This is a genomic window from Pseudoscardovia suis (assembly GCF_002797875.1).
Classification (GTDB): Bacteria; Actinomycetota; Actinomycetes; order Actinomycetales; family Bifidobacteriaceae; genus Pseudoscardovia; species Pseudoscardovia suis.
In genome coordinates, this window is record NZ_PGFC01000003.1 from 173,014 (window position 1) to 230,684 (window position 57,671).

Genomic DNA, 57,671 nt, shown 5'->3' on the forward strand with positions numbered 1-57,671 from the left:
AAATGATCTTTGCCATGTTTTTCCTCCAAAAAGGATGGCCGTATTTTCGTTCATTCCACTCGATTGGGAAGCACCGACGAGCGTCAGCTCTCGTTGGCACTCTCTCTTCTCGAGTGCTAACTGTGACATTAGCACTCCACGTATGAGAGTGCCAACATCCATGATTCTATTCGCTCTCAGGAAAATCTCTCAAAACCGCATAGTCCACGCACCACAATCCGGCACGCCCGCATTCCCATACCTTCACACCTTGTTTCGGTCGCAGCGCCTCGCCACTTCCTCATCTCGCACTACCCCACGCCTCATCACTTCCATATCTCACCTCGCCCCACATCTCGCATTTCAGTGCCTCATCCCATCCGTGCCCCACCGCTCCCATATCTCGCCCTTCCAATGCTTCGCACTTCCGCACCTCATCTAATCCCGTGCCCCACCACTTCCGTATCTCACCTCGCCCCACACCTCGCACTTCCACACCTCATCCCATCCGTGCCCCACCGCTCCCATATCTCGCCCTTCCAATGCTTCGCACCTCCGTGCCCCACCCATCCTGCATCTCACCTTCCCATACCCTGCGTTCCCGCACCCCGCGCCGCGCAGCCTCATTCCGTTCGCCCCAATATGCGCCCACTCCGTTCCATCCGCACTGGCTCGCCGCCTCACTCCTCAACCCAAGTCAAGCCCGATTACACCCATAGAACCGCTAAAGAATGCGAGCGACAGGTCCCTCGCATCTACTCAATTCGATCCTGATTCCATCTCCGTCCAGTCCACACCGGCTCGTCCACAATCTATGAATTCCCTGTGAATATCCTGCCGTTTTCACAAGAATCCCTTGTTCCATCCACAGTCGCTGTCCTTCCTTTTTCCTTGCAATACCAAGGCAAACCTCCCATGGATGCATGGCAGAACACCTCCGAGAACACATGCGCGAAGGTTTATGATATGAGGTGAAAGGTTAATAACGCGCATTGCGAAAGAGCGGCACCGGATAACAGGTGACAACGCCCACACGACTCGTGGCGCGGTTCCCCACCCCGCAAAATCAGCGGAGGTCATGCTGCAACACCACCGCAGATGCGCAGGGAAGAAAAACGACTCCGCTCTTGAACAATCCGCAAGCTCCTCAAGGAGAATTAAGTAAGGAGTAAGTAACATGTGCACTGGCGTTCGCTTTGCCGATGACAATGGAAATATGTATTTCGGCCGCAATCTCGATTGGTCGTTCTCGTACGGCGAGAAAATCGTTGTGACCCCACGCGGATACCAGGCGCCGGTCGCGTTCAATGCGACTGTCGCCGACCCCAAGCCTGTCATGGGCGTGGGAATCATCGTCGAAGGCATGCCGATGTACTTCGACTGCGCAAATGACGAGGGGCTGGCTGTCGCAGGACTGAACTTCCCTGGATACGCTCAGTACGCCGACGCCCCGGTTGACGGCACCATCAACGTTGCCGCCTACGAACTGCCCTTCTGGATCGCCCGCAGCTTCTCCACGGTCGATGAGGTTGAGGAAGCTTTGAAGAATGTTACGGTGGTTGCCAAGCAAGTCAACGACCAATATCCCGTTTCATTCCTGCATTGGATTGTCGGCGACGGCAAGCGCAGCATAGTGATCGAAGTGATGGCGGATGGCATCCATGTGCATCATGACGGCGTCGACGTGCTCGCCAACCAGCCGACCTTCGACTGGCATACCGAGAACCTGCGCAACTACCTGAGCATGGACCCGCGAGTTCCCGAACCGGTCAAGTGGGGAACCCAGGAACTCAGCGCATGGGGCTCCGGCTCAGGCATGCGTGGCATCCCAGGCGATTACAGCTCTCCGTCCCGCTTTGTGCGCGCAGCATATACGAACGCGCATTATCCGGCACAGCAAACCGAAGAAGCGAACGTGTCCCGTCTGTTCCACACTCTCGATTCCGCATCGATGGTGGACGGCTGCGCACTCATGAGCAATGGCCAATACGAGAAGACCATCTATACGAGCGGCTTCTCGGCAAAGACCGACACTTACTACAAGAACACGTACGAGGATCCGACGATCAAGAGCTACCACATGTCCGACTTCGACCTCGAGGGCGCCGAACTGCAAACCGCTGAATAAAACGACCGGAACAGTTCTCCGCATCAATCGCTGGCTAACCTGGCGCATCGCATGGCAACGTTGTGCCAGGTTAGCCAGCGATTAAGCGCCTGACGACATGCATACCCGACGCGTGCGTAACATCACCGCCTCGATTGCACGTCGTCAGGCGCTTTGCATGTTTATATTTTGTGCGTTATATGCCGTGCTGCAATGAAGGCGTATGCATGCCACGCCCTTGCGTCTTAACATCAACGCACCCGGTGTCAGCTTCGCGCCTTGCCTCACTATTGCACCTAACCGCACATTGCGTCCTGGCGTCAAGAAACAGGCGCAAACGTTTCAAGTGTCATACAACGGAACGCCAAGCAATCAAGTACCGATATCCACTGTCAGGTGACCGAACCAAACACTAATAGTCACCAATGCTCATATGCACTTATACGACTGAAAGGAAGCGCCCTTCGCATAGCAATTTGACGGTGGCGTCCGGCGTAAGGTTTTCTCCCAGCAGATTCGGTTTGCCAGCACCATGCCAATCCGAGCCGCCTGTAGCGAGCAATCCATAGCGCTGCACAAATTCGGCAAGCCTCACACGCTGGTCAGGATCATTGCCCCGATGCCATATCTCGATGCCATCCAGCCCGGCATCGATAAGTTCAATAATTCGATCATCGGAAAGCAGATACTTATTTCGCGAGCGATCGCCAGCATGTGCGAGCACCACTACCCCACCGGCTCGTTTGACTGTTTGAACCACCTGCACCGGCGTCGGCGAAGGCACATGGATGTAATACTTGCTGGTGGTTGCGATTATTGTTGCGAATGCTTGCGAGCGCGATGAACAGATTCCTGCTGCAACCAATGCATCTGCGATATGAGGGCGTCCGACTGTGGTCTGCGTGCCCTCGCGCACCTGTGCACGAACCGACTCCCAAGTGATCTGGGGATAATCCTGCGAGATTCGTTCCACCATCTCCTGCACTCTTGCCAATCGCGCCGCCCGCGTATCCGCGAACATGCGCGCAAGCCCCTTATCATCGGGATTGTAAAGGTACGCAAGCATATGAACACTCGTATGATCGACGTGAGCGGTTATCTCAGTGCCGCGAACCAACGGCATGCCATATTGGCGTGCAGCTTGCACCGCCCGATCCCAGCCGTTCCAAGTATCATGATCTGTGATAGCCACACCATGCAAGCCCAGTTCCCGCGCTTCGGCGATGAATTCCTCAGGCGTCTTGGTGCCATCGGAAAAACGCGTGTGGCAGTGCAGATCCCATCCGCGCACCGGCGCCTCTTCGATGCCTGCCTTACCAAGGCGTTTCGTATCTTCGTTCTCGAGCATGCCACCCATCGTAGCGTGAGGCTTCCTCTCCAAAGTCGGCAGTGGCCTCATTCACCACGCAACCGCACGCAATGCATGCGCATGCCTCCAGCTAATCACCTACTTGTGTTGCGCTTCACTGCCATGCGCCTCGCCCTCGTGCCGTTGGGCAACACCGCCGTGTCCATTGCGCCTCGCCCTCATACCGTTGCGCAACACCGCCGGCCAAACCCCTGTTTGTTCCAACCGGCGTCATGAACCACCGGGGCGGCATAGGCTACTGTGTAAAAGGTAAACGAACAATACGAAACAGCGAGGTTTGTATGTCACACCACCGCAGCACCGCTTTGACACCGTCATCCGCAGCATCAAAAAAACCTGTCGAAGAGTCACGAACCGCAGAAAGCGACAGTGACGAGGATTGGGCGGAGGATGATGCGGCAAGCCTTGAGGAACACCCCATGCCCACTGGGTGGCGTCACCGTTCGACATGGCTATACCTACTACACCTGCTGGCAAGCCTCGCCGCTATCATCGCCTCGTTCATACTTTCCGCCGACGCATTGTATTCCGCGAGGCATCCTGACGTGCTGCTCGATTGCGACCTCAATGCAAAAGTCTCCTGCTCCACCGTGGCACAATCATGGCAGGCGGAAATCATCAAGCTGGGCAACCTCAGCTTCCCCAACGCGTATTTCGGCATCGCGGCGGAATCCGTGTTCATCACAATCGCCGTTCTTGGACTCTCTCGCGTGATCTTCCCACGCTGGTTCGCGCTATGCGCCTGGCTGGGAAACTTGGCAGCGCTGCTGTATGCATATTGGTTGCTCTCACAGTCCTTGTTCGTCATTAACGCCTTGTGCCCGTGGTGCATCCTTCTGATGTTCTCAACGACCATTCAGTTCATGGCACTTTCCCACGCAACAGTTACGGTACAAGGGCTGCCGCGCCACCCGCGCAAGCTCGCCACCTACTACCGGCTTGGCGCGGACCTGTTGGTGGATGTGGTGTGGATCGTGGCCATTGTCGCCGTCATCCTTGCTGTGGATGGGTCCGCTATTTTCTCATGACCTGCATCGGCCTCTCGTCTTGTCATGTCGTCACAATGCCATCGCAGTAGCATTCCATCGCTTCAGGCGCTAACGACGAACGAAAACACCCAACAAACATCCGAGGACCGCACCGGGACGAAACCGAAATATACCGATGAAAAATGCAGATGGCCCGGACTTGATGAATCCAAGTCTGGGCCATCTGCACAAGCATCATGGCTGATGATGCGCACCGCCCCGCTGACTGTCATCCTGACTGTCAGCGGAAATGGACAGACGGGGCATTCGCATCATCAAGGAACTCGACTTTGCCGATGATCCTGGCATCACCGGTGAGTTCCACACTCGAAGGAGTCACTTTCACCTTCACCACGCCTCCGCGAATGCGGATATACCACTCATTCACGCCCGTCTTCGACGAGAGCACAACCGCCGTGGCGCACAATCCTGTGCCGCAGGACATCGTTTCACCAACGCCCCGTTCATTCACACGCATGTATGCGTAGCCACGTTCGTCTTCTCTGATACTTTCAAGACGCACGAACTCCACATTCTGTCCACTTTCCAGCGGCGGCTGCACGATGGGCGGACGGGACAGGTCTAGGGCTTCCACGCCTGGCAATTCGGTATCAACACCGCCGATTCGACCCGACAAGTCATCCACAAGGCACACCACATGGGGATTGCCCATGTTGACGTACGTTCCTCGTACGCTGCCCGGAGTGTTGGCAAGGGAGACGCGGAATCTCCCGTCATCGCCCTTCGACCACGGTCCCATATCGACATGAAGCACGTTACGACCCAGCCCTTCGACTTCCCCTAGGAAATCCAAGCGCTTCACGCCGGCTCGCGTGCCCAACACGAATGTGTGCTGGGCGGTGCTATCCCAATATCCCAACCGTTTTGCGAACAGTGAAATGACCCGCGAACCATTGCCGCACATCTCTGCGACGCTTCCATCGGCGTTGTAATAGTCCATGAACCATTCGGCGCCCTGCGAGATAAGCCTTTCGGCTTCCTGAGCCTCGAGCTGAGGTATGCTCGCGTAGAAACGCGTGGGAACGAGCCTGAGCAAACCATCGGCTCCCAAGCCCTTGTGCCGGTCGCACAGAAAACGAATCTCCCCATCCGACGGCTGCAGGCTTCCATCGGGATCGGCATACAGCACGAAATCATTAGCCGTACCGTGCCCTTTATATACAGTGCGTGGAATCGTCATGCGACCCATAGTACGCCGCAGCCCCAGCAATTCCGGGGCGAGCACCCTTTGAGCCCATAGCGAAACGATTCTTTCATTATTTCCCATCCTTTCTGGCACATGCGCGCTTCTTCACGAAAACAGGCGCAGCGGGAAGACACGGCGCGACACAAAGAGAAGGTTCTTCTCCTGCGCAGCACCATCACCGGCACATGCAATCAACCACACGCGCCCTCGATGCCGCTAGACTTGAACGAGACAACCGGGTTATGCGCATACCCGTGACCATTGCGCAACCAGGAGATAGAGAAAAGCATGAAGACCGCATTGATCGATGTAGGCGGCGGATACCGCGCGGTATATGGAACCGGAATCGACGATTTCTGCCTCAAACACGGCATTACCTTTAACCATTGCTATGGGGTGTCCGCCGGAAGCGCCAATCTCGCTTCCTTCCTCGCCGGGCAATACCAGCGTTCCTACAAGTTCTACATGGAATATTCGTTCCGCCGTGAATACGCCAGCTGGTATAACTTCCGACAGACCGGCGATTTCATCAATCTCGATTACATCTACAGTGTCCTTTCGAACCACGATGGCGAGTATCCGCTCGACTTTGACGCATTCCAATCAAACCCGACGGATTTCACCACGGTTGCGGCGGACGCGACCACAGGCAAAGCCCACTATTTCCCCAAAAGCCGCATGAGGCAGGATGATTACGCCATCTGTAAGGCCTCAAGCGCAGTTCCCGTCGTCAACCATCCCTACGTGGTTGACGGAGTGCCCTACTTCGATGGAGGAATCGCTGACCCCATCCCTTGGCGCAAGGCCTATGAAGGCGGATGCGACCGGATCATCATCGTTCTTACGCACCCCAAGGCATGGATCCGCCCGCAGAAAAAGGACGAGCTCCCGGCGAGAATCCTCAGCCGCACATATCCCAACGCAGCCCGTTCCATGTGGTACCGCGCACGCACCTACAATTCCGAATCGACACAGGCGCGCATGTGGGAGAAGTCAGGGCGAGTGCTAATCCTTGCCCCGCGCAAGCTCTATGGACTCGATACGCTGAAACGCACGAAGGAGGGAATGGCGATGATGTACCGTCAGGGATACAGCGACGCGCAAGCGATCGAAGACTTCCTTTCCTGAAGAAGATTGCCTGCCCCAAGTTCCCTCGGTTCCTTTTCAAGAATCCAGCCAATGCCCACCGCCGTGCTGTGGTGTGCAACGTCATCAACGATGTGCACCACAGCGTCATCAACAGCATCATTTCACTGCGCAAACTACCCTTGCGGTACACACCACCAACCGGTCACCGAAGGCTGACAGCAACGGTGAATAGCAACAACGGACAGCGGAAAATAACAACGGAGGACAGCGGAAGACAGCAGAGGGACATAAGCGATTGCGTTTGTGACGTGCATCGGCAACGCTGCGTACCACAAACGCAAGGCACCCTCAGCGCAGAGAAAATGTGGTCCAGCACAAGCGCCGTTCAGCGCACGGCAAACACAGTCCAGCGCAAATACACGCACCCGCCATGCAACAGGCTTGGCAGAGATACACAATTCCACAGAAGACAATGGCGAACCCATCGTCTACCATACCGAACACGCAACGGACTCGTCAGACGCACAATCGCACATCCGCTTGTGCATACGTCGCATATCACCAACAGGTGCACGCATGGAATGCAGCCACACGCGACAACAGGAGGCAACAGTGAGCAACAACGCACCAATCGGAGTGTTTGATTCAGGCATGGGCGGCATCAGCGTTGTGCGCCAGATACGCCATGACATGCCATATGAAAACGTGATTTTCTATGGCGATTCCGCACACGCCCCCTACGGTCTCAAGACAGTCGAAGAGATTCAAGGCTACTGTTTCAACATTGCAGACAGGCTGCTCGACATGGGCGCCAAGGCGCTAGTCGTGGCATGCAATACGGCCACCAGCGCTTGCATCACGCAAATGCGCGAACGCTATGACGTGCCTGTGATCGGCATGGAGCCTGCTTTGAAACTCGCATGCGACCGCGGCGAAGGCAAATCCCAGCATGTCATTGTCGCTGCCACTCCGCTCACTTTGCGTGAACGTAAGTTCGCACGGCTCATGTCACGTTTTCAAGACTCCCATACGATTGAAAAGCAACCCTGCCCCGACCTGGTGACCATCGTGGAAAACGGCAAACTCGACGATCGAGATCTGGTGATGCGCACCTTGCATGGATACTTCGACAAATACGACCTGGCTCATGTCGATTCCGTGGTGCTTGGCTGCACGCATTTCATTTTCTACAGGTCGTACTTCCGTCAATTCATGCCCGACAATGTGGCGATTGTCGACGGCAACGAAGGAACCGTGCGACATCTTGGCGTCGTGCTGGAATCTTTGGGAAAGCTGGCCCCTCAGCCAGAGGATGAGGACGACGGTTCACAATCGGCACCCTCACACGGCTTCGAACTAGGGCATGTGACATTAATGAATTCGTCGCCGGACAAGAACGCTCTCGACTTGGAGCGCGCGTTGCTCGAAACGCCGCTGCACTGAACACAGCGCCGGCGTCGATTCGCCCATACCATTCTCCCCATATAATTATGTGGTCGCACCACTTTCTTCAACGGATTTTGTGGTGCGACCACATTTTTCGTTGCATTGTTTACTTTCCTGTTGCCTTCTAAGTACTCCTTGTTACCCTTTCGCGCTACAGTGGCAATTGTCATGCTACGAAAGCACATGATGTGACCGAGAAAGGTCCATGACCAATTGAGAAGCATTCATGGGAGTGAAATATGGTAAAAAAGGCAAAAGCAGCCACAGCACAAGCATCGACGAACGCGCCTGTTTCAGATGAGGAAGTCATCAACGCACTAACGACCCAGATGAACATCAAGGACGCAGCAAAGGCCTTGGGACGTTCATATAACTGGCTTCTTAAGAAGAGCCACGACCTTGTGGAAGCCGGCGTCATCGAAAGCCGCGATGTGTACCCCGCATACCACCGAATCGGATTCCTTTCCTCCGATCGCGCAATCACGGTTTATTTCAACGCTTCGGTCTGGGAGCAGGAGGCTTATTACATCCGCGGCAGCTTCGACGGATGGACCTGCGCCCCTGGCTACCCTCTGCGCAAGGCGGGCAACGGCTATTATTCAGCCGTCATCACCATCCCTGCCGGTGTGGAAGGCGCGGATTTCTTCCTTGACAACGGTGGCGACATCACCAACGCCGAGAACCTGTATCAGCCTACTCCGGGCAGCAATTTCCACGTGAATCTGAACGATGGCACGGATTTCACCATCGAAGATTTCACCAACGCCCACCCCGGCAAGCCTGAAACGCTGTAAATCATTGTGATTGCTCCGCTTGCGCCGAACGATGTTCGACGAAAGCAGTAATAATATTGCGCTCCGATGACTCCATGCCATCGGAGCGCAATCATTTTATCCGCAGCTCCATCTGCCTCTACCCGTTCCGCCTCATCTGCCCCTGTTCCTATCCGCGCTTCCTATACCAATCATCGCTTGTTCTAAACCATGATTCCCATGTCAAACAACTCGTTGCAGATCATCATGTAATCACGTGACTCATAACCATGTTGATCGTAAGGTTCCTCGCCTGGAGCGCAAAACACCATCCCCAACAATTGCAAGTAACTCATTCCAGCGATCACGTGATCCTCGGCATTGCAAATATGCCCGTGTGAATTCCGGCAATCAGCCAACGGCATCCGATAAGTCAGATCAACATACTCATCGCAATCGAAGGTATCGCAATCCGAAAGCGGCTTGCCACAATTCCCAGTCTTTCCCTTGGACCTTCCGGTCTTTCGCCCCCGGGTAGCGTTCCTTTTGGCAGTATTCCCCCTGACAGTCTCGCCTTTGGCAGCGCCCTCCCGCACAGCGCCCTCTCGGGCAGTTCCCTCTCGCACAGTGTCACTTCGGGAGTGAATCCCGTCGCCTTCAGCGTCTTCTCCAGTCTCCACATCCGCCGGGGCTTTCCTGGCACCTTTTCCTCTTTTACTTTTCCTGTTGTTCGAACCATCGCCACCGGTCCCTTCGATGCTTTCGATATCGTCTTCGACATCAACCGGCATCATCGGCACAAACTGCGAGATGTCGAAGGTCCCCGACGCCATGAACCATTCCAAGGACGCACTGTTTACGGGATCAGGCACGAAAGCGTCAGGCACACCGGCGAAAAGCGTCCCATGCGTGCCGCGCATGGCAAAGGAACCAAGCGCTCTGCGGCGCGACATTCGTTGCTGCGACCTCTGTGCGCGCACACGCACCGCCGTCATGTCATCGATCGCCCCTGGCACAACGGAACGATACGGCGTGGGAATGTGAAACGGCCGGGCGGAAGGACGCCACACCGGACCGAATTGAGTAAAGCGACCGGCTATAAACGTGTTTTCGCACCCCAGCAAACTCATAGACAACATTGAATCCTCAACATACAGCTTGAAACCATCCTGCAGGCTTCTCAGCATCGTGAGCCTCGCGAATGCCATCACCCTTTCCACGAGGAACGCTCCTTCAATGGAACAATTGAGCACTGACCACAATGCTTTGACTCGTTCATGCGTCAGCTGATGCACCCCCGCTGCGTTCTCCATCAGAAACTTCTCCAACACCGTCACCCCATCGGCATACGTGTAGTCGTAGGCGAACCAATCGAAGAAGGCATCATGGATGGCGTCAATCTCCTGAACGCACCGCGCTCTTCCCCGTGGGTTGACACCGATTGCCCGCAGAAACTCCGCATAAGCACTCAACACAGTCGCACGGTCTTCCTGAAGACAGCGCGCCACCACAGGCCCCATGGATTCCAAAGGCACCCGCGGAGTCAGGTCGCACTCGCATAATCCCAGTCTGCGCAACTGCGGCGGCACGCCATCCTCCCTGTCGAACATACAGCCCGCGGGCGCTATTATCTGGGATGGCCTGCGGCGCGGCCGCAACAATTTCGACGTAGACCGCCTCTTGCCTTTGCCACGCGAGCGCAGCTTGTAATATCCGTGACTGTCTTCCGAGGAAGATTCCGAACACTCATCGCAACGCACGAGTTTTTCCAACGAAACAAACTGGTCGCATTCGTCTTCGTCCATCGGATCCTCTCTTTCTATTGCCACTTCGACGCGTGTGCTCCAGTGCAAACCTACGCGCCTACCCGATGTACTGAGGAACATTACGACATTGTGAAAAATCCCGTGCACGTCTTGTGTGAAATTGAGGATAAGTGGAAAACCCTTCCGCGAATGTGGACATTCTGCTGCCGTTGTGGATAAAATCACGGTTTTCCACACAACGGCGGCAGTTGTGCGCTGCGACAAAGTTGCGGATGGTAGTTGCGGACGGCAGTTGCGGACGGCAGTGACGATTGCAGACGGCGGTGACAGTTGTGAATGGCAGTGACGATTGTGGACAACGATTGCACAGGCAGCCTTCATTCGGAACGTGCGAACGGAGACATGTGCCCGTTTACGGACAACCGCCACAGTGAACCGCCACAGTGAACCGCCGCGCAGGCGGATTGCCACATATCATGGTACTGTTTCACACCGATGCCGCACCATACCTGATGCTGCATGCCACACCAATGCTGCGAATGCTCGTGCAGCATCACAAACGTGCGCAGCACCAAACGTATGCGACCATGACGTATGCGACCATGCAGCCCAAAGGAGCCAAAGATGGATCTTTCCGGAATCCGACATGACATGGATCACCGCTTCTGCTTCGCCCTGAGCACCAGCAAATCATGCGGCGCGTCAAGCAAAAACCCTGAGGACGGTTTCGCTCGATTCGCAATCAGAATCCAAACAAGCGCGCATGACGTTGAATCCGTGACGCTGCACACGGAAGACAAATACTTGCATTACTACTGCGAGGACCGACTGCGCATGCCGCAGGAGAAACGGCCATCCCCACCGCAAGGATTCCCGTTCTTCGGACGTTGGAGCACCGCCGCCTCCTACGAAATGCGACGTTTCGCCACTGACGGCATCCATGATTATTTCGAAGTGCAACTGGACATCAACGTGATCTGCCTGCGGTATTACTTCGAACTGCACGGGAAAGACGGCTCCACGCTGTTTTACGGCGACTACCAGTTCTCTTCCCAGCCTCCGACAGATCCGGAAAAAATGTTCGATTGCCCGCAGACACTGCGAGAAGACATGCTTTTCGACACCCCCGCCTGGGCGCGCAACCGTGTGATCTACCAAGTGTTCCCCACGGCATTCGCCGTCGCCAACGATGACGCCGTTTCTCCATCCGCAGCCTCTCCTTCCGCAACACCCCTGCATGAAGAGGCACAGGCTGCACGAGACGCTCTTGCAGAAACCGCCTCGCGCAACCCCCAATGGCATCAGGTGCCGGCAACCGGCACGATGAACCTGCGTGGGAACCTGCGAGGCATCATTCAAGCCCTGCCCCACATTCAGGAACTCGGCGCAGGCATGCTGTACCTCAACCCCATCTTCGTCTCTCCTTCGCCTCACAAATATGACACGATCGATTACCTGCACATCGACCCGTCGCTGGGCACGGAGGACGACCTCAAGGAACTGGTGGAACAGGCGCACAAGCGCGACATCAAGGTGATTCTCGATGGCGTGTTCAACCACACGTCCCGCGATTTCTTCGCATTCCGCGATGTGTTGGAGAAAGGCCGCGATTCACAGTATTGGAACTGGTATTGGCTCGACGACTGGCCGCTCACACCCATCGACTCCCCGGAGCAGGCTGAGGACGCGGCAGGCACGCCGAACTACAAGACATTCGCCTACTTCGGCTATATGCCCAAGCTCAACATGACGAACCCCGAAGTGCAGGATTACTTCATCAACGTGGTCTGCCACTGGATCAAAGAAGCAGGCGTGGATGGTTGGCGCATGGACGTGGGCGACGAAATCGACCATGTTTTCTGGAAGCGTCTGCGCCGTGCCGTGCGCAACACCAATCCTGAAGCGATTATCGGAGCGGAAGTGTGGCATCCGGCGTTCGACTTCCTCGAGGGCGATGAATGGGATACCGTCATGAACTATCACTTCCTCAAGGCGGTGCGCCGGTTCGTGGCATCGGGCGAGATATCTGCCTCGGAGTTCCTCGACCAGATTGGATTCATGAAAGGCAACCTGCATCCCAATGCCTGGCCGGTGATGTGGAATCTTCTCGACAGCCACGATACCCCTCGTTTCAAGAGGCTGTGCGGCGACGATGATGCCAAACATCGCCTTGCTGTGGGCATCCAGCTGCTCTCCCCTGGCATGCCGATGGTGTATTACGGCGATGAATACGGCATGACCGGCGACAACGATCCGGATTGCCGCCGCGGCATGGCATGGGACCGTGCCCATCAGGATGACGCGACGTTCGACTGGTATCACCGTCTCATCCAGCTGCGCAAGCGTGTGCCGGCGATTTGCACCGGCGCCGTCATTTCATCCTTCGCGGATGACGACAAGGGCGTGATCGCCATCACGAAGAGCACGGTTGCGACCGATGATGACCTCGATCTTGCGACACCGCGAGAATTTGCCTATCGCACTCAGACCGACGCCCAGCGACTGGAGCATCTTGCCGAGCGTGTGAACGATGGGGCAAGCGTCACGCTTGTCTATCACAACAGCGCGGCCGAGGATTCCCTGTCAGGCTTCGACGGTACGGCGGATCTCATCACCGGCAAGCCGTTCGATGGCACGCTCAAACCGTACCAAGTGCTCGCGCTAGCAAAGGGCGACGTGACGGCAGCCTGCCAAGATTAACCCGCCAAGACTAGCCTGCCGAGATTAAACAAGCGGCAAGAATCGCAGTCAGCGAGAATCAGCCATTCAGGTACTCATCAAGGGCGTTTGCCAAATCGGCGACGTACTCCGCTTCCAGCACTGATGGCGTCGTGGATAGAATCCACCCTGTCTCCTGAGTGGGCGTGATGGCTAGGCCAGCGTTGTCAAGATACAGGCGGGCAGTGGGAGGCACAAGCACCGCGCAGTGGAATACATCGGCGGGCAGGCCCATCATGCGTGCCGTGCCATCAACGAGCCATTCGTTGCGACGCGCAGGGTTGGCGATGAGCTGCAAGCCCTGAGGAACGGCCGCCGCCACACCCTGCGCGCAGGCGCGCGCCTCATCAGGGGTGACCGGCGAGCCGTAAGGCACGACAGCCCAGTTCGGGCTTCGCCCGTCACCATAAACGCTGCCATCAAGAGGCATGAACGAAACGATGAACACGCCAGAGGTGGATATCACCAGCTGGTCGAAATCCAGCGTCCTGCCTTCCAACGGTAACGACACGTCATTGAACACGTGGTAATCCGCTGGCAGATGGGACAGACGATAATGCGCATCTATGCGCAAAGCAGCGGCGTCCCCAGAGCGCATAAGAGCCGTATCATTCGCTGACGTGCCGTTTGGCAAAGCGTCCTCGTGCGTTCCGATTGCAGAAGCGCTTCCGATGCGTGGATCAATTCCATAGGTCGCCTGACCGTCACGGGTGACGCTGGGAGCAATCGCATTGCCAGAGGGTGCATAGCCTGACATTGCATCGGCCGTGGTGGTCTCATCTGCAATCGTTTCTTCCGCAGTTTCGTCATTGGCGAGATAATTCGAGGAATTGAGCGCAACAGCCGATTGATGGGCTGTCGTGCTGATGCCGTTGCCCTGTTCACGATTGCCGTCAACACCGCCATTACTACCACTGTTCGCACCATTCACAGTTGCGCTATCGGCAAACGCATCACTCAAATTGGCGTCAGTGTTGTCATTCCCCTGCGGCGTCCACATCTCGCCCGCATAGACCGTTCCCGACACCATGAGCGGTACGAGTTGTCCATCAGACTCATTCCCGGAAGGCATGGCGTAGTCGACAGCGCGATGCGGCGCCGCCTGATCTGCCGACGAATCAGCATCAAACGATCCTTGGACCACTGCCTCCCCACGGGGCTGGTTCTTAGGCCAATCGGAAGCCGAATGCCCTGGCAAGACCTGTTCGCGATGATACTGAGGCCAGTTGCCGAGCATGCTGTTTGCAACCTGAGGGTCGATGTCGTCGCCCCAGATTCTTCCGCGGATACGCTCCGGAGAGCCAGTTCGAGATGACGGCACGCCGGTTTGCGATGCCGCCGCACCAGTTTGCGAACCAGCCATTGCAGACGGCGCTGACGTTTGCTCCGCCATGTGTGCGCCATGCCGCGGTACAGTCTGGATTGGTGCGGATGGTGCGGACGGCGCGGATGGAACCGACGAAGCGAATCGAGTCAACGGCACAGGCGGAGCCGGAGGCGCGGATGGAGCCGGAGGGGTAGGCGGTGCAGGAGGAGTCAACGCCATGCCGCCAAAACGCCCCGAGCGACCTTCGTCTACGTGGGATTGGACCATCCGCCTGTCCGATTGCTGCGTCGTCGGCACATGTGCAGGCACACGCTTGGCTTCACCATGGCGCGCAATGCCGCTGCGGGTTCCCGATGCTTGGATTTCGTGACCTTGGCCTGCAACTGTCTGGTTCCCCATGCGTGAACCGTCTTGTATCTGACTGTCATGGCGCCGGCCACCGAGAATCATTCCTGTCATCGCGCCATCCATTGCCCTATCCGCTGCTTTATCAGGTGCCTTACCGGGCGCGTGTCTTGCCACACGTTCAAGCTGGGCATGCTCAGGCCTCTGCGCATGAGCGCCATGCTTGCTGGAGGACGGGGGAAGATTGTGCGCCGCCCGGTCGCGTTGGCGCTTCTCCTCCTTCAGACGCCGAGCCTCGCGCTTCCGGATGAAATACCGCACATCGGACACGGCAATAGCACACAGCAACAGCAGCGCCACCACGCCTATGAGAATCCGATGATCCATTGTGCTTCCTCGCGATAGCCGCCTCGCATCCGTTGCCGAGCGAGTCAGTCGAATGCGAGAAGCGGTAGAGCCAATACAGAATTCATAGTAATGCACGCATCGCAAAGCACAGGGTTTTCAACACGGTGTCATGAATGCCCATGGAGCGCACAGATGCTGATGCGGTCTTCTCTTCCTTTTGTGCCTCACTCATACCTCCTTGTGCTTGGCATCTTTCTGTATTATCTTCTCTCGTCTATTCTTCCCCTCTTGCCTTCCTAGCCTTTCTAGCCTTCTAGCCTTCTAGCCTTTTCTGCCTCTCCTCTTCTTCCCTTTTCCCGCCACTCCGTGTCTGTTTCTTGCAATCCCGTCTCTTTCTTATGGTCTCCTTATCGCCAATCCCTGGACTGCGCTCCCTCGCCTTTTTCTGTGCTCGCGCCGCTTCCACGGAAGTGTGCTCACGCCGCAGCGTCGCGGAAAGCGTCACACGCGAGCGCGCTGGTCCGCCAAAAACGCAAGGCATCTAGCGCTAAGCAGGCACAGACGACAGCCCAGTGGAACGCAGCAGACACTCGCCAGCGCTATCCGCGCGCACAGCAGCGCTAGTAGGATGGCGGGAAGAAGCACCGGAAATCAGGAGCGCAGCCCATGTCCATCATCAGTCATGCACCATTGCGGCACCATCGCAACGCCGCCGAGGACAACGCATCGCTGTCCCAAGCTCTCGGCATCAAGTCGCATATCGCAGCCACCATAGGCTTCATTCTTGCGCTCGTAGGGCTTGCGATAAGCGTGTTGCAGGAACTGAGCGTGCTCAGTCTCGTGGCGATCCTCATCATCGCAATCGGCTCCCTGTGCGCGGTGCGGTCGATTGTCACGGACTCGCAGCGACGCCATCTTGCTTCAGAACCGTCGGCACCATCCACAATCACCATCATCACTGCTGTGACGTGCACTGTTGCGGTCCTGACATGCATCGGCACAACCGCCTACGGATTGTTCGCATCCACCCCCTCGTTCATTCTCAACCGCACATGGGTGCTCGAAAACGGCGAATGGACAAAAGACGGACGCGTCGTCTCGTTCACCAAGGGACTGTCGGCACCCGGCATCACGTCCAGCGCGAGTGCGGCATCAGGCACAGGCGTGGCATCTGCAAACTCTGACTCCACCGGTTCGTCCGGCTCCGCGGTTTCCATCCAGCCGTCGTCGACGCCATCGCCCAGCCTGTCTGGACTTTCTTTGACGAACTTGCCACAGGTAGTGCTGTTCACCGGTTCCAATCTCACGGGAGAGACAGTGCAGCACAACAACACGCTCACCGACACGGACAGCGCACAATCTCTGGCGATTGAATCAGTGACAATCGACAACCACATCTATGGCTATTACAACGGGAAGATGACCTTGCGCAACAACACTGGCGAGACAATCCTGTATGCCGACGTCGCCCTCACCGCGCTGTCAGGCAACGGGGATGTGCTCAAACAGGACACCGCACACTGCATGGGGCCGATTGAAGCAGGCCAGACATGCGAGGCGGCATTCCAGATTGGCTCTTCGAACGCCAGAGCGATCATGCCCTACACGACGATGTGGTTCACGTCAGGTGATGCAAGCGCCGCGAAGGAAGCCGCTGCCAATGACTCGGAGCAGCATCAGGATGCCGCAGCATCGCGCACGGCGCCGGGTACCGTGTTTCACAAGGCGTCGCCTGGAGTGCCGGCCATCCCGCTGTGAGCGCCGGATAGCGCATCGCGGTCAGGGTCTTGGCGCTAGGTTTTGGCACCAAGTCTTAGTGCAAAAACCTAGCGCCAAAATCTAGCGCAGCGTCTGCCCCAGCGCTGCGATGGCTGCAGGCCCCTGCTCGGGCACAAGGAAGCTGGGGTCGATGTCTTCCACATGCGCCACTCCCGCGGAGTTCATCGTATGCGCAAGCTCATCGGTGATGCGATCGATTATCGCCACGATGCCATCCTCGCCACCTGCGGCTGCAGCCCATTGGATTGGACGGCCCAATCCCACGGCATTGGCGCCAAGGGCAAGGGCGCGGAACACGTCGCCACCCGTGCGGATACCGGTATCCGCAAGAATCGTGGCATCCGGTCCAAGCGCCTCGCGGATCTTGGGCAACGCATAGGCGACCGGCACGACACCATCCACCTGACGCCTGCCATGGTTCGACACCATGACGCCGGCGGCGCCAGCCTCCATTGCGTCAATAGCATCGGAGGGGCGCATCACGCCCTTGACATAGACGGGCAGACCGGACAGTTCGATAAGGCGCTTGATGTCGTCCACGGTGATGTGCGTGGCGAGGTTGAGTGTCCAATCGGTCATGTGCATCGAAGGGAAATTGCCGCTTTCGCCCTCATGCGTGCCGTCGATGCTGTTACGGAAGCCGAAATCACGCTTGTAGCCAGGGCAATCGAGCGTCAGCATGAGCGCAGAGGGACCTTGAGCGAGGGAGCGTTCGAGAAACGCCTCGGTGGTGGCACGGTCATCGAAAAGATACACCTGCTGCCACCAAGCGCCATGCGATTCCTTGGCGAAGCGTTCGACTGGCTCGGAAGCGTTCGTTGGATAGACGATGAAGCTTCCCGCGCGGCTCATGCCGTTCTGCGAGGTGATCTCGCCATCGGCGCTCGCCAAGCGATGGTAGGCGGTCGGCGATCCGAACAGCGGCGTGGGCAGCGTCTGGTCTCCGATGGTGACGCTGGTGTCTATGGAGCTTACGTCCTGGAACATGCGGGGCAGAATGCCAAAGCGGCGCCAGGCAAGCGTGTCATAGTCCGCCTGCCCTGAGGCGATGTCGGCATTGCCATCCTCGTACGCCAATCCCGCATCGCTCATCACGCTCTTCGCCTTGTCATGAACCGTGTTCCAGTCCATCACTGCCTCCATTCCTTCATGTTTTCTGCAACAGGCACTACGCTAGGCATCCCTGTTTCATGACTCGGCGGGAGCGTTCTAGATAATGCTTATTGCACGCATGTAGATGCGGGTGAACAAGATGCGCGGACTATGTCAAAGAGCAACGATCACTGCGTCACATGCCGTGTCCCACAGACCAGTGCGCCACAGATCACTGCGTCACATGCTGTGTGCCACAAATCAGTGCGTCACAAATCACTGGCATTATTGCGAATCAGCGGCATTCTGCGAATCGGCATCAAAGAGCTCATCAGAGCCCTTGCCGCCACGCAACCTTGGATTCGGAATATCTGGATTCACGGTATCTGGATTCGCAACGTCTAGATTCGTCTGGGATGGATCCCATTGGTTCAGCTCTGGAGTCATTGGATCGGAGCCCAGTGAATCGGAGCCCGTTGAATCGATACTCGTTGGATCGGCGCTCACTTTGCGCAACATCCGCTCAGTGTGCTTTTCGAATTCCTTCGTGCGACGCAGGGTCTCACGAGAATCCATTGCGACACCGCCATCGCCGGCATTGTTGAGGGCCCCATCGGCGAACTGCGGAATCGCACCGAGCCCATCATTGAACGTGCCAAAAACCTGCTGCGTGGCAGAGAGAGTCTCCTGCCCCTTCCCATGGGACCGCGACGACTTGTTGCCGTTTTTGCCATTACTGCGCTGAGAGGAACCGGCTCCCGCATGTTTCAATGACGGTTTCTCGTTGGAGATTGCCTTATGGGCAGGAACTGCCCGTGCGGAAGCCTTGTGAGATTGCGTCTTATGACCAGGCGCTGCCATAGCAGTCCCATTGGCCGAACCCGCATTGCCCACCTGCGCGGTCCGCTTTCTTTCGCCTGAACGGTGGCCAGTCTCTTGTGCTGGCCTATGGTTCGCCTCTTGCGATTGACGACCGGCACCTTGCTGTAGCTCGCGGCGCCGTGCGCTCTCCTGCTGCTCTCGCTGCGCATTCTCCATGCCCAGGCTCCACGCCTTCTTGACTTTGCCACGCGGACTGAACGCCCAATCAAGCGCACGAATCACTCCCACATTGGGAGCGGAAGCGTCAGGGAAACCTCCAAGCAAGCGGGGCAGCTCCTCGCCGTTGATGGGAATCGTGGCGCTTTTTTCGTAACCGCGCAGCACGACCTTGCCTTTCGCCGAGCTGCACCACACAACCGTGTAGCACAAAACCTTGGATCGGAAAGGCATACCCAGCAACGTCACTTCCAACTGTTTGCTGGCAAGCTCCATCGAATTACTCTGGATGAACGGTTCCCATGTCTGTGACCGGTCCAGCAACCTGCGATCCTTGTCGTAGATTCCGGGAGCGTAGTTCTTCGAATCCAGCAACAACACATGCTGAACCCCATCGGATTCAAAAGCGATGATATGGTCGACGTCCGAATCCTTTATCTGTTTGTTGACGAAATATCCATGTCTGACCACCGCATGATGGGTCTTCGCCCATTCATCCACGATGCGCTGAGTTCTCGCCTCCCCGGCTTCGCCGAAACGTCCGGAAGCAAAACGATCGGACACCTTGGCGCCATTGCGTGATGCATAACGAATGTCTGGATTTTTCACGGTTTCACGCAAATCATTACGCGTCACACGAGGCCCCACACCGTGCTTGGTGTGGTACTTCAAATCAGGAGGCGCCGAGCCATAATAGCGAGGCTTCAGCAAATCAGCCTCCCCCGATCGGGTATGTTTTCCATCATCCCTTTGCCCTCGCCATGTCGATCCGGAACGTGAGTCGGATTCACGATTGACTGGCATCTTCGCTGAATCGTATACGATGACGGGCTCAGGTTTGATTGTCTTCGTCGTGTCCGGAGCCATCTTCCAATCTATTGTCTCAGCCCACTGGTTTTCTGCATCGTGCAATGAGTCATCGTCTGAGGCGAGGAATTCAACGGACTGGGACTTTGCGATGGACGCCGGCACCTTTCCCCACTGTTCCTCCGCAACGTCATTCGATGCGTTTTGGGGCATGGGCTTCGAAGCGACTTCCGGCGGCACCTCCGAGGCGGCATAAACTGTGTGCGCCACGCTGTCCGGCGCATTCTGATGGGAGGTCTGTGCGGAATCAGAATTTCGCGAAGACCTTCCCCATGCAATCAGCAAGACGGCGCACAGCACAACTGCAACCGCGAGTCCACCAATCAAAAATCCGTTCATCGTCACCTTTCGTGTCACCGCGGGCGATACCCGATTGTTCGGATGCCCATCCCCAATTGCGATTAGCTGCCTGCATCCGCAATCAACTGACAGCATCCCCAGGGGCACATCAACCGACCGACAGACGGATGGCTACATCGGCCACCCAGCATTGACAATTAGTTCAATCCATCAGCGCGGACAGCCATCATGTTCACTGCCGGCACGTTTGTCACTGACACACGTTTCACACAACGCGTCATTCCTGGCATCATCAAACCACCCATCTATCAAAAATCTGCCTGCCATCCATCAGGTATCCATCGGGTATCCATCTGGTACCCCATCAGATATCCATCAGGCGTTTCGCCATCAGGCTTTCACAATGCTTCCATCTGCCAATGCTGCGCCACCTAGCATGATGCATCACCCAGCGGTGCATCATCCCACTCATGCAGTGTACAGTCTCTTTGCCAGTATCACTGCTTTCATGTCCACTCGCACACCGGCAACATGTCACACGCCGGCAACATGTCGCACAGACATGCGCGACATGCCCTGTACGATCCGTCATCGCTGCAATCGAAGTAGACTTGCGTCTTAATCATCGCGGGCTCGCCACCCGAATCATAGCAGGATCGCCACCCGAATCACAGTAGGCTTACGTCAGACACAGTGGCTAATTGCCTGAACCATCGGATCAACGCCTGTTGGCATGCCCACCGCAACCCATCACGGACAATCAGCACCCGCGGTCTCAGACACCTGAGGCCATTGATCGAACCATTGCAACAACTTCTCCACGGCATCCCCGCCCCAGCCAAGCAAACGCGGCCCTTCCAGATTCCGATTGTATGGCTGGTCGAAAACGACCACATGCTGTCCGGCATCGCGCAGGACCTCGATGTTGTGTGGCGCGTCGTCGATGTGTATCGTCGCCCCGATTGAATCTTTCAGCCCCGTGAAGCACAGCGACATGTAAGGTATCTTGTTGTCATCCAGCCATTTGGCAGTATCTGACACAACGAACCGGTGCTGTCCGTTGACAAATAGACGATGAGTCACGATTCGAATGTGCACATGGGCGTCGGAAAGATCCCGCAAAGCCTGAGGTGCACCGGGGATCACCGGCATCGTCGCGTAAAGATGGTCCTCCTCGGCGGCACGGTGAACAGCGAGATAATCCTCAACATTCGCAATAGGCCACCCTGGAGCCGTGTAGAAATGATAGTCGTCATTGGTGCCCAGCTCATAAGGATTCGCCCCTCTCGTGCGAACGACATATTCGGCGATGGCCGCTCGGTAGTTGGCACATACACCGTCGAGGTCAAGGTTGAGCACACGGTACCCTTCCAATCCCACCCGCTGATTGCGATATTGTTCAGGAATCCTGGCCATCATGCCGCTGCTCCTTCCCTGTGCGTTGTTTCCCCACCGTCAGGCATTGCCCAAAACACCGATGGGACCTTCTACGGACGACGCATCTTCTGCACCTGACGCGCTGTCCGCGCCATCTGCGTTATCTGCGCCAACAGTGTCATCTGTGTCATCTGCTCCTGCCGTGCCAACAGTGCCAACCGTGCGGACCGTGCCATTTGCGCGAACTGTGTTATCTGCGCGAACCGTGCCATCTGCGTCATCGACGAGCCCATGTCGTTCCAATTCCGCGAGCACCGTGCGCATCATCAGTTTCGCATCAGCCTCCCCCAGATGCTTTTCTTTCTCGTCGTCCTTCAAGGTTCCGCGTCGTTTCGCCCAGTTCTCCAGTGCCGCCGGCCGCTGATTCAGTGGAATGTCATTGACATCCTCGTCGAGTTTCCTGCAAATCTCCTGAGTGTCGATGGGCAGGACTTCGCCGTTTTTGAAAGCCTCGGCGTATCCGTCCAAACAGTACAGGAACCATTCATGCTCGAAAATCGCATGATGAGCCATGTACGGGTGGGCGGTAAGAACCGACAGCACCAAGGACTGCAAATCATGGTCATCCCTGAATTGCTGCTTGTCCTGCACGTCCTGCCACGTGATGTGATGGACGTATTCGAAAGGAATCGGACGTTCCTGATAGAAGTCAGGCAATCCAGAATAATACGACCGTTCATCATATGGGGCGCTCCCCCGCTCCAGCCGGGCAGTCACCCATCCTGTGTTGATGATGTAGCCCCGCAGGGGATCGTCTCCAGTCGTTTCCAAATCGATGCCGACATACGTACCGTGATAATGCGCTATACGGTATTGACGCATAATCCGACGGCGATACTCCGACTGCGGTTTGCGATTCACCGCTTTTTCTATGTCCCTAAGCCGCCGCCCTTGCATTGCAGCGATGCCTTTCAACACCACTTTGTATGGAAGATGGTGCGGCATTCTGTCAACATGGTCGAGCTGGACTCCCCGCGACTCCAGAATCCGTGCAATCCGCCTGTTGATATCGGCAAGGCCACGCACGATGGAGAAGTCAAAAGGTATGCCATTTGATTGAAACCAACGCTGCGACAGTGCCGCGATGGCAGCTTCGTTTGTTAGCAGGTCCTCCACTGTGACGCTGGAAATGCGCTCAGCATCCGCATTCGGAGCGCAAGCCTCGTCATCCAGTTTTTTCGTCGCGTATTCCCAGGCTTGGGCGAAAGTCATCTCCGGGACTTGTGGGATTTGCACAGCGCCCTGGGCATGGCCGTTCCCCTCGCTGGCGTCTTTCGCCGCACCACTGCCTTCTGCTGCGGCTCCGTCACTTCGCGAGCCTTTGCCATCATGCACGCTGCCGCCATCGTGCACGCTATCGTCATCCCACTTCGAAGCCGGGAGGCAATCGCGCTGTGCGACATCCGCTTGTAAGCCAGAACGGCGATCATCACCGATGCCGCCATCACCAACAGTCGCAAATTCCATGTCATGTCCTCTCATGTTCTCGTTCTCGGCCACGTGCCATTCAGCAATCGGATGCGCCTTCATTTTCCATGTACCTTCCTACGTCTTTCTGGCTCCGTATGCATCCCACCCAGACGTGTATCCAGATCAACCAGGATTCACATCCATCGAAGATGCACACCGAAGATGTACACAGGCAATTGCACGACCGGAGTTATCGAATGCCGACCGATCATCGGACGCCGGTCACGTCCGAATAGCTTCATGCCCATATCTTGGCGCAGTCTCTGCCGAATCGATGTCTCGTGACCCGTTTTTCAACACCGCCAGCGCACTGAGATATCGGGTTCGAAATGCCTCCCATTCCTGATCAGACTGTTCCTGGCCCATGCATTGCGCCCGGCGTTCCAAGAAAATCATGTACTTCTTTGCGGCAGCATGCATTTTCCCGCGATCGTCTTTCCAATAATCAGATCCTCCGTCATTGGAGCGATAGAGTCTTTCATAATTTGTCGTTTTCTTCAAAGCCCGTTCGATGGCAGCCATGAGACGGGGATTAGATATCACGAACAAATCATCAGGGAGCAGTGATGTCAATCCTGCCAAGGGGTCGGATAGAAGCCTGCCGCTATCGGCGAATCGATATATGGAACTGTCGAAGTTCGTCAGGCACGAAGCATAGATTTTCGTCTGGGTTTCCGAAAGTCTTTCATCTTCAATCAGCCATCGTTCGAAAAGCTGCCGCATATGCCCTGCGGTGGGAAGTTCCACGCATGCGGCTTCCTCGATTGGACTGCGATGAGTCCCGTCGACAGTCGCTTGCGCTTTCGAAGCGCGCTTGGTCACCACCTCGAGCCGGCTCGCATCTCCAAGTGCGACTGTGCCCGATTCCAACACTTGGATAAGCCGCGGATAATGTTGATGTAAATATTCCCGCTCCGCCTCCATGTCAAGGGTGGAAATGACCGACTGCCGGGTTCGCAAAAACTCCAAGTATTTGTTCACAGCAGAAAACAAACGGCTGTGATCGCTGGAGAAGCTGTTGCTCTTTGAATGCGGACGCAAGGTTTCATACGACCGCGAATTGTCAAGCACTGCGACCGCACACTCAAAAACGTGGATGTCCGTTACGGTGAAGAGATCCGAGGGAAGCACACTCATGATTCCGGAACGCGTGTCAGCAAAGGACACCTCGGTTCCCACGAACCTATAGCATGCAGGATCGTAACGCTTCAGATACGAACAGTAGGCGGAGACGGTGTTTTTCGACACGCCTTGCTCGTCCAGCCACGCACGAAAGCGTCGTTCTATGGAACGCGGTGTCATCGTCGTTTGCGCATTCCGTTTTGCCGCGCCAATGCCCTTTGCCACTCCAATGCCTTTTGCCGCTCTAATGCCTTGAGATGCCGGGGTCACATGCATGATTGCCTCCTTCCTGCCCGAGCCATTGCGCTAAGCAATATCACGAACCGAGGCGAGTCACATGCCTAGACAAGGAGCACCTCGATTCATCGGAACTCCCTATGCCCAGCGAACCCGCGCTCATACCTCGATGCCGCGATTTCTCGCTTATTGCGCAAAATACATCGTATCTCTTGTAACACATCGGTCAATGTGCGGCATAAAATTGCATGACACGCCTGAAAATACAGCAATTAGTGGCGAGTCGCCCTTATGTGCAATTGCAAATCATTATGCGTCAAATCGATTTTTCAAAAAATGCATACGTTTCAACACAATTGCACATACAGATTCTTCTCAGATTTCTTATTCACCCCGTTTTCCTAGGCTTGATTTTCCTTGCTTGTTTATCAAACTCTGAGTATTTTCGCCGATTTTGCAAATACACAACTCGATTGATACGATGCAGCCAGGTTGGCCATCACGGCAACGAGCATAGACGCACATGCTATGCGGCCAGCCTCGGTGCAGCCTTCACGACCCAGTTGGCACGCGCTGCCCCGTCTCATGCAAGAGGATTTCCGTTACAACGCAGACAGGCGGCATACGTTTGCGCAAGCGAGAAGCTTCTTACATCCCATGAATCGGATTCCCCACGGCAAGGTTTCCCAATCAGCCCACGCATCCACGCAACTTATCCATAAGACGACATGCCCTGCAACAACACAGGACTATTAACGGCCAAAAGGCACCCCAAAGTTGAAAGGAGGACCAATGACCAGCCACGCCATGCACGCTCTTTCAGCGCCAGTCACCGACTTCGCAGAACCGAATACTTCTGCAAGTCTCCACCACAGCCAAGTCTCCACCATGACAAAGAGAGATTCGAAGCGAGGCCACGGCTACTGCCTTCAAAACCCCGGGGCACCACAGCCTCGCTTGCATTCACAAGATTGCGAGGAATCGCTGGGCGAATTCACCCTCGAAATCATCAGACTTGCCCACGCAAATCTCATCGTCATCCCGGATTTCGGAACTGCCGACTTGCCAGAACGCGCATCCCAAGGCGAGTGCCAAATCGTGGTCACGTTGTGTATCGCCGACAACCAGCAGCTGGTCGGGCGTGAATCGATCGTGCACATCCTTGACACCATCAAGCCTGTTGGAGGTATAGCCTTGGCAGAAAGCCGCACCTCGCTCGAACCCATCGAAGTAATCCTTCGGGGCGATTCCCGCTGTGGTCAATTTGACCTGAGCGCGTTCACGGGTGTTGCCGGTGTACAAACCATTGACGGCACCTACGGTACGCGTTGCCTTGAGAATCTCCGGAATCCCGGGCACGCATGCAAGCGGATTCGCCGTGTAGTAGTCAACAGAAATGCGATTGAGCGCATCCATGTATCCGCGAAAATCGTCACTGTTTTCAATCGCCAGATATTCGCGGGCAATCTGCCCGTCAACCTTCCCGCTCTTATCAATGCGCACCCCCTGGGGCTTTGGATGCCCGAACAACGATTCGAAGGCATTGTCGAACAGGTTGACGCGTTTGTCGGATTGCAGCAGCGTCTTGTCAATGTCCCACAGAATCACGCGTTCGATACCAGTACCCATACGATTCCTTACGTTCCACGTTTCTTGGCGAAATCCACAGCTTTTCTCAACAATCAGCTGAGACCGCGCCACAACACCATCGCCATCATATCCGCACACCGACGAGGTCATTCAGCCGGCCATTTGGATACGAGTGACTCCGGCATACGGCAGACACACGATGCAGACGTGTCCGGAGCACAGACAATGCAAAGCGAAAATGCAAGGTCACGGCATACGGTGCCACACCACGCAGCGTCACTACACACCGTGTCGGGATGCACTGTCTGTGTAGGGACGCACTGTGTCATAGCCCCAAGACGACAGCAACAAAGCAATGGCATGTAGGACCAATGACGCACAGCGCAATGGCACAGGGCAATGGCACATGGGAAATGGCACAAACAGACCACGACACGAGCGCGTCGAAATCATGAACGCATCCAAATCATGAGGGCGTCCAAATCATGAACGCGTCTGAAACACGAGTGCGTCCAAATCACCCAAAACAGACGGGGCACAAGATGAGAAAAGGTAACGGATGACGCCAGGAATCCTCGCAGCGGTTCATGTAATGGTCACATTGACTATTGCCCCATTGCCGCGTTCACAACGACGCCACACCTACTTATAGTCATTCAGACTATAACAGCTACTCTAATGCAACAGCACAGCCGGAACGGCGAAAGAACCGAAGCGACAAGGAGGAAGTCATGCTTGTCTCAGCCAATGTCAGCGAGCGCATGTCTGAACCACCGGATATTGGCGTTTCCGTTGTCATTCTCGCGCTAGGCAGGGCGAGCTCGGAAGAATCCGGTGCCACCGATGTCGCCACGACCCGCGGGAACCATGATGCCCGTCCCACATTATGGATTCCCCTCGTGCGCCGCATCAAACAGCCCTTCCTTGGCGATTGGGCGCTTCCAGGAGGCAATCTGCAATCCGGCACTTCCCTGGAGGATGCGGCACGCACTGCGCTTGAATCGACCACGCAACTTCGGCCAAGGTACCTCGAACAGCTTTACACCTTTGGAGATCCTTCACGGTCGCATGGAGGGCTACCAATGGTGACCATCGCATACTGGGCGCTTATCGCCACCACGGAGACCACACAGCTTACCGGCGGCGAAAACGTACGGTGGTTCCCCACCACTGACCTGCCTTCCCTCGCATTCGACCACGGCGACATCATCGACTACGCACTCACACGAGTGCGCAACAAGGTCGAATACACGGACCTGGCAACGCGTCTTGTCGGAGATACCTTCACTCTCAGCCAGTTGCGCGAAGTGCATGAGGCGATAACGGGCACATCTTTGGATCCAGCGAACTTCCGCCGCAAGATGCTCTCTTCGGGAATGCTGGAGGCTACGGGATCCCAGCTGTCCAACGGCAAGCACCGTCCTGCGATGCTCTACCGGTATGTCGCACACGAGTCGCCCCATCAGGCGCATCAGAGACGGCCACAGGGCAAGGCAAGGCATGGGAATGCGGGGCACACGACCTGACAAGCCAAGGCCTTTCGCCAGCCCCACATCCATGCGGTCCGTTTGACGCAAGGCCCGTGTGCGGGACCTGTCCAATCGAGACGGCGCCCGGGCACAATCACACATTCGTTCTCTTACACCCATTTCGTTCTATTACGTCATAACATCCACGAAAGGAATCACCATGACATCCGTAGACGCCATCATCGAGAAGCTCGGGGCGACCAGGACCTGCGACGCAGGGTTGACGAAGGCGCCCTGGGCATTTGACAAGACGAAGCCGTCATATGGCCCGGGCGCATCCGCGCTTGACCTCATCCCCCACAACGCACCGCGCCAGCAACCCCTGCCCGCCGAATACACACAGGCGTCCGATGACGAATTGCAAGAGCGCATCATCAACGCAAAGCGCGCTCTTGGCAATAAGGTGCTGATTCTGGGGCACTTCTACCAGCGCGATGAAATCATCGTGCACGCCGACTACACCGGCGACTCGTTCCAGCTTTCAAAGAACGCCGCGACTCGCCCGGAAGCCGACAACATCGTGTTCTGCGGCGTCCACTTCATGGCGGAGACGGCCGACATCCTCTCCACGCCGCGGCAGAACGTAATCCTGCCCAATATGTCTGCAGGATGCTCGATGGCTGACATGGCGAACATCGACCAGGTAACCGATGCTTGGGAACAGCTCGAAGACATTTGCGGCAAAGGCACCGACGCGGACGGAAAGCAACAAATAGTCCCCGTGACCTATATGAATTCGTCTGCTGCCCTCAAGGCTTTCTGCGGAAGGCACGGCGGCATCGTGTGCACGAGCTCGAACGCACGCCCTGTGCTCGAATGGGCATTTGCCCGTGGCAAGAGGGTGCTGTTCTTCCCTGACCAGCATTTGGGACGGAACACGGCGCTGGCAATGGGCATGAGCCTCGACCAGATGCCCCTGTGGGATCCGTACAAACCAGCTGGCAGCGCTGCGCCCGAGGACTACCGCGACGCGAAGATGATTCTGTGGAAGGGCTTCTGCTCCGTTCACCAGCGTTTCACCGTCGACCAGATCGATCGCGCTCGCAAGGCGTTCCCCGGCTGCAAAGTGATTGTGCACCCCGAATGCTCCATGGATGTCGTCAATGCAGCGGATGGCACAGGATCGACGGCTTACATCGTCAAGGAAATCGAAAATGCACCTGCCGGCAGCGCCATCGCAGTTGGCACGGAGATCAATCTCGTGAACCGTCTCGCCGCCCAGCATCCAGACAAAACGGTGTTCTGCCTGGATCCTGTGGTCTGCCCCTGCTCCACGATGTACCGCATCCACCCTGCATACCTTGCATGGGCGCTCGAAAACCTCGTCAACGGCAAGGTCGTCAACAAGATCACCGTAGACCCCCAGACGGCTTCGGAAGCGAAGATCGCCTTGGAGCGCATGCTCGAAGTCCATCCGTGAGTCATCGCCAGATGTCCGTGTGACACAAATGGACATCACGCAGCCTTATGCAATCGCAAGGTCTTATGGAATCGTAAGGAAAGAAGATCCAATGAACGCGAATGCACAGCCATCGATTTCGTCCGACAACGCACGCAGCGACGCCAGGCGGAACACCACGCCGACCAGCGATGGCTTCACAACCGCAAATACCGCCGACACCTCGGCATGTTATCCAGTGGCAGTCATCGGGGCAGGCATAGCCGGGATTTCTGCCGCGCTTGCCGCTGCAAAAGCCTTGGACGATGCCGACAGCACCGGAGAGGCACACGGCAACAGCCAGAAAGTTCTGCTCATCGGCTCGGTGGAAGGTTCCAACACCTACCATGCGCAGGGAGGCATCGCGGCTGCGGTGTTCGATGACGACAGTCCGGAACTCCACACCCGCGACACCCTCATCGCAGGTGCCGGCTTGTGCGATCCCGTGGCAGTGAGCGTATTGACAGCAGAAGGCAAAGATCGGGTCAACGAACTGATTGAAGCCGGGGTCCATTTCGACCGGGATGCACAAGGCAACCTTGTGCGTGGCCTTGAAGGCGCGCACAGCCGCAAACGCATCCTGCACGCAGGGGGCGATGCCACCGGTCGAGTGGTCGAGACAGACATCTCGCATATGGTGCAGGCCAACCCCAGGATCGTCCAATCCGATGCATTCGTCACCGAGCTCGATTTCTCACATGAGGATCCGAGCATCATCACGCTCACGCCATCAGGCATGCAGACCGTCCGAGCCAAGCGAATCATCCTCGCGACAGGAGGCGCCGGCCAGCTCTATCCGTATACGACGAACCCCGCTGGCGCATATGCAAGCGGAGTCGCGCTCGCCCTGCAGATGGGAGCGGAGGTCGCCGACTTGGAGTTCTACCAATTCCACCCCACAGCGCTTGCCCTCAAAGACAACTTCCTCATTTCCGAAGCCGTTCGCGGCGAGGGAGCGCATTTGATCAACGAAAAAGGCGAGCGCTACATGCCTCATGTGGATGAGCGGGCGGAGCTGGCCCCTCGTGACATCGTCGCGCGTGAGAATTTCCGTCAGATGATGCATCAGGATGGACGTCCCGTCTTCTTGGACGTGCGTCCTATCGCCGAGCATCATCCAGACATGCCACTGGCGGAATTCCTCGCCAAGCGATTCCCCAGCATCAACGCGTATCTCAAAGATAACGGCATCGATTGGAGCACGCAGCCGATTCCAGTGACACCCGCGGCGCACTACTACATGGGTGGAGTTCGCACGGACCTGTATGGCCGTACATCCGTGCCGAAGCTGTATGCCGTGGGAGAATGCGCGCGTACCGGTGTGCAGGGTGCGAACCGCCTTGCGTCGAACTCCTTGCTCGAAGGTTTGGTTTTCGGCCATCGCGCAGGCATCGCCGCCGTGACGGATCCGGATGGGAAAATCTGGGATCCTCGGCCGCTCGACCCTGCCGACGGCGCTTCGACACAGGATGATGACGTGCGCAATCTAGGCAAAACCCTTGGCGTTGATCTCTCTTCCATAGATGTGCAGGCTATCGGAGCGCACAGCACCGAGGCGACCCTTGAAGAAATTCAAAAGGGAATCCGCACGACAATGTGGAAGAACGTAGGCGTGCTCCGCACGGCAGAATCCTTGGAAAACGCAATCAGCGACCTCAAGCACCTTCACGATAGCCTCAGGCAGCTTGCAAACGACGACTCCAACCCTGCCCAGCACACTCCTGCCCCTGCTGTTCTTCGCGCCGGCTACAAGACCGTCGCGATGTGCACTGTCGCTTTGGCCGCCGCTACGGCAGCGCTCGCCCGCGAGGAATCACGCGGCGCCCATGCTCGCACGGACTTCCCGGACCGCGATCCACAGCAGCAGAAATCACTCGCATGGGTGCTCGAGTAACCCGCCATGCGGCCTAAACGGTTTCCCAAACCGGCGCCTATGGCCAGCGGAATCCAATAACAAAACCCGATGGAAAACCTAATACAGCACACGGAGTACAGCATACGGAAAGAGGCGTTCCATGCTCACCATGCATGAAATCAATCGGTCGGTCGAGCAGGCTCTCGCAGAAGACTGCCCGACCGGAGACATCACTGTGGAATCCACCATTCCCGCCGATGCGATGGGCTCGGCGCGCCTTGTGGCACGCGAACCCGGAGTGTTGAGCGGAATCGAAGTGTTCGCCGCGGCGTTCACCTTGCAGGACAATCGCATCACCATCTCCAAAGCGCATGATGACGGATATCGGTTTTCTACCGGTGAATGCCTGGCGACCGTGGCTGGCCCTGTGAGGGGAATCCTCACCGCGGAAAGAGTGGCGTTGAACTTCACTCAGCACATGAGTGGCATTGCGACTCAAACACAGCGCTTCGTCGATGCCGCCCATGAGGCGTGCACGAAGCACGGCACCAAGGAACCTTGGATCGTCGATACCCGTAAGACGCTTCCCGGACTGCGTCAATTCGAAAAATACGCCGTATTATGCGGAGGCGGGCACAACCATCGGTTCGGACTGTCGGACGCGGTGATGGTCAAGGACAACCACCTTGCCGCCATGAAGGAAGCCGGTCTTGACATGCCTGCTGCGTTACGGGCCATTCGCAGCAAGATCAGCCATACGACGACCATCGAAGTGGAAGTGGACTCCCTCGCGCAGATTCCGCTGGCCTTGCAGGGCGGCGCCGACACCATCATGCTCGACAACTTCTCATTGGAAGACACTCAGCGAGGAGTAGAGCTCATCGCTGGACGCGCGCGAGTGGAAGCTTCCGGGAACATGACGCTGGAACGCATCCCCGATGTGGCATGCACCGGCGTTGACATCATTTCCGTAGGCGCACTCACACATTCCGTCAAGGCAATCGACCTCGGCCTCGATTGGGACTAACGGCGCTGCCCTGTCCGCAACTACCTTGCTCACCCCTGTCACAACCCCTCCACCGGTTTCCCCAAGCCGACCTCTTGCTGTGCGTTGCCCTGGAAACAACGCACAGTCACCGCGAAAGGCGAACATCATGACATTGTATTTGGATGCCGCTGCAAGCGACAGTGTAAGCGACACCGTCATTGAAGCCATGATTCCGTTCCTCACACAGGCGTATGCGAATCCCTCGAGCGTCCATACAGATGGCAAAACCGCCGCCCGCGCATTGTCTGCAGCACGCGAATCCATCGCGCAGAACCTCGGATCGCGTTCCAACGAGATCATCTTCACATCAGGCGGCACGGAATCCGACAACCTTGCCATCAAAGGCATCGCACTGGCGCACGTGCGCAATAGCCATGCCCATCACGATGATGCATCCAGCGATTCGCGCTCCAGACGCATACTCATTTCTGCCGTGGAACATCCCGCTGTCGCCGAATCCGCCCAATGGTTGCACGACTTCTTCGGATTCGAAGTCGTGCGCATCCCCGTGGATGCCCAAGCGCGCATAGACCTTGAAGCGCTACAAGAGGAAGTGCACAAAGGTGCCACGCTAGCCTGCGTCATGATGGCAAACAACGAGGTGGGCACGATAGAACCCGTGAAGGAAGCAGTGCGGATCTGCCATGAAGCTGGGGTGCCGGTGCATGTGGATGCAGTGCAGGCCGCGGGGACGATTCCCGTTGACTTCCATGACCTCAATGCGGATACCCTCACAGCATCCGGACATAAATTCGGCGCACCCAAGGGACTGGGGATCCTTTGTAAAAGAAACCGAGTGGGAATGGAGCCGCTCATCAGTGGCGGCGGCCAAGAAGGCGGATTGAGATCCGGCACGCCCAATGTCGCAGGAGCGGTTGGCCTGGCGGTTGCCTTGCAAGAAGCATGCAGTCGCATGCCCACCATGATTCCGGCATTGGAATCATCTCGCGACGAACTCATCAACGCCGTATTACACGCCGTTCCTTTCGCACGTCTCACCGGCGACCCAAACTCGCGGCTTCCCGGCCATGCATCATTTGTGTTCCCCGGCATCAATGCCGAAGCGTTGCTTGTCGATTTAGACACCAGAGGCATTGAAGTGTCGTCTGGATCAGCATGCGCCATAGGCAGAAGCACAGCTCCCTCCACGTTGTTGGCAATGGGGATGAGCGAAACGGAAGCAAAATCCGCATTAAGGATTTCGTTCCGAGAGCCTCTCAGCTCCAACGACAGAGAAAGCCTCATTAATGGGCTGCTCGGCAGTCTCGCAGAATTGCATATCAAGGTGTGAGATGGACCACCAAGTCATGAGGCGGGCAAAGGCATGAGGCGGACCAAGGCATGAGATGGGCAAAAGCATGAGATAGACCAAGGCATGAGGCAACCAAGGCATGAGGCAACCGAGGCATGAGGCAACCGAGGCATGAGGTGAGCCAACATATGAGATGAGGTGGCCGAGGCGTGAGGCGATCAGGCGCGGAGCAAAGAATGCCGAGACGTGAGATGGCCAGGCACGAGGCCAAGATATGCCAAAGTGTGAGGGACACATCTATGCCCGCGCACATCGTGCACACGCCGCATCTGCGCATAGGTATGGCACACGCTCATGTGCACATGCCCCATCTATGCGCAGGTGCACATCGATTCCCGTGCACATCATGCCTGTGCCCAACATGCCTACGCGCGGGCATATGTATGCCACGCACCACATCCGTGTGCTTGCCTGTGCACGTTAGCATGACGTGCACAGGCAAGCACACAAGATCAATGCAATGGGTATCCGCGCCGGGCAGTCGCAGCAAGTCGCTGTGGCACTCTCACAACACTGCCGTCGGGCAGAGTCACATTCACCAGTTGCACAGGAATGGCTTTCCACTGCGACCTCCGGATGCGCGTCCGTGAACGCGATTTGCGATATTTTGGCGTCGCCATCAGCCTTGCCTCGCTTTCCATCGCGGATTCTTTTTGTTGATGACATAAATGTGGCCACGCCTGCGCACGACGATTGAACCGTCTTTGCGAAGCAGCGAGCGCACGGATGATTTGACTTTCATGTTTATGACTGCTTTCTTTTCCCCATTGATGAATTCCACGGAGACGTCGACTTCCCTGCTGGCGGACGATACCCAAAATCGCGACGCCAGGCCAAAGACCAGCGGTCACCCGTCCAGACGATATCTTCTGCGGAAGCGCTGCACCTGCCCCGCAGAATCAACGACAACCGACTTACCGGTGTAGAACGGATGAGAATCACAGGTCACATCCGCGGTGACCAGCGGGTAGGTCATCCCATCCGCCAATGTGATGGATGGCAGCTGATCCGCCCGCACCGCAAGCGTGGAACGCATGAGAAACAACGTTCCCGTCGTCTGGTCGCGGAATGCAACCGGTCCGTAAATCGGATGAATGTCAGGCTTCATATTGCAATTACCTTTCTGTTGTTTTTTCAGCCCGTTCTCCAAGCTGTTGTTTTTCGAGCCCGTTGTCCAAGCAGTTTTCCAAGCCCGCTCTCTTCCAAGCCGTGTTTGGTCAGATACGTCCGTGCTTGTCGGACCTCCAATCAACCCCAGTCGGATTCGTCCCAATAGCCAGGTTCCTCCCAGCTGAGCTTTTCCTGCTGAGCCTTTCCTGCTGAGCCTTTCCTGCTGAGCCTCCTCCGCTGAGCCTCCCTGCTGGGTCTCCCGCAGAGTTTGCCCCACGGTCGCCCATCACCAGCTGGATTTCACCACACCCGGCAGTTCGCCACGATGCGCCTTATCCCGCAGATTGATGCGCGACAGACCGAAACGTCGGTTGAATGCACGCGGACGACCGTCAATGCAATCCCGATTGCGCAATCGCGTGGGACTGGCATCCCGCGGGAGCGCATGCAACCGACGCATTGCCTCCGCACGTTCCTGCGGACTTAGATGCGGGTTCACCGAATCACGACGATATTGGGCACGGCGCTCGGCGTATGCCGCAACGACACGTTCCCGCTGTTGCTGCTTGGCGATGCTGCTGCGCTTGGCCATATTCAGCGCACCTCCCGGAAGATGACGCGCCTACGCAGCACTGGATCGAATTTGAGAAGTTCGAGACGGTCGGGGGTGTTACGACGGTTCTTGGTGGTCGTATAGGTCGATCCGGTCCCTGCAGTGGAACGCAGCGTGACGACCGTTCGAATACTGGTGTTTTTGGCCATGAAGGCCTCCTCTCTTTCTGTTTCGTTCTGGTTTTTGTTCTGGTTTCTTTCTGTTTTCAGTTCATTCCGTCCACGCGGAAGATCTCCCACGTCCGGCATGACGCTACATGCTTGTTTCCGCTTATGCACGGCAGGAACCGGCCGGCTCGGCGCGTTCAATCAGAGATTTGCGCATCAATTCGAATATCTCCGCGTGCAATCAATTGGGCAACGACTGCATCTATTCCTTTTCTGTCGATGGTTTTCATACCGCGTGGAGTCACCGTGAGGACGATGCTGCGGCCCAGCGAAGGCACTGCATACCGTTTGCGTTGCAGGTTCGGTTTGAACCGACGCCGTGTTTTGTGATGCGAGTGGGAAACGGAATTGCCCTTGCCGGCACGTGTGCCGAGGATTTGACAAAATTTGCTCATGCACGCCACTATAGATAATGAGAATCATTATTGTCAAATGATCGCTACGGGCGGATAAATCACAAGAGCGCAAAACCACGAGATCCAGCAACAGCAGGATCTCGAAGTCCCTAGGTTCTGCAGCCGCAAGATCCCTCCGCCTCACGATCACACAACCGCACGATCACACAATCACAGAAAGGCAGATTTTATGGCACACCACCCATCGATGTCTTCACGGGCATACAGTGGAAACAGCGGACAAGAAAACACTGAGAACGAAAACAACGAGTGCAAGAACACCAGCACCGACCACACCGCCGGCAATAGCACCCCGCACACCAGCCTCGTGCTGCTCACCGGCACAGACCGCCTCACCATCGACGCGGTCACGTTCTCCCTGATGGACTCACTGCCATCGGCGACCTCCATCACCTATGACGTTGCCCCTGACCTCGACCCCGCCTCGGTCTCAGGCCTGTCCATCATCCGAACCATCCAAGACCCCGGTTATATCAACCCTGATGACTGCGCCGGCCTACAAGATGGCCGCTCAACGACATCCTCCTTGGAGGACTGTTGCCTCACCTGCGCATGCAAACACGACATCGCCTGCACATTGCGAAGCATCCCCGGGCGCAGCGGGACGATACTGGTCACGCTGCCCGTTGGGGTTGAGGGAACTGCCGTCGCACAGCATTTAGCAGACTGTTCGGTGCTCGGCGACCTGACTTGCATCATTGACGACATCCATGTCGCCACTGCCGTTGGCTTGGACAGTTTCGAATCACTGCTGTTCGATGACGATCGCCTGGTCATCGCCGGATTGTCGAAAGACGATGCCGTGCTCGATTCACGTTCGACAGGCGTTGTTCAATCACGACTCATTCGCGAAGCCGGACATGTGCTCGTGCTGCCGTTGGTGGCTTCGAACGGGAGAGCCATATCATCAAGAAAAGAAACGGAGGAGGCACGTCGGCTGTTGACAATTGTTTCCGCGTTGGCCGACCCCACTGCCATCATCCATTCGGACGCTCACCGAACCGACCTGTCGACGCTTATCAACGACACCTGCGCATCATCGGGCGTGCATGTCTGAAAGATCCCACATACCAAAAGCACATGCACACACCTACAGATGCACGTGACAACCGTCCCACACCCCAGAAAAGCCGCCGGCACACGAGACGCTTCAACACCGCTCTCGTCCGCTAGCGGCTTTCTGCCTATGTCACCCATTGGCGACCGCCTATACCACACCGTCTACGACCGCCTATGTCAACCGCCGGCCCTATCTGCTCCTGCCCTCATCGCCATCCCGTCCTCATGTCTACCTTCTCTCCTCATCGCCCGAATTTTCATAAATTGCCCGAGTGATCTCATCACGCAGCTGCTGGAACCGCGGATTCTCGCGCACCTTACGAGGATTGTCGGGATCTGTGGGATCGCGAGGAATGTCCACAGGTATGTCCATTTTCACAGTCCCGGGATGTGCGGTCATCACAATCACGCGAGTCGCAAGAAACAGCGCCTCCTCCACGCTATGGGTGATGAAGAACACGGTCTTGCGCTTCTCCTGCCAAATGCGCAGCAACTCATTTTGCAACCGTTCCCGCGTCAATGCATCAAGTGCACCGTAAGGCTCGTCCATCAAAATCACATCCGGATCCGTGGCAAGCACCCTGGCTATTTGCGCACGCTGCTGCATACCGCCAGAGAGCTCGTACGGATGTCGCTCCCCTGCATCCGCAAGTCCGACGACTTCCAGGAAGTGCGCAGCTCTTGCATTCCGTTCCTTGGCTGGCACGCCTTGCATCCGCATACCGAATTCCACATTCTTTCGTACCGTGAGCCACGGATACAGCGGCGGCTTCTGAAACACCACGCCACGTCGGGGACTTGGCTTGGTCACCGGTACTCCTGCGGCGATGATCCGCCCCTCGGTAGGCCGCTCGAAGCCGGCAAGCATGTTAAGAAGCGTCGTCTTGCCGCACCCCGACCTGCCGACGACACAGATGAAATCATGCTCGCGAATCTTCAGATTCACTTCTCTCAAAGCGGTGACCTCGTCGCCTTGCTGCGTCGTGAAACGCTTGGTGACGCCTTGGATGTCCACGGCAATCCCCTCACGCTCCATCTGCGCTTTGTCGGTCATCTCCGACCACGTCAGCTTCTGTCCCTTGTCAACGACCATGCTTTCCACCATGATGACTCCTTACGTTGTTACTGCATTACCTTGCCAATCGTTTTTCGTTTATTGCGCAGGCCCCATGCCAGCCCCATGCCAATCATTGGCCGGCAACGGCATCAATCGCATTCGAATACAGCGCGGATGCATAATCTGCGGACACGGAATCAATGCTGCCTTGAGATTTCAAGAACTCGGCAGTGCTTTCGAAGACCTTGGGAAGCTCTGCTGAGAAAATCGTGGATTGCTGGGAGGCGGCGGGATACTCATACCCGGCGAACTGGGTCTTCACCGTAGAGGTGTCCACACTCATCTGAGCGGCGACGCTTTCCGCAGCATCATCGGGATCCGACGAGATATATTCCACCGCGTAATCCTCCACGGACGTCCATGTTTTCATCGCGCTGGCATTCGCCGCGATGAAACTCTGGGACGCCACTTCCATGTCATAGGTCGCCGAGCCTTGCTCCGCAGTGTCCTTGCTGGACATCACAACAGAGCCTCCGTCGGACTTCAATGTGGAGAGCACGGGATCCCATACCCAAGCGGCGTCGATTTCTCCACGAGTCCAGGCAGCTGCCATTTTGTCGGGGTCGAGGTTGATCAGATTGACGTCACTTGTGCTCATGCCAGCCTGATCCAAAGCAGACAGCAGGCTGAAATGCGAGGTGGAGCCAAAAGGCGTGGCGATGTTCTTGCCAGCCAAATCCTTGATGGAGCTGACGGAGGCATCCCTGGCGACCAAGGATTCGGCATCGCCAATCACATCATGGATCCACACGACCTGCACGTCCAGATTCAGCGGTGCAGAAACGGCACGAACCGAAGGACTCGAGCCCATCTGCGCGATGTCCAGAGAACCGGAACCAAAGGCCTGCACCACATCCGCGCCGGAATTGAACTGACTCCACTGGATGGTGGCGTTGGGCATGCACGCTTCCAGCCATCCCTTGTCTTTGACAATCAGATCGGCGTTGGGGATCATCTGCCAGCCGATGCGAATGGTGCCGGTCACGCCAGTATTCACGTCAACCGGACAGCTTGAAGCGGATGAGGATGATGACGCCCCGGCGATTTCACTCGCCGTGGACATTCCACATGCGCTTGTGCCGAGCACCGCAGCGGCTGCGAATGCCACAGCCGCACCTTTATGCCAAGAAAAACGCTGAGAAAAGATATGCCGTGTCATGATGAGTCCTTATCTACACGATGGATTGTGGATTGTGATTTATGTGTTGTGGATTGTGTGATTTGCGGTATGCGTGATGTATGTTCGGTTATTCCTTGCCCACCCAAGGCGTGACAAGCTTGGTGATGAGCACGATGAGGCCGTCAAGCAATAGCGCGGCCACGCCAATCACGAGGATGCACGCGATGGTGAGCGGAGTATTGAGTTCGGTACCCGAAAGGTATGCCAGGGCGCCGATGCCGGGGATGCCGTTGTTGAGCTCGGCAGCCACCACGGTCGTCCACGCGAAACCGACACCCAGACGAATGCCGTTCATAATCGAAGGAAGGGAGCTAGGAAAGACAACGTGCACAAAGGCCTGTCCCTTTGATGCACCTAAGGCATACGCGGAATTGACGCGATCCCTGGCAACCGCATCCACGCCTTCGATTGTCGCCAGCACGATGGTGGGGAACGCCGCGAGAAATAGCAGCCAGATTTTCGTCGTGTCGCCGATGCCGAACCACACGATCAGCAAACCGATGTAACCCAGCGGTGGCAATGCACGGATGAAATTGATGTATGGCAGGAAGATCCGACGTGCCCATGGCGCATACGCCAGGCCGAATCCGCCAAGCACGCCCACGATGATTGCGAAAGCCAGCCCCACGCCAATGCGCTCGAGGCTCATGAGCAGATGCTGCCACATGAAGTACTGCTGTTCGCCGCACACGATGCGACTTGACCCCGAGGAGATCGCATGACAGTTGTTGGCTTCCACAAAGGCACCCGCCACTTGTGCCGGGGACGGCAGATACAGCGGATTGACAAGTCCTGCTGCGGTGACTGCCCACCATAGCGCGAGGATGAGCACCAATGATGCGAATCCCTGGAAGATTTTCGAAGACATGAATTCCCGCACACGTGCATGCACTCGTGCACCATTGGGACTTTCCCTCATGGCATCCTCCTTGGTCCGTGCTTCTCTTGCCTGCCGTACACTCAAATGCCGTTGCGCTCTCCGCCTGCCCGTGGAACCAACGGCGGAGGCGTCCGATTCTTGGGGCGATTCCATCGAAAGCTCCCGGGAAAGAATGGGCTGCGCAATATCTGATGGCGTTGTCATGGTCACATCCCCTTTCCTTCACCAGCGCAAGCCAGCGCATCCTCACGGCGACGGGACTGCAAAGAGCCTTCGGAAACCGTGCATCCATCGCGCGGATCGCGCAAAGCGAGATCTCGATACATTTCTTCGAGCATCGCATCGGTGATTTCAACCGGGTTGTTATACAGATTCGGGTGGCGGCTGATGCGCACCAGGTCGGCGATGTCATCGTCATCGAGATTCAAGTCAGCCAAACCGCAGCGCAACCCAATGCGCACCTTGAGTTCGTGAATGGCATCCGCCATTGCCGATACGCTGCCGAACCCCAGGGATTGGGCGAGGTCGCGCACCCGTCCATCGGCTGCATCCGCATTGATCCTGGCGAAGTAGTCGAGCGTCACGCCGCACGCTTCGCCATGGGCAATGCCATAGAGGTTCGTCAATGGGAAGGAGCAGGCGTGCGATGATGTGGTTTTGGGAAGCGTGAAGGCAAGTCCTGCGATCACTGACGCCTCGCACATCTTCGCCCTGGCTTGGGCATTGAGCGGTTCAGCATATGCCAGGGGAAGCCACTGGAACACCAGCCTCGCGGCATGCACCGCCAGCGCATCGCAGATCGGCTGGTGTCCTTTGCTCCAATATCCCTCGATTGCTTGGCTCAGCACGTCCATGCCACAGCTTGCGGTCACATGCGGCGGCATGCTGTAGGTGAGTTCCGGATCGACTATTGCAATCGCAGGATAGAAAACATCCGAATTGATGGGTGCCTTGCGGCCTTCTGCGCGGTTGGTGAGCACGGACACGCATGTGACTTCGCTCCCGGTGCCGGCGGTGGTCGGTGCCGCAATAAGAGGCAGATGCTTGGGCGGCACAGGCACCCCGGTGCCATGGTATGCCGTGATGGTTCCTCCGCTGGCGCCTATCGCAGCGGCGGCCTTGGCGAGGTCCATGGCACTTCCGCCGCCCATCGCCACAACGGAATCAATGCCCTTGGCTTGTATCAGTCGCGCGCAGGCATCCACTTGCGTAACATCCGGGTTTGGTGAGAAATCACTGAACACCTCAGTTATCACGCCATCGCTCTGATCAATGAGACGCTGCGCCGTTCCATCGTCAACAAAGTGGCGTGATGTCACGAGCAGACACGTGGTGCCTCCGAGAGAGCGGATGGCTTCAGCCAGTTCGGCGATGCGCCCCGCCCCGAAGCGAATGGCAACCGGTTCGTCGTAATCCCATATCATGATCGTTCCTTCGCATGTGATTCCCTGTATCAGTCGCAGTAGGTCTCGTCAACCCAGGTGAGCACTTCGTCAAGCTTGGGGAGTTCCTCCTCAAGCTGTTGTGCCGTGATGGTGAGCGGCGGGCAGATGTTGATGTTCGATTCACGTCCGAATGTGGCGAATCCACGCTTCATCAACTGCGCCATGATGGATGGCATAACGCTGTGAGCATCGTGATAGGGAGCCATGAGGGTGCGATTCGCCTTGTTCTTGACGATCGTGAGCGCCGAGAACAATCCGATGCATCTGGCCTCGCCCACGCACTTGTGCTTGGCTGCCATCTCTTCGAGGAAGGGCTTGAGGACCGCCTCCATCTGCTTGACGTGGCCGGGAATGTCATGCTCGAGGTAATACGAAACGGCGGCGACTCCGGCGGCGCAGGCAAGCGTGTGACCGGAATATGTCAAGCCGCATTGGAGCACATGGTCGGTGAAGTATTCGCTGATGGCGCGGCTCACGATGACGCCGCCCAACGGCACGTAACCGCAGGTGACGCCCTTGGCGAAGGTGATCATGTCAGGCACCATGTCGAAATTCTGCCAAGCGAACATCGTGCCCGTGCGGGCGAAGCCTGCCATCACCTCGTCGCAGATCAGGAGGATTCCGTACTTGTCGCATAGAGCGCGCACGCCCTCCATGTATCCTTCGGGCGGCAAGATCACGCCATTGGCACCCACGATGCTTTCCATGAGAATCGCGGCGACGGAATCCGGCCCCTCGTATTGCAACTGTTCGTCGAGCCGATGCAGGTATTCCGCAGTTGCTCGAGCATCGTCGACTCCTCGCACATAACCGTCCTCATACATATTGGGGTTCATGAAGTGCACGAAGCCTGGGGCGGAACCTCCAATCTCGGTTGCGAAACGTCGCCAATCCCCCGATGCATTCGACGCACCGATCGTGGAACCGTGGTAGCTGCGGTAACAGCTGAAAATCTTCGGCCTTCCCGTGACCATGCGCGCCATCTTGATGGCGTTTTCATTTGAATCGGCGCCTCCGTTGGTGAAAAACACTCGCTGGAAGTGGTCAGCGCCGGCAATGTCAACGAGCATCTTGGCAAGCCGTGACTTGGGGTCGGTGGCGTATGCCGGCGACATGAAGCACATCACATCCGCCTGGCGCTTGATGGCGTCGGTGATTTGCGGCAGCTCATGGCCAAGGTTGGAGCAGACGAGCAGCGACGACATGTCGGTGTAGCGGTTTCCGGCATAGTCCCAAAAGTAAATGCCTTGTGCATGGCTGATGGCAGTGACCGGCTCGCCCTGCTTGTGCCAGGACTGCATGACGTATTCGCGATGCATGGCTTCAATCTGACTGCCGCTCAACGAAGCATGAGCGGTCTCCACAGCCGATTGTGCTGCGGCTGAATCCGTTGCGTAATCCGCATCCTGATTGATGGGAGCAGAAGCATCGAGCGCGATATCCGTGAGGGTGGTCATGGCAGACCTTTCTGTTTGTACGAATCGCTCGGCAATTGTGATGATGTGTCGAAAAACGGCAAGGCTTCGCCCTGCCTGCCGGCCATTCGGGAAGAAATCATGGGATTGATCCATGCCAGTAATTACGCACGGACCAATGTGTTGTGAAACGAGGAACGGGATGAATCCTTGTGGGATTGTTCCTTCGTGATGCTTTCAGTGTAAGAATCCGCGGACCGCCCGGCAAGGCGCCGAAACCCAAAGCTTGTTGTGCCCCAGCACAAGGCAAAGCCGTCAGGGAGCAGCGGAGCGGCTCCCTTGATATCCCTCATTACCAAGACGCATGCATTGCAATATTTCATCGACCTGCAAACCTATTGAGAGGAATTCACGCACGCTGTATGTGCCGAGGTCCACTCCCAGAACGGTCTCGATTTTGCCCAGCTTGTAGTTGACGGTATTGCGGTGCACGAACATCGATTCGGCGGTTTCCTTGACGCTGCCGTTGAACTTCAGATATGTGCGCAGCGTGTCAACCAAGTCAGAATCATGGGCTTTGTCATAGTTCACCAACGGGGCGATGCTATCGGCATAATAATCGTCAAGAATCGAGACGTCCTCCACCCCGAGCAGTATCTTGTCCACGCCGGATTCGTCATACAACGCAGGGACGGCACCGTTGCCCCGCAGGAATTGCAACCGTTCAAGACGCATGGCCTGGCCACAGCTCTTGCGGATGCATCGCGCGCTCTTCGTCACCTTGCCTACGCCCACGAACACTCGGTCTGTGTCCACTCCCCTTGCACGTGCGGCATTCAGTATCGCCATGACCATGTCACGCACCACGACGGACCCGCATTGCGCGAAAACGATGACGAGCCTGCCATTCAACTCAAGCATGGCGGCCTTCCATCCATTCTGCGCAATGCATAGATCCACCACGCTTTCCAGGCACGATCGTGTCGTCTTGTCATGCGCCTCAAGCGCCGCAACGCAGTAGTTCCATCCCCTGTTAAACCCGCTTTGCTCAAGGTAATCGAGATACATTTCCTCGCGGTCCGGGCATTCGATGGCATTACGCAACGCAGCAGCCAGCTCCATGTTGTGTTTCTCCGACATGGTGATCGCCAGGGAAAACACATGCATGATCTGAGCCATGTGCACACTCCACGGCACACGGAACAACGGCAGGTCATGGTCATTGCAGAAGCGAACCGTCTCTGGACTGATTTGATGAATGTATGGACCGATATTCACCACGAAGCCACTGGCATCGTTGCTATACACGCTTTTGACCAACCCGCACAGGTCCTCCTGCGTTTGCAAACCTATGCCTGTGGCAAAAGCGATCTCTTGCCCTTCCAAAAAATTCGCGATCTCCTGATTCTCAACCATGTGCACCCATCGCACCGGACGCCCCAATCCGTTGCGGCCGGCAATGAGCTCCATGCCATAGTCTTTCACCCGTTCGCACAGGTCACGCAGCAATACAGCCATCCCTCATCCTCTCTTCCTCTCTCCGCTGGAATTTCATATCGCAATGGACGCTCCCGACACCAAGAGCAAGGCATACGACAACCGAAGGAATCCTTGCTGGCTGATGCGCCGAGCGAGCCAGCTGCCCAGTGCGATGGCGAGCGCCAATGCCGGCAATCCCAGTCCGGTGAGCATCAACGCATGGGATGTGACCTGTCCCGAGGCGATCTGAGTGATGAGCAGCACCGAATTGAGGGCGACCCATACACTTGCGACTGTTGCGCGAAATTCATCCTTTCCCGGTATCATCGCCGCCGCATACACCGCAAGAAGGGCTCCGCCGGAGACGAACATCCCATGCATCACGCCTGCGGCAAGCAAAATCAGCACCATGAGAACCTGCGGAAGTCTGCCTTGCACCGGATGCACAAGGTTGATGATGGCTATGAGCATGATCACCACGCCGTAGCACCGTTGCAACGGACGCGCCGGGCACACCGCATATAACGCGTAGCCGGCGACCATGCCCACTGCCATAAAAACGAGAATGCGCGCCAATTCACGCCACTTGATGAACCTCCTGCCGGCAACCGCCAGCCACAGGCACGAAACAAGCGCCATGATTCCAAGCACTACCTTGGCCTCATTCGCGCCAATCAACAGAATGGAAAACGGCATGGCGAGCACCGTTCCGGCGAATCCGGTGATTGCTTGGACCGTATTGGCAACGAACAGCACGACAAGAAACAATGCGTCTCGCACGGTTGCAGGCATTGGCGCCCCTCCTATTCCTATTCCCAGCAATGGTCTTGTGCCATGGCACGAATGTTCGCAAGCATAGGAACGCGCGAATCAGTCCGGGTTTCGACGGCGTTACAAATAAAAACAGCCCGCTCCAGAAAACTGGAACGGGCTGCGAACGCGGCAGTAATAACTCTCTGTGCCTCAGTGCCTCAGCGGAATCGACCGTCAGCACCTCAGCGCCCAAGCATCTCACCGCCTCTGTTCATCAATCTCAGTGCGTCAATGCCTTGGCGCGCCGGTTGCCGAACCATTGGATGACCTGCACGATGACGATGAGGATCACCACGATGACGGCAAGCACACCGGTTTCGTAACGGTTGTAGCCATACTGGATGGCCATGTCACCGATGCCGCCGGCGCCGATGGTGCCGACCATCGCGGAGCTTCCGATGAGCGTGATGACCATGATGACGATGCCACGCACCAGCGAAGGCCTGGCCTGCGGATACACCGCGCCCCACAGGATCTGCGGCACGGTGGCGCCGGTGGAGACGCTCGCCTCGACGATTCCCGGATCTACCTCAGAGAATGAGCTTTCCGAAAGACGGGCGAAATACGGCACCGCCGCGACACTCAACGCAATCGCACCACCGCTCGGGGTGTAAGGATCAGTCAGGAAGAACTGCACGACCGGGATGAGCACGACAAGCAAAATCAGGAACGGCAGGGAGCGAATGGCGTTGACGATGAAGCCCACGATCGCGTTCACCACGCGGTTGGGGCACAGCAGCCTGTTTTCCGTCAAATACAGCAGCACTCCAACGAGTCCGCCGAGCACCACGCCCACGACTGCGGAAATCACCACCATGTACAGCGTCTCCAACAACGCTTGGGGAAGATGGCTTTGAAGAATCTGCCATGTGGACATCAGCGTGCCTCCTCTTTCGTCTGCTCATTTTGTGCCTGCTGCGCTTCTGCCTGTGCCTGCTGGGCCTGCGACTGCTGCGACGAAGCGTTCACACCGCCGACCTGCGCATCGGCGGCTGCATCAATGGCTTGCGTGGTCGTGGCGCCTGCCGCGATCTTCGCACGGTCAAGCACATGGAATTCCAACACTTTGGACTTCAGATCCGCCAGCGCCTGCCGAACCGCGCCATCCTCACCGGAAATCAGCACGATGAGCACGCCGATCGGACGCGTGCCGAAGTATTCCACATTGCCGTGCAGCACGTTGATGCTCACGCCGCGGCGCACCGCCACGTCGCTGATCAGCGGTTCGAGCGCGTCATCGCCGCGATAGGTCAGCTGCACGAGCTCGCCCGCCGGCAAGGATTCAATGAGCTGCGGCGGCAGGGAAATGCCCAGGAAGCGTCCCACGAGCGACTTCGTAGTGGGGTGCTTCGGCGCGCTGAACACGTCGAAGGTCTCGCCCTGCTCCACGATGACGCCCTGCTCCATCACTGCCACATGGTCGAACACCTGCTTGGCGACTTCCAGCTGGTGGGTGATGAACACGATGGTGATCTTGAGTTCGCGGTTGATGCGCTTGAGCAGCGCGAGGATATCCTCGGTGGTCTCAAGGTCGAGTGCGCTCGTCGCCTCGTCGCACAGCAAGATCTTGGGCTCGTTGGCGAGCGCGCGTGCGATGGCGACGCGCTGCTTCTGCCCGCCCGACAGCCCGGAGGGATAGCTGTCCACCCTGTCTTCGAGCCCGACGAGCCGCAGCAGTTCGACGGTGCGGTCGTGCCATTGGTCGCGTTTCCATCCACCGGCCTTGAGCGCGAACTGGATGTTCTGGCCTACGGTAAGGTTGCCCACGAGGTTGAAGCTTTGGAACACGAAGCCGATTTTGCGTCGCAGTTCGCGCAGCTTGGCGCCCGTCGCCTGCGTCACATCCTCGCCGTCAATCAGCACATGGCCTTGGGTGGGGCGTTCCAGCAAGTTGATTGTGCGTACGAGCGTGCTTTTGCCAGCGCCGGAGTATCCGACGATGCCGAAGATCTCTCCGTCGAGCGCCAGGAGGTTCACTCCTTTGACGGCTTCGACGGTTTTGCCGCCTTCGTGGAACGTGACGTGGATGTCACGCAATTCAATGGTGCTCATTGTTCCTCCTGTCAGGGAACGTTGTCAGAGAAACAACGCCGGCCAGCGGTTTCCCACGGCCGGCGTAAGAATCAGGTGGATGATGCGGCGAACCTATCGTCCGTCACTCTCATTTGGACGAGGAGCTGGATTCCTTGTCTTCCGAAGAAGAAGCAGACTCCGTTGCGGAAGCGGATGCGCTGGAGCTTGCGGACTCCGTGGCGGATGCGCTCGAGGAGGAATCGCTCGACGCGTCGTCACCCCATGCGGAGGGCTTGCCGAAGCTGGCGAAGCGGCTGTTGGCGATGGCGTCCTTGAACTCCTGGCTGACGAGCAGGTCCTTGACCTTGGTGGCGAAATCGGTGTTCACGTCGCTGGTGCGCACCACGAACACTTCCATCACGCCTTCGGTCTGGTCTTCAAGGGCGAGCGCGGATTCCGGATCGAGGTTGGCGTCCCACGCGTAGTTGCCAGGAACGAGGCTGAAGTCCACGGTGTCGAGCGAACGGGCGAGCTGTGCGGCGTCCATGGTCTTGATCTGCAGGTTCTTGGGGTTGCTGGTGATGTCATCCACCGTTGCCTTCGTAGCGTCGGTGTCACCGCTGAGCTCCACGAGGCCCGCTTGGCGCAGCACGTCGAGCGAACGGGCGAGGTTCGAAGCGTCGGACGAAACGGAGACGGTGGCGCCGTCAGGGATTTCGTCAACGGACTTGTACTTGTTGGAGTAAATGCCCAGGCCGAGCGTCGGGGTCTGGCCCAGGGACGTCAGGTCGAGGTTGTTGTCGGAGGTGAACTTCTTCAGATAGTTGCCATGCTGGAACAGGTTGGCGTCGATGCTGCCGGATGCGAGCGCCTTGTTGGGCTGCACGTAATCGGTGAATTCCTGGGTCGTCAGCTCATAGCCCTTGTCCTTGAGGAGCGGGGCGATGACTTCCTTGACCATGTCGCCGTAAGGTCCAGGGCACACGCCGACGGTGATCTGCGTGGTGGAGCTGCCGTCCGCCTTCTGCAGCTTGTCGGAGGCGTTGGCCTTCGAGCCGCATGCCGCGAACGAACCGAGAAGCGTTGCCGCTGCGAGAACCGCGGCAAGCGTCCTGCCTGCCTTCGAGGACCTGATCGTGGAAAATGAGAGGGCCATTCTTTTCTCCTACTTGTCTGTGTCTTTCCGGGTGTTTCGAAATCCGTGGCCGACGCCAGTGCCGCTACCGTGGCATCAGCATTCTCAACCGGCGTGCACACCCCTGTGATTGACTGTGCGTTTCTTCTGATGACTCACCATGCTGTTGTGAGGTGATGTTTTTTACAGTATCGATGTGCCATATGCCACACGCGCCGGTTGTTATCGGGGTTGCTTATTGCGCCCTCAAGCCGCTATCAGATGGGCTTATCGCGCGTTATCAGCCAGATTGCCAACGCGTCAAACCGCTACCAAGCGAAGAGCAAGTTCCGTAAAAACTCGGCTCTGCTGCCCTCCCCAGTAGCAGCGTCACCAGCGGCTTCGGCCCAGCATGGTCTGGCTGCTGCCCTTCCGCCGTGGCGTCTGTCAGCTCCAGTTCATGAACGTAGAGTCGTTTTTGAGCTGCGAAGCGGTCTTGCACTGCATGTATTGCACCGCCTCGGCATTGCTCTTGTCCGCCCCATACCTGGAAGAAAATCCCATGAATGCGATCAGCTCGTCCCCATACCACTGAGGCGCGGTATCGCGATCCAGCGTTGCCGCCACGGACCTGTACTGATCGAGACTTGTCTCATCGAAGCGCGGCAGACCGTACCGCTCCCTCAAATACGAGATGATCTGCTGATCGCCTTCAAAATTAGCGAGTGCCGTAGCGGGATCGTCATAGGTCGCCTGCAACGCATGCGCCTGCCCATCAAGGTCAACCGCAACTTTCACCGAATACGAGCCCCATGAATCCTTGCCGCTTTGCTGCAACGCCGCAGGAACATCCACAAACGACGGCGTCACCTTCTCGCACCACTGCCGGTATCCTGCAGCGGCACCGGCGATGCCACCCACCAGCACCAGTGCAATCACAGCCGCCAGCGCAATCCACGCCACACCGTTGCGCTTCACGCGCTGTGCGCCATGCGACTTCACTGATGCTTCCGTCTCAGTCTCCTTGGTATCAGTCATCATTACTCCCTGATTCTTCAACGGAGATCTTTAACAAATCTCCAATAAAGATTTCCCATAAATGCCATGCCCCCAATAAAAATCCCTTTTCATTGTGGAGCCCAATCCCTGTGAATTTTACCAGTGCCAGGCCAAAACCACACACGGCTTTGAAAGTTTCCAACGTCCCTCGTCTGCATGTCTGGCGTTGAATTTCCTTGCAAATACAGGGAAACAGTCAGCTGTGCCCACAGTAATAGACGCTCCTCTCACTATAAATCTTCACAATATCTCCCAATTTGTTCGGGTGTAGGAGCTGTCCGTGTCTGGAGGCTACAAAGTCGACGTGGTTCTTTACAACGAAGACTCATCGTTGAACACAAAACAACCACCGTGACAACCAGCGCAGAAACAAGCGGTCCCGCACCCCAGCTCGGGGATGCGGGACCAACGCGCTCGGGCACACGCGCGCTCGGGCACACGCGCGCTCGGGACACATGACGGCACACAAGGATTCTGCAGCGCCATGCCACAAGCCCTTCCATCAATGGACGGGGCTGGAGAATCCCGCCATCATGCCCTCGCCATCATGCCCTCGCCATCATGCCCTCGCCATCATGCTCTTCGGCAAGCACACGGTCATGTTACTGTGCTTTCACCGGCAGCGGCTGCACGGCAGCGACAGCTTCCGCTTCTTTCTTCGCGGCGGCGGCAAGCTCAGGATTGTGGATGGCGAAGGCATGCTCAGCCAAATGCAGTTCCTGAGTCACGAACTCATGAAGCTTGCACACATAACCGTGCTCGCGGCCCAGCTTGGCGATATAACCGTTGATGTAATCCACCTCGGTGGGGCGGCCGGTGGTGAGGTCCTGATACATGGACGGATGGTGCAGCGGATGTGCCACGCCTGCGGTGTGCAAAATCGTGGCGACTTCGCTCTCACGCGTGCCCAGCAGCGGGATGCCCGCCTTCTCGGCGGCTGTGTAGGCTTCGTCCACCAGGCTTTCGGTGAGCCACTTGGCGGCCGGATGCTCAGCGAACTCGCCGAAGCGGATCTGGTACATCGTGCACAGCGTGTTGAGCACGGAGTTGAACACGACCTTCGCCAGGCACATGCCGGCGAAGTTGTCCACGATCGTGGGGTTGAGTGTGGCGGCGGTGAAATCGGCAAAAATCTGCTTCTCCACCTCCGGCGCGCCCTCGGCGCCGCGTGCAGCGATCTGCGGGTCGTATGCACACAGGTTCATCGCCTTGGCTGTGGCGCCGCCGGTGAAATTGATGTCGCCGGGACCGAACACCACGGCGCCGATGAGCGCGGTGCCGCCGTAAATGTGGTCGGCCGGGAAGTACTGGTTGAGCTTTTCGAAGTGACCGTATCCGTTCATTGCCGAGAAGACGACCTGATGGTCGCGGAACAGGTGGGCGCAGCGGCGCAGGATCACGTCCAGCTGCACCTGCTTGACGAACACGATCCACACGTCCGGGTCGCCCGTGTATTCCTCAGGCGTGAAAATATTGGTCTTGACGAAGTGGCGGTCCTTCTCGTCCTGCGACACATAGAAACCGCCCTGCTTACGCACTGTAGTGACATTCGCGCCCCACGTGTCGATGAAATCCACATGCTTGCCGGCGAACTCCTGCAGCAGCACGCCGAACTGCGTGCCCATGCCACCTGCACCGATGACCGCATACTTCAAATCTGCCATGACGAATCCTTTCCGTCGAATGTGATTACTGTGATTTTTCTGTAACGATTGCTGTAACGATTGCTCTTAGGCGCCGAAACCGATGTTTCACCAGGCGTTGCCACGGGCGGCGGCGATCCTGCGCGCCGCCTCGGCAAGCGTCGTTGCGGGCTCGAGCAGGCTCAGGCGCACGAATCCGGCGCCGGTAGGTCCGAAATCAGAGCCGGGGATTACCGCGACGTTCGCCTTGTCGAGCAGCCAGACGGCGAAATCCTCATCGTTCCAGCCGTGAGGCACCGCAAGCCATGCGAACAAACCGCCATGGGCTGTCGCCAGACGAAGCCCCGCCTGCGCCAATCCGTCGCGCAGCGCGTGATAGCGGTCACGGTAGCGCACAGCGAGCGTGCGCACGGTGGACTGATCGGAATTGAGCCCTGCCGCGCCAGCCACCTGCACGATGGACGACATGAGGATGCTCGTTTGCTGATGCACGGATTTGATTGCTGCGAGCAACTGTGCGTTGCCCGCCACGAATCCGCCGCGCCAACCGGCGACCATGTACATCTTCGACAGCGATCCCAGCTCGATGCTCACATCGATTGCACCAGGTGTCTCCAGCAGGCTGATGGGCGGCTGTTCGTCGAAACCGATGCCGGCGTAGGCGAAGTCGTTGAGAATCACGAAATGATGTTCGTGGGCCAGGCGCACGGCGTTGGCGAAGAATTCAGGCGTCGCCACAGCGCCGGTGGGGTTGTTGGGATAGTTGAGGATGAGCAGCTTCGCCTCGTCCCATACGGCGCCCGGCACGGCGTCGAGATCAGGCAGGAATCCGTGCTTTTCATCGGTCGGCACCACGTGGACGCGTCCCTGCACCACCGCCGTCGAGCCTTCGTACTGCGGATAATAGGGGCCCACGAGCACCACCAGGTCGTCTTTGTTGATGAGCGCTTGGATCGCCACCGAGATTCCCACGGAGGCTCCGGCGACTGCAAGCAGCTGCGTCTTGGGGTCGATGTGCACGCCGTGCTGGCTGCGATACCACGAAGAGATGGCAGACAGGTATTCCGGCTTGCCGTCGAACGGCGAATACTTGAAGTTGATGGATTCGCGTGCCGCCTTGGCGACGGCATCCTGCATGAACTGCGGCGGTTCACCATCCGGGTTGCCCTTGGCGAGGTTGATGACCGGCTTGCCGTTCGCCACCGCTGCCGCGACGCGGGCATCCGCCTTGGCGAATGGGTTTGCCGGGATGGCGGCGACGCGATCTGCAAGCAGGTCGCCCAAATCCGTGCCGTGTCCGCGTGTCTCTTGAGATTGCGACGCCTTCGCCGTTGCTGCCTGTGCCACTGCCGTCATGCATGTCCTCCGTTCTCCGCTCCCCTGCATACCCCGGGGCATCCGAAGGACTCCTGGGGATTCAAGGCTTTCCTTGCGATCTGGAAGACACGATAGGCATGGTGGCGATCCCCCGCACCGCCGTGCCTATATGTATTACTTATGCCGCGCCATCACAGCCGCAACGCAGCCAAGCCGCCATGGATTCATCAGCGCAGCCTCGTCATCGAAACCGCACAGCAACAACAATGGCGGCGCCGTGTGATTCACGACGCCGCCATCAGTTAGCTTCAATCCCTGTGCAGTTGCTTGTGTGCAGTTGCTTGTGTGCGGTTACTTGTGTGCGGTTACTTGTTTTTGCGCGGCACGTAGATGTCCGTGTCGATGAGCTTGCGGTAATGCTCCACGATGACGCTGCGGCGGGCCTTGAGGCTCGGGGTGAGCATCTCGTTGTCCACGCTCCACACGTCGGGCACGATTCGGAACTCACGAATGGATTCAGCACGGGAGACCTGGCTGTTCGCCGCATCCACGAGGCGCTCCACCTCCGCATGCACCGCGGGGTTCGCGGCGGCCTCCTCCAGATTCGCCACGGGTTCGCCGCCTTGGGTGGCGAGCCAATCGTTGACACCGGCAAGGTCGAGCGTCACCAGCGCCGCAACGAACGGCTTGCCGTCGCCGATGACGAGGCACTGATCGACGATCTCGCTCTTCATCACGGCGGCTTCGAGCTCACCGGGCGACACGTTCTTGCCACCGGCGGTGATGATGATGTCTTTCTTGCGGCCTTTGAGCTGGATGAAACCCTCGTCGTCGATGTCACCCAGGTCACCGGTATGCAGCCATCCGTCGGTGATCTGCTGCTCAGTGAGTTCCGGATGGTTGTGGTATCCGCGGCACACGGAGGGACTCTTGATGAGCACTTCGCCATAATCGGCGCCCGGCTCACGCTTGGCGATGCCGAACGTGATGCCATTGAGCGGCAGACCGATCGTGCCGATCTTGTAGCCGTGGAACGGATTGACAGAGCAGGGAGCGGTGGTTTCCGTCATGCCATAGCCTTCGAGCAGCGGCATGCCGATGCCGTTGAAGAAGTGCGACAGGTCGGGTGCGATGGCGGCGCCGCCGGAGATGGCGCGTCCCGCTCGGCCTCCGAACACGTCGATGATCTTGCTATACACGGCCTTCTTGTAGAAGTTGTAGCGGAGGCGCTCGCCCAGCGGCAGCTGCTTGCCGGCCTGCTGCGCGCGGCTCCAGTCGCGGGCGGTGATGGCGGCACGATTGAACAGGCGTCCCTTGAAGCCGGTGCCGGCCCGCTGCGATGCCGCGTTGTACACTTTCTCGAACACGCGCGGCACGGCGAGGATCAGCGTGGGCTTGAATTCCTGGAAGTCCTTGATGATTGTCTTGAAATTGGATCCCAGGCCAAGCTTCACAGTGCCTGCGAGGCAGATGAACTGCATGTATCGGGCGAACACGTGAGCCAGCGGCAGGAACAGCCACATGGCCTGGTCCTCGCCCAGCGTGAACTCAGGCATGTATTGGAATCCCGAATACACGGTGAACACGAAGTTCGCATGCGTCAGCTCAATGCCCTTGGGCGTGCCGGTGGAACCGGATGTGTAGACGATTGTGGCGAGCACGTCGCCATGCGTGGCGGCGCGGCGTTCCTCGAACTCTGCGTCCGACACCCCTTCGCCCAGTTCCTCGATGGCGTCGATCGCGCCGGTCTGCAACACGTAGATGTCGCGCAGCGTGGGGCATTCGTCCTTGACGGTCATGACCTTGTCACGCTGTGCATCCGTGCCGCAGATCATGCACTTGACGGTCGAATCGTTGCAGATCATCTTGATCTGCGCCGCTGAATTCGTCTCGTAGATCGGCACGACGACGCATCCGATGGACAGCGTGGCGAAATCAAGCGCCGTCCACTGCCAGCTCGTGCTGGCGAGAATGGCGATGGAATCGCCGGGCATGAAACCCTTGGCGATGAGTCCCTTGGCGAGTGCCACGACTTCGGCTCGAAATGCGGTGCCGGTAAAACCCTGCCACTGACCGCTGTCGTCACGGTAGCGGATGATCTCTTCATCCGGCGTGCGCTTGGCGCGGTCGTCTAGCAAATCGAAGATGTTTTTGTCGGCGTCTATCGGCTTGAGCAGCTTCGTCGTTGTCTGCTTCACGATGTCAACCATGGCGCTTCCTTCCTTGGATTACCTGTGCGTAGGTTACTGCTGTGTCAAATTATAGTGACGCAACGCACCCTCGGCTTGCCAAGGAAGTCCCATGGTTCTTTCATTCCGCTTTCAGCGTAGGCTTGAGCGCCCTCGTGCGCATGGCGGCGCCCGGAACCACCGGCTGCTCGCACGGCAGGGAGAACACGTGCGTGGGGTTGTTGGCAGCGTCCGCATGCATGCCGTCAGCGTCGCGAATGTCGTCTGCGACGGTGAGCTGCATGGGCGGCACGCCGGGTTGGAGGATTTCGATGGACTGGCCGGGCACGATCTTGTTGCGTCCGATGAACGTCACACGTCCGTCACGCCACCCCAATACGTCTCCCACCACAATCCAATCGCGGTAGTATCCGCCGCGGTCCACGTTCTGGCCGGCGGGCACATCGTGATACCAAAATCCCGTGCAATAGTCACGATGCGAGACTTTGTATGGCTCGTCGAGCAACCATGAGGATGGCGTGAATTCCTTGGGATCCGCCTGCTCGCCTGCCTCGATGCGTTCGTCGCGCCATGCCAGGTACTCGTCCACCGCGCACTTGTAGGCGTTCGTCATGGCGGCGACATAGTAGGCGCTCTTGGCACGGCCTTCGATCTTGAGGCTTGTGGCGCCCGCCTCGATGACCTCGCCGATGTGAGGCAGCATGTTCATGTCTTGGGAATTGAAGACGTAGGAGCCGCCTTCGGTCTCCTCCACCGGGAAGTACTGCCCTGGGCGCTTCTCTTCCACCACCGAGTAACGCCAACGGCAAGGCTGGGCGCATTCGCCGTGGTTGCCGGAACGGCCGGTGAGGAAGTTCGAGATAAGGCAGCGTCCGGAAAACGCCATGCACATCGAACCATGCACGAAGCATTCGATGTCAAGGTCGTCGGGCGTGTGTGCGCGGATTTGCGCCACGTCCTCCAACGCAAGCTCACGGGCGAGCACGACGCGCTTGGCACCCAAGTCGCGCAACGTCGCGGCGGCGAGGTAATTGGTGACGCCCGCCTGTGTGGAAATGTGAATCTCCAGACGGGGCGCGACCTGACGCGCCATCATCATGACGCCGATGTCGGTCACGATCACTGCGTCCACTCCCACACGGTCCAGCTGCCCCAAGTATTCGCGGATTCCTTCGACTTCGGGATTCGTGGGCAGAATGTTGCACGTCACATAGATGCGCGCCCCGCGTTCATGCGCATATTCGGCGGCCTCATGCAGCTCATCGAGCGTGAAATTGCGCGGCGCCGACCTCATGCCGAACATCTTTCCCGAGCAATACACCGCGTCGGCGCCGAAATCCACCGCAGCCTTGAACGCCGTCATGTTGCCTGCCGGCGCAAGGACTTCCGGCCTGCGACGGCGCGCGATGATCGGTTTGGAGGTTTCGCTCGAATAGCTTGTGGTGGCGTTCATCTCCACGCTCATGGTTTCCTTCTGGTAGTATTTATGAACAAAAAGGGCATAGGGACAATGCACGTCTGTGCAGTGAGACAGGCATCCAGTGGCACAAGCGTCCAGCAGCACTGACACCAAGCAACATGGACGTCCAGCAGCACAGGCGTTCAGCGTAACGGACTGTCCCCGGTCACGGGCGATTCGCCGCTACCAAAGGATCAACCTTATCGGAGAATCAACCTCACTGACGAATCAGTGCTACCGATGAATCAGTGTTATCGACGAATCAACGTTACCGACGAATCACAGTGGATTCGCACGGAACAGGCATTGGCACCGCCCCCAGAGTAGCACTGCCAGCCGCCGCCCATCGGCCGGCGGAGGAAGGAGATCCCATGAAAAACTCAACAATCGCGCGACCTGATGCACAGCGCCCCCAAAAAAGCGTCATGAAAGCCGAGAGTAAAGACACCAAGCCGCGACGCGGCATGGGACGTGCCATTGCCGCGGGTGTGGTGACATGCCTGGCGCTGGTGGCAGGCATCGCCTGGGGATGGTTCAACCGTGGGGTAACGGTCATCTCGAGCATCGATCTGGACCGCACTGTGGGCGTGGCGTACTTCGCCCCACAACGCAATTCCTTCCTGCCGTGGGAAAACACCGGGATCCTCGCATTCGTCTACGACGATGGCAGCTATCACATGGTAGAGGCGGATGCCCTCAACGGAGCGCAACCGCTGTGGACTGACGAGGGGCTCATCGTCCCCGGCGATCATCACACGCGGCTCATCACCGCACCGAACGGGCATACTCGTGCTGACTCGCAGAATGCTCCCGACGGAGCCGCCGTTCTCGACATGGTTGCGTCGTTGGAACTGTCCAACGGCCATTTCGAAGCATATTCGTCGGGCGATGGAAACGTGGCGATGTCGCTCACCTCATCGCATGGCACAGCAACGGCAAACGCCAGGATTCCGCAGGCGTCCGGCACGCTCACCAGCGGCAATCCGAGCGCCGTGCACCAACTTGGCTACGCCGCATGCGGCGATGACGTCTATGCGCTCATCCATGAAACCCCTGCGACACGCAGCACCGGCACGGCGGGCATCAGCACATTGCTTCATGTTGCATCGAACGGCTCGTTGCTTGATTCCCACGGCACGGCCATGCAATCGGCGGACACGGCGCACAGCGATATCTCCGACGTCACGATAGGCGAATCTGTCATGACCGATGCCGGAGCGCCCTCCGCCCCGACGGCACTGGCATCCACAGCGGCATGCAACGCCGGAGTGTTCTCCATCATCACGGTGAACTCCGCCAACGACGGCTCTGACTCGGGCAACACCGCACTATCGCTCAGCTCGTGGGACACCACGACCGGCCGCCATAGCGTGAAGGCGCTGCACGGCACTGATGGCGGCATCTTCACGCTTGCAAATGCGGATCTGACGCCGGCCACCGCTGCCGGCGGCAGCATCGCACATGACGGTGCAATCTACTGGTTCACGGCATCCCGCACGCTCAACCGCACCAGCCTCTCGGACGGTGTCACACGCACGATCAGCGACGCGCACTCCCAGGGCGCCACCAACGCTAACCCTGCCGTGGC

General features: G+C 57.5%; 47 protein-coding genes (2 of these 47 only partly in view). 14 read left to right on the forward strand and 33 right to left on the reverse strand.

Annotated elements, in window-relative coordinates; genetic code table 11:
- Positions 1 to 16, reverse strand: the start of a protein-coding gene (groL, locus tag CLV65_RS04970) for a chaperonin GroEL (protein ID WP_094690845.1). The gene continues 1,601 nt to the left of window position 1, outside the view; the window shows 16 of its 1,617 coding nt (coding positions 1–16); the start codon lies at positions 14 to 16; the stop codon falls past the left edge of the window.
- A gap of 1,140 nt (positions 17 to 1,156) precedes the next feature.
- Here groL and bsh point away from each other — a divergent pair.
- A complete protein-coding gene (gene bsh / locus CLV65_RS04975) occupies positions 1,157 to 2,107 on the forward strand; it encodes a choloylglycine hydrolase (RefSeq protein WP_094690846.1) in 951 nt (316 codons plus the stop codon).
- 418 nt (positions 2,108 to 2,525) lie between these two features.
- Here bsh and CLV65_RS04980 read toward each other — a convergent pair whose 3' ends face one another.
- Entirely contained in the window at positions 2,526 to 3,434 is a 909-nt protein-coding gene (locus tag CLV65_RS04980) for a PHP domain-containing protein (protein WP_094690960.1), read from the reverse strand.
- Positions 3,435 to 3,874: 440 nt separating this feature from the next.
- Between CLV65_RS04980 and CLV65_RS04985 the strand changes: the two genes are divergently transcribed.
- The gene (locus CLV65_RS04985; protein WP_094690847.1) at positions 3,875 to 4,483 is read left to right on the forward strand and encodes a vitamin K epoxide reductase family protein; all 609 of its coding nucleotides are present in this window, start codon (positions 3,875 to 3,877) and stop codon (positions 4,481 to 4,483) included.
- 241 nt (positions 4,484 to 4,724) lie between these two features.
- Here the strand turns inward: CLV65_RS04985 and dapF are convergent, their stop codons facing one another.
- Complete coding sequence (dapF, locus tag CLV65_RS04990) at positions 4,725 to 5,684, reverse strand: diaminopimelate epimerase (RefSeq protein ID WP_094690961.1); 960 nt, start codon at positions 5,682 to 5,684, stop codon at positions 4,725 to 4,727.
- Between the two features lie 294 nt (positions 5,685 to 5,978).
- On the opposite strand from dapF, the gene CLV65_RS04995 reads away from it, so the two are divergent.
- The 3 genes from CLV65_RS04995 to CLV65_RS05005 all read left to right on the forward strand — a co-directional run bounded on the left by CLV65_RS04995 (position 5,979) and on the right by CLV65_RS05005 (position 9,019).
- The gene (locus tag CLV65_RS04995; RefSeq protein WP_094690848.1) at positions 5,979 to 6,818 is read left to right on the forward strand and encodes a patatin-like phospholipase family protein; all 840 of its coding nucleotides are present in this window, start codon (positions 5,979 to 5,981) and stop codon (positions 6,816 to 6,818) included.
- A 573-nt stretch (positions 6,819 to 7,391) separates the two neighbouring features.
- Complete coding sequence (murI, locus tag CLV65_RS05000; protein WP_094690849.1) at positions 7,392 to 8,222, forward strand: glutamate racemase; 831 nt, start codon at positions 7,392 to 7,394, stop codon at positions 8,220 to 8,222.
- 242 nt (positions 8,223 to 8,464) lie between these two features.
- Positions 8,465 to 9,019 (forward strand): hypothetical protein, encoded by a 555-nt coding sequence (locus CLV65_RS05005; RefSeq protein WP_144441855.1) that lies wholly within the window; start codon positions 8,465 to 8,467, stop codon positions 9,017 to 9,019.
- Between the two features lie 182 nt (positions 9,020 to 9,201).
- Here CLV65_RS05005 and CLV65_RS05010 read toward each other — a convergent pair whose 3' ends face one another.
- The gene (locus CLV65_RS05010; RefSeq protein WP_094690851.1) at positions 9,202 to 10,782 is read right to left on the reverse strand and encodes a hypothetical protein; all 1,581 of its coding nucleotides are present in this window, start codon (positions 10,780 to 10,782) and stop codon (positions 9,202 to 9,204) included.
- A gap of 585 nt (positions 10,783 to 11,367) precedes the next feature.
- Here CLV65_RS05010 and CLV65_RS05015 point away from each other — a divergent pair.
- A complete protein-coding gene (locus CLV65_RS05015) occupies positions 11,368 to 13,443 on the forward strand; it encodes a glycoside hydrolase family 13 protein (RefSeq protein ID WP_158216091.1) in 2,076 nt (691 codons plus the stop codon).
- Positions 13,444 to 13,501: 58 nt separating this feature from the next.
- On the opposite strand, the gene CLV65_RS05020 is transcribed toward CLV65_RS05015, so the two are convergent.
- Positions 13,502 to 14,854: a nuclease-related domain-containing protein gene (locus tag CLV65_RS05020; RefSeq protein ID WP_100346277.1), complete on the reverse strand. Its 1,353-nt coding sequence runs from the start codon at positions 14,852 to 14,854 to the stop codon at positions 13,502 to 13,504.
- Positions 14,855 to 16,147: 1,293 nt separating this feature from the next.
- Between CLV65_RS05020 and CLV65_RS05030 the strand changes: the two genes are divergently transcribed.
- Complete coding sequence (locus CLV65_RS05030; RefSeq protein WP_094690854.1) at positions 16,148 to 17,239, forward strand: hypothetical protein; 1,092 nt, start codon at positions 16,148 to 16,150, stop codon at positions 17,237 to 17,239.
- 81 nt (positions 17,240 to 17,320) lie between these two features.
- On the opposite strand, the gene CLV65_RS05035 is transcribed toward CLV65_RS05030, so the two are convergent.
- From CLV65_RS05035 to CLV65_RS05060, 6 genes are all read right to left on the reverse strand, one after another.
- Complete coding sequence (locus CLV65_RS05035) at positions 17,321 to 18,391, reverse strand: alpha-hydroxy acid oxidase (protein WP_244569117.1); 1,071 nt, start codon at positions 18,389 to 18,391, stop codon at positions 17,321 to 17,323.
- A gap of 246 nt (positions 18,392 to 18,637) precedes the next feature.
- Positions 18,638 to 20,596, reverse strand: coding sequence for a nuclease-related domain-containing protein (locus CLV65_RS05040; protein ID WP_094690856.1), 1,959 nt, complete (start codon positions 20,594 to 20,596; stop codon positions 18,638 to 18,640).
- Between the two features lie 711 nt (positions 20,597 to 21,307).
- Entirely contained in the window at positions 21,308 to 21,973 is a 666-nt protein-coding gene (locus CLV65_RS05045; RefSeq protein WP_094690962.1) for a 5' nucleotidase, NT5C type, read from the reverse strand.
- A 39-nt stretch (positions 21,974 to 22,012) separates the two neighbouring features.
- Positions 22,013 to 23,461, reverse strand: a complete 1,449-nt coding sequence (locus CLV65_RS05050; protein ID WP_144441856.1) for a 3'-5' exonuclease — start codon at positions 23,459 to 23,461, stop codon at positions 22,013 to 22,015.
- A 225-nt stretch (positions 23,462 to 23,686) separates the two neighbouring features.
- Positions 23,687 to 24,862 carry a hypothetical protein gene (locus CLV65_RS05055; RefSeq protein WP_094690858.1) on the reverse strand — a complete coding sequence of 392 codons (1,176 nt, stop codon included), beginning with the start codon at positions 24,860 to 24,862 and terminating at the stop codon, positions 23,687 to 23,689.
- Between the two features lie 924 nt (positions 24,863 to 25,786).
- Positions 25,787 to 26,452 carry an HAD family hydrolase gene (locus tag CLV65_RS05060; RefSeq protein WP_094690859.1) on the reverse strand — a complete coding sequence of 222 codons (666 nt, stop codon included), beginning with the start codon at positions 26,450 to 26,452 and terminating at the stop codon, positions 25,787 to 25,789.
- Between the two features lie 692 nt (positions 26,453 to 27,144).
- Here CLV65_RS05060 and CLV65_RS05065 point away from each other — a divergent pair.
- From CLV65_RS05065 to CLV65_RS05085, 5 genes are all read left to right on the forward strand, one after another.
- Positions 27,145 to 27,939, forward strand: a complete 795-nt coding sequence (locus CLV65_RS05065; protein WP_094690860.1) for an NUDIX hydrolase — start codon at positions 27,145 to 27,147, stop codon at positions 27,937 to 27,939.
- 163 nt (positions 27,940 to 28,102) lie between these two features.
- On the forward strand, positions 28,103 to 29,362 hold the full coding sequence (nadA, locus tag CLV65_RS05070; protein WP_094690861.1) for a quinolinate synthase NadA: 1,260 nt from the start codon (positions 28,103 to 28,105) through the stop codon (positions 29,360 to 29,362).
- 91 nt (positions 29,363 to 29,453) lie between these two features.
- Entirely contained in the window at positions 29,454 to 31,274 is a 1,821-nt protein-coding gene (nadB, locus tag CLV65_RS05075) for an L-aspartate oxidase (protein WP_094690862.1), read from the forward strand.
- A 121-nt stretch (positions 31,275 to 31,395) separates the two neighbouring features.
- Positions 31,396 to 32,262, forward strand: coding sequence for a carboxylating nicotinate-nucleotide diphosphorylase (nadC, locus tag CLV65_RS05080; RefSeq protein WP_094690863.1), 867 nt, complete (start codon positions 31,396 to 31,398; stop codon positions 32,260 to 32,262).
- A 127-nt stretch (positions 32,263 to 32,389) separates the two neighbouring features.
- A complete protein-coding gene (locus CLV65_RS05085; protein WP_094690864.1) occupies positions 32,390 to 33,574 on the forward strand; it encodes a cysteine desulfurase family protein in 1,185 nt (394 codons plus the stop codon).
- Positions 33,575 to 34,047: 473 nt separating this feature from the next.
- On the opposite strand, the gene rpmF is transcribed toward CLV65_RS05085, so the two are convergent.
- The 6 genes from rpmF to rpmB all read right to left on the reverse strand — a co-directional run bounded on the left by rpmF (position 34,048) and on the right by rpmB (position 35,880).
- A complete protein-coding gene (rpmF, locus tag CLV65_RS05090) occupies positions 34,048 to 34,236 on the reverse strand; it encodes a 50S ribosomal protein L32 (RefSeq protein ID WP_425319297.1) in 189 nt (62 codons plus the stop codon).
- The gene (gene ykgO, locus CLV65_RS05095) at positions 34,215 to 34,337 is read right to left on the reverse strand and encodes a type B 50S ribosomal protein L36 (protein WP_094690963.1); all 123 of its coding nucleotides are present in this window, start codon (positions 34,335 to 34,337) and stop codon (positions 34,215 to 34,217) included. Before ykgO ends, rpmF begins: the two co-directional genes overlap by 22 nt.
- Before the next feature lie 105 nt (positions 34,338 to 34,442).
- Positions 34,443 to 34,703 (reverse strand): type B 50S ribosomal protein L31, encoded by a 261-nt coding sequence (locus CLV65_RS05100; protein ID WP_094690866.1) that lies wholly within the window; start codon positions 34,701 to 34,703, stop codon positions 34,443 to 34,445.
- Positions 34,704 to 34,991: 288 nt separating this feature from the next.
- Positions 34,992 to 35,297: a 30S ribosomal protein S14 gene (rpsN, locus tag CLV65_RS05105; protein WP_094690867.1), complete on the reverse strand. Its 306-nt coding sequence runs from the start codon at positions 35,295 to 35,297 to the stop codon at positions 34,992 to 34,994.
- Positions 35,298 to 35,299: 2 nt separating this feature from the next.
- Complete coding sequence (gene rpmG / locus CLV65_RS05110; protein ID WP_094690868.1) at positions 35,300 to 35,467, reverse strand: 50S ribosomal protein L33; 168 nt, start codon at positions 35,465 to 35,467, stop codon at positions 35,300 to 35,302.
- A 155-nt stretch (positions 35,468 to 35,622) separates the two neighbouring features.
- The gene (gene rpmB / locus CLV65_RS05115) at positions 35,623 to 35,880 is read right to left on the reverse strand and encodes a 50S ribosomal protein L28 (protein WP_094690869.1); all 258 of its coding nucleotides are present in this window, start codon (positions 35,878 to 35,880) and stop codon (positions 35,623 to 35,625) included.
- Between the two features lie 190 nt (positions 35,881 to 36,070).
- Here rpmB and CLV65_RS05120 point away from each other — a divergent pair, with 190 nt between their 5' ends.
- A complete protein-coding gene (locus tag CLV65_RS05120) occupies positions 36,071 to 36,958 on the forward strand; it encodes a hypothetical protein (protein WP_094690870.1) in 888 nt (295 codons plus the stop codon).
- A 231-nt stretch (positions 36,959 to 37,189) separates the two neighbouring features.
- Here CLV65_RS05120 and CLV65_RS05125 read toward each other — a convergent pair whose 3' ends face one another.
- From CLV65_RS05125 to CLV65_RS05195, 16 genes are all read right to left on the reverse strand, one after another.
- On the reverse strand, positions 37,190 to 38,065 hold the full coding sequence (locus tag CLV65_RS05125) for an ABC transporter ATP-binding protein (RefSeq protein ID WP_211278398.1): 876 nt from the start codon (positions 38,063 to 38,065) through the stop codon (positions 37,190 to 37,192).
- Between the two features lie 82 nt (positions 38,066 to 38,147).
- Positions 38,148 to 39,185, reverse strand: a complete 1,038-nt coding sequence (locus CLV65_RS05130) for a taurine ABC transporter substrate-binding protein (protein ID WP_211278399.1) — start codon at positions 39,183 to 39,185, stop codon at positions 38,148 to 38,150.
- Between the two features lie 139 nt (positions 39,186 to 39,324).
- Complete coding sequence (locus CLV65_RS05135; protein WP_211287609.1) at positions 39,325 to 40,125, reverse strand: ABC transporter permease; 801 nt, start codon at positions 40,123 to 40,125, stop codon at positions 39,325 to 39,327.
- Positions 40,126 to 40,343: 218 nt separating this feature from the next.
- Positions 40,344 to 41,561 (reverse strand): iron-containing alcohol dehydrogenase family protein, encoded by a 1,218-nt coding sequence (locus CLV65_RS05140; protein WP_094690872.1) that lies wholly within the window; start codon positions 41,559 to 41,561, stop codon positions 40,344 to 40,346.
- Positions 41,562 to 41,590: 29 nt separating this feature from the next.
- Complete coding sequence (locus CLV65_RS05145; RefSeq protein ID WP_094690873.1) at positions 41,591 to 43,039, reverse strand: aminotransferase class III-fold pyridoxal phosphate-dependent enzyme; 1,449 nt, start codon at positions 43,037 to 43,039, stop codon at positions 41,591 to 41,593.
- Positions 43,040 to 43,312: 273 nt separating this feature from the next.
- Positions 43,313 to 44,515: a PucR family transcriptional regulator gene (locus tag CLV65_RS05150; protein ID WP_094690874.1), complete on the reverse strand. Its 1,203-nt coding sequence runs from the start codon at positions 44,513 to 44,515 to the stop codon at positions 43,313 to 43,315.
- Positions 44,516 to 44,548: 33 nt separating this feature from the next.
- Entirely contained in the window at positions 44,549 to 45,268 is a 720-nt protein-coding gene (locus CLV65_RS05155; RefSeq protein WP_211278400.1) for a sulfite exporter TauE/SafE family protein, read from the reverse strand.
- A gap of 241 nt (positions 45,269 to 45,509) precedes the next feature.
- On the reverse strand, positions 45,510 to 46,169 hold the full coding sequence (locus CLV65_RS05160; RefSeq protein ID WP_094690875.1) for a methionine ABC transporter permease: 660 nt from the start codon (positions 46,167 to 46,169) through the stop codon (positions 45,510 to 45,512).
- On the reverse strand, positions 46,166 to 47,341 hold the full coding sequence (locus tag CLV65_RS05165) for a methionine ABC transporter ATP-binding protein (protein ID WP_094690876.1): 1,176 nt from the start codon (positions 47,339 to 47,341) through the stop codon (positions 46,166 to 46,168). The genes CLV65_RS05160 and CLV65_RS05165 overlap by 4 nt, the downstream gene beginning before the upstream one ends.
- 109 nt (positions 47,342 to 47,450) lie before the next feature.
- Positions 47,451 to 48,458, reverse strand: coding sequence for a MetQ/NlpA family ABC transporter substrate-binding protein (locus CLV65_RS05170; protein WP_094690877.1), 1,008 nt, complete (start codon positions 48,456 to 48,458; stop codon positions 47,451 to 47,453).
- Between the two features lie 405 nt (positions 48,459 to 48,863).
- Complete coding sequence (locus CLV65_RS05175; RefSeq protein ID WP_144441858.1) at positions 48,864 to 49,457, reverse strand: hypothetical protein; 594 nt, start codon at positions 49,455 to 49,457, stop codon at positions 48,864 to 48,866.
- Positions 49,447 to 49,617, reverse strand: a complete 171-nt coding sequence (locus CLV65_RS08730) for a hypothetical protein (RefSeq protein ID WP_157847226.1) — start codon at positions 49,615 to 49,617, stop codon at positions 49,447 to 49,449. The genes CLV65_RS05175 and CLV65_RS08730 overlap by 11 nt, the downstream gene beginning before the upstream one ends.
- Positions 49,618 to 50,077: 460 nt before the next feature.
- Positions 50,078 to 51,139: a ketopantoate reductase family protein gene (locus CLV65_RS05180; protein ID WP_211278401.1), complete on the reverse strand. Its 1,062-nt coding sequence runs from the start codon at positions 51,137 to 51,139 to the stop codon at positions 50,078 to 50,080.
- Positions 51,140 to 51,226: 87 nt separating this feature from the next.
- Positions 51,227 to 52,474, reverse strand: coding sequence for a pyridoxal phosphate-dependent aminotransferase (locus CLV65_RS05185; RefSeq protein WP_094690879.1), 1,248 nt, complete (start codon positions 52,472 to 52,474; stop codon positions 51,227 to 51,229).
- Positions 52,475 to 52,800: 326 nt separating this feature from the next.
- The gene (locus CLV65_RS05190; protein WP_211278402.1) at positions 52,801 to 54,645 is read right to left on the reverse strand and encodes an AMP-dependent synthetase/ligase; all 1,845 of its coding nucleotides are present in this window, start codon (positions 54,643 to 54,645) and stop codon (positions 52,801 to 52,803) included.
- Positions 54,646 to 54,745: 100 nt separating this feature from the next.
- Positions 54,746 to 56,077 (reverse strand): peptidase U32 family protein, encoded by a 1,332-nt coding sequence (locus CLV65_RS05195; protein WP_094690969.1) that lies wholly within the window; start codon positions 56,075 to 56,077, stop codon positions 54,746 to 54,748.
- Between the two features lie 377 nt (positions 56,078 to 56,454).
- Here CLV65_RS05195 and CLV65_RS05200 point away from each other — a divergent pair, with 377 nt between their 5' ends.
- Positions 56,455 to 57,671 carry the 5' portion of a hypothetical protein gene (locus tag CLV65_RS05200; RefSeq protein WP_094690880.1) on the forward strand. The gene runs 241 nt beyond the window's last position, so the window shows 1,217 of its 1,458 coding nt (coding positions 1–1,217); the start codon lies at positions 56,455 to 56,457; its stop codon lies off the right edge, out of view.

What these genes read in the sequence shown, in the direction of transcription:
- bsh (WP_094690846.1), top strand. Translation starts at nt 1,157, where the DNA reads ATGTGCACTGGCGTTCGCTTTGCCGATGACAATGGAAATATGTATTTC.
- CLV65_RS04980 (WP_094690960.1), bottom strand. Translation starts at nt 3,434, where the DNA reads ATGCTCGAGAACGAAGATACGAAACGCCTTGGTAAGGCAGGCATCGAA.
- CLV65_RS04985 (WP_094690847.1), top strand. Translation starts at nt 3,875, where the DNA reads ATGCCCACTGGGTGGCGTCACCGTTCGACATGGCTATACCTACTACAC.
- dapF (WP_094690961.1), bottom strand. Translation starts at nt 5,684, where the DNA reads ATGACGATTCCACGCACTGTATATAAAGGGCACGGTACGGCTAATGAT.
- CLV65_RS04995 (WP_094690848.1), top strand. Translation starts at nt 5,979, where the DNA reads ATGAAGACCGCATTGATCGATGTAGGCGGCGGATACCGCGCGGTATAT.
- CLV65_RS05005 (WP_144441855.1), top strand. Translation starts at nt 8,465, where the DNA reads ATGGTAAAAAAGGCAAAAGCAGCCACAGCACAAGCATCGACGAACGCG.
- CLV65_RS05010 (WP_094690851.1), bottom strand. Translation starts at nt 10,782, where the DNA reads ATGGACGAAGACGAATGCGACCAGTTTGTTTCGTTGGAAAAACTCGTG.
- CLV65_RS05015 (WP_158216091.1), top strand. Translation starts at nt 11,368, where the DNA reads ATGGATCTTTCCGGAATCCGACATGACATGGATCACCGCTTCTGCTTC.
- CLV65_RS05020 (WP_100346277.1), bottom strand. Translation starts at nt 14,854, where the DNA reads ATGGCGGAGCAAACGTCAGCGCCGTCTGCAATGGCTGGTTCGCAAACT.
- CLV65_RS05030 (WP_094690854.1), top strand. Translation starts at nt 16,148, where the DNA reads ATGTCCATCATCAGTCATGCACCATTGCGGCACCATCGCAACGCCGCC.
- CLV65_RS05035 (WP_244569117.1), bottom strand. Translation starts at nt 18,391, where the DNA reads ATGGACTGGAACACGGTTCATGACAAGGCGAAGAGCGTGATGAGCGAT.
- CLV65_RS05040 (WP_094690856.1), bottom strand. Translation starts at nt 20,596, where the DNA reads ATGAACGGATTTTTGATTGGTGGACTCGCGGTTGCAGTTGTGCTGTGC.
- CLV65_RS05045 (WP_094690962.1), bottom strand. Translation starts at nt 21,973, where the DNA reads ATGGCCAGGATTCCTGAACAATATCGCAATCAGCGGGTGGGATTGGAA.
- CLV65_RS05050 (WP_144441856.1), bottom strand. Translation starts at nt 23,461, where the DNA reads ATGGAATTTGCGACTGTTGGTGATGGCGGCATCGGTGATGATCGCCGT.
- CLV65_RS05055 (WP_094690858.1), bottom strand. Translation starts at nt 24,862, where the DNA reads ATGCATGTGACCCCGGCATCTCAAGGCATTAGAGCGGCAAAAGGCATT.
- CLV65_RS05060 (WP_094690859.1), bottom strand. Translation starts at nt 26,452, where the DNA reads ATGGGTACTGGTATCGAACGCGTGATTCTGTGGGACATTGACAAGACG.
- CLV65_RS05065 (WP_094690860.1), top strand. Translation starts at nt 27,145, where the DNA reads ATGCTTGTCTCAGCCAATGTCAGCGAGCGCATGTCTGAACCACCGGAT.
- nadA (WP_094690861.1), top strand. Translation starts at nt 28,103, where the DNA reads ATGACATCCGTAGACGCCATCATCGAGAAGCTCGGGGCGACCAGGACC.
- nadB (WP_094690862.1), top strand. Translation starts at nt 29,454, where the DNA reads ATGAACGCGAATGCACAGCCATCGATTTCGTCCGACAACGCACGCAGC.
- nadC (WP_094690863.1), top strand. Translation starts at nt 31,396, where the DNA reads ATGCTCACCATGCATGAAATCAATCGGTCGGTCGAGCAGGCTCTCGCA.
- CLV65_RS05085 (WP_094690864.1), top strand. Translation starts at nt 32,390, where the DNA reads ATGACATTGTATTTGGATGCCGCTGCAAGCGACAGTGTAAGCGACACC.
- rpmF (WP_425319297.1), bottom strand. Translation starts at nt 34,236, where the DNA reads ATGGAAAGCGAGGCAAGGCTGATGGCGACGCCAAAATATCGCAAATCG.
- ykgO (WP_094690963.1), bottom strand. Translation starts at nt 34,337, where the DNA reads ATGAAAGTCAAATCATCCGTGCGCTCGCTGCTTCGCAAAGACGGTTCA.
- CLV65_RS05100 (WP_094690866.1), bottom strand. Translation starts at nt 34,703, where the DNA reads ATGAAGCCTGACATTCATCCGATTTACGGACCGGTTGCATTCCGCGAC.
- rpsN (WP_094690867.1), bottom strand. Translation starts at nt 35,297, where the DNA reads ATGGCCAAGCGCAGCAGCATCGCCAAGCAGCAACAGCGGGAACGTGTC.
- rpmG (WP_094690868.1), bottom strand. Translation starts at nt 35,467, where the DNA reads ATGGCCAAAAACACCAGTATTCGAACGGTCGTCACGCTGCGTTCCACT.
- rpmB (WP_094690869.1), bottom strand. Translation starts at nt 35,880, where the DNA reads ATGAGCAAATTTTGTCAAATCCTCGGCACACGTGCCGGCAAGGGCAAT.
- CLV65_RS05120 (WP_094690870.1), top strand. Translation starts at nt 36,071, where the DNA reads ATGGCACACCACCCATCGATGTCTTCACGGGCATACAGTGGAAACAGC.
- CLV65_RS05125 (WP_211278398.1), bottom strand. Translation starts at nt 38,065, where the DNA reads ATGGTGGAAAGCATGGTCGTTGACAAGGGACAGAAGCTGACGTGGTCG.
- CLV65_RS05135 (WP_211287609.1), bottom strand. Translation starts at nt 40,125, where the DNA reads ATGTCTTCGAAAATCTTCCAGGGATTCGCATCATTGGTGCTCATCCTC.
- CLV65_RS05140 (WP_094690872.1), bottom strand. Translation starts at nt 41,561, where the DNA reads ATGATATGGGATTACGACGAACCGGTTGCCATTCGCTTCGGGGCGGGG.
- CLV65_RS05145 (WP_094690873.1), bottom strand. Translation starts at nt 43,039, where the DNA reads ATGACCACCCTCACGGATATCGCGCTCGATGCTTCTGCTCCCATCAAT.
- CLV65_RS05150 (WP_094690874.1), bottom strand. Translation starts at nt 44,515, where the DNA reads ATGGCTGTATTGCTGCGTGACCTGTGCGAACGGGTGAAAGACTATGGC.
- CLV65_RS05155 (WP_211278400.1), bottom strand. Translation starts at nt 45,268, where the DNA reads ATGCCTGCAACCGTGCGAGACGCATTGTTTCTTGTCGTGCTGTTCGTT.
- CLV65_RS05165 (WP_094690876.1), bottom strand. Translation starts at nt 47,341, where the DNA reads ATGAGCACCATTGAATTGCGTGACATCCACGTCACGTTCCACGAAGGC.
- CLV65_RS05170 (WP_094690877.1), bottom strand. Translation starts at nt 48,458, where the DNA reads ATGGCCCTCTCATTTTCCACGATCAGGTCCTCGAAGGCAGGCAGGACG.
- CLV65_RS05175 (WP_144441858.1), bottom strand. Translation starts at nt 49,457, where the DNA reads ATGATGACTGATACCAAGGAGACTGAGACGGAAGCATCAGTGAAGTCG.
- CLV65_RS05180 (WP_211278401.1), bottom strand. Translation starts at nt 51,139, where the DNA reads ATGGCAGATTTGAAGTATGCGGTCATCGGTGCAGGTGGCATGGGCACG.
- CLV65_RS05185 (WP_094690879.1), bottom strand. Translation starts at nt 52,474, where the DNA reads ATGACGGCAGTGGCACAGGCAGCAACGGCGAAGGCGTCGCAATCTCAA.
- CLV65_RS05190 (WP_211278402.1), bottom strand. Translation starts at nt 54,645, where the DNA reads ATGGTTGACATCGTGAAGCAGACAACGACGAAGCTGCTCAAGCCGATA.
- CLV65_RS05195 (WP_094690969.1), bottom strand. Translation starts at nt 56,077, where the DNA reads ATGAACGCCACCACAAGCTATTCGAGCGAAACCTCCAAACCGATCATC.